56 protein-coding genes and 1 pseudogene are annotated in these 49078 nt (G+C 71.5%); 33 read left to right on the top strand and 24 right to left on the bottom strand.

What is annotated here, in order from left to right; all coding sequences use genetic code 11:
- Both JNK30_RS22225 and JNK30_RS22220 read left to right on the top strand, forming a co-directional pair.
- Window positions 1–240 (top strand): annotated as a pseudogene (locus JNK30_RS22225) (peptidase S16); the annotation flags it as partial.
- A gap of 9 nt (window positions 241–249) precedes the next feature.
- Window positions 250–450: a Trm112 family protein gene (locus JNK30_RS22220; protein ID WP_293485838.1), complete on the top strand. Its 201-nt coding sequence runs from the start codon at window positions 250–252 to the stop codon at window positions 448–450.
- Between the two features lie 26 nt (window positions 451–476).
- Here the strand turns inward: JNK30_RS22220 and JNK30_RS22215 are convergent, their stop codons facing one another.
- Window positions 477–1724, bottom strand: coding sequence for a UbiH/UbiF/VisC/COQ6 family ubiquinone biosynthesis hydroxylase (locus JNK30_RS22215; RefSeq protein ID WP_293485836.1), 1248 nt, complete (start codon window positions 1722–1724; stop codon window positions 477–479).
- 153 nt (window positions 1725–1877) lie between these two features.
- Between JNK30_RS22215 and JNK30_RS22210 the strand changes: the two genes are divergently transcribed.
- Genes JNK30_RS22210 through JNK30_RS22200 form a run of 3 tightly spaced genes read left to right on the top strand, consistent with a single transcriptional unit; the run spans window position 1878 to window position 5233 of the window.
- The gene (locus tag JNK30_RS22210; protein WP_293485834.1) at window positions 1878–2990 is read left to right on the top strand and encodes an HlyD family secretion protein; all 1113 of its coding nucleotides are present in this window, start codon (window positions 1878–1880) and stop codon (window positions 2988–2990) included.
- The gene (locus tag JNK30_RS22205; RefSeq protein ID WP_293485832.1) at window positions 2987–4609 is read left to right on the top strand and encodes a DHA2 family efflux MFS transporter permease subunit; all 1623 of its coding nucleotides are present in this window, start codon (window positions 2987–2989) and stop codon (window positions 4607–4609) included. Before JNK30_RS22210 ends, JNK30_RS22205 begins: the two co-directional genes overlap by 4 nt.
- Window positions 4610–4624: 15 nt before the next feature.
- Window positions 4625–5233, top strand: coding sequence for a TetR/AcrR family transcriptional regulator (locus tag JNK30_RS22200; protein WP_293485830.1), 609 nt, complete (start codon window positions 4625–4627; stop codon window positions 5231–5233).
- A 78-nt stretch (window positions 5234–5311) separates the two neighbouring features.
- Here the strand turns inward: JNK30_RS22200 and JNK30_RS22195 are convergent, their stop codons facing one another.
- From JNK30_RS22195 to JNK30_RS22175, 5 genes are all read right to left on the bottom strand, one after another.
- Window positions 5312–6133: an enoyl-ACP reductase gene (locus JNK30_RS22195; RefSeq protein WP_293485828.1), complete on the bottom strand. Its 822-nt coding sequence runs from the start codon at window positions 6131–6133 to the stop codon at window positions 5312–5314.
- Window positions 6134–6226: 93 nt separating this feature from the next.
- Window positions 6227–6409: an oxidoreductase-like domain-containing protein gene (locus JNK30_RS22190; protein WP_293485826.1), complete on the bottom strand. Its 183-nt coding sequence runs from the start codon at window positions 6407–6409 to the stop codon at window positions 6227–6229.
- Window positions 6409–7614: a beta-ketoacyl-ACP synthase I gene (gene fabB, locus JNK30_RS22185; RefSeq protein WP_293485824.1), complete on the bottom strand. Its 1206-nt coding sequence runs from the start codon at window positions 7612–7614 to the stop codon at window positions 6409–6411. Before fabB ends, JNK30_RS22190 begins: the two co-directional genes overlap by 1 nt.
- An 18-nt stretch (window positions 7615–7632) precedes the next feature.
- Window positions 7633–8145: a 3-hydroxyacyl-[acyl-carrier-protein] dehydratase FabA gene (gene fabA / locus JNK30_RS22180; RefSeq protein ID WP_293485845.1), complete on the bottom strand. Its 513-nt coding sequence runs from the start codon at window positions 8143–8145 to the stop codon at window positions 7633–7635.
- Window positions 8146–8217: 72 nt separating this feature from the next.
- Window positions 8218–8724 (bottom strand): SH3 domain-containing protein, encoded by a 507-nt coding sequence (locus JNK30_RS22175; protein ID WP_367118777.1) that lies wholly within the window; start codon window positions 8722–8724, stop codon window positions 8218–8220.
- 131 nt (window positions 8725–8855) lie between these two features.
- Here JNK30_RS22175 and JNK30_RS22170 point away from each other — a divergent pair, with 131 nt between their 5' ends.
- Together JNK30_RS22170 and JNK30_RS22165 are read left to right on the top strand one after the other, a co-directional pair.
- On the top strand, window positions 8856–9842 hold the full coding sequence (locus JNK30_RS22170; RefSeq protein ID WP_293485822.1) for a D-glycerate dehydrogenase: 987 nt from the start codon (window positions 8856–8858) through the stop codon (window positions 9840–9842).
- 89 nt (window positions 9843–9931) lie between these two features.
- Entirely contained in the window at window positions 9932–11938 is a 2007-nt protein-coding gene (locus JNK30_RS22165) for a S9 family peptidase (RefSeq protein WP_293485821.1), read from the top strand.
- Window positions 11939–12024: 86 nt separating this feature from the next.
- Here JNK30_RS22165 and JNK30_RS22160 read toward each other — a convergent pair whose 3' ends face one another.
- Complete coding sequence (locus JNK30_RS22160; RefSeq protein WP_293485820.1) at window positions 12025–12762, bottom strand: molybdopterin-synthase adenylyltransferase MoeB; 738 nt, start codon at window positions 12760–12762, stop codon at window positions 12025–12027.
- Between the two features lie 38 nt (window positions 12763–12800).
- Between JNK30_RS22160 and hslV the strand changes: the two genes are divergently transcribed.
- From hslV to JNK30_RS22140, 4 genes are all read left to right on the top strand, one after another.
- On the top strand, window positions 12801–13349 hold the full coding sequence (gene hslV, locus JNK30_RS22155; RefSeq protein ID WP_293485818.1) for an ATP-dependent protease subunit HslV: 549 nt from the start codon (window positions 12801–12803) through the stop codon (window positions 13347–13349).
- 124 nt (window positions 13350–13473) lie between these two features.
- Complete coding sequence (locus JNK30_RS22150; protein ID WP_293485816.1) at window positions 13474–14367, top strand: DUF4440 domain-containing protein; 894 nt, start codon at window positions 13474–13476, stop codon at window positions 14365–14367.
- 18 nt (window positions 14368–14385) lie between these two features.
- Complete coding sequence (gene hslU, locus JNK30_RS22145; RefSeq protein WP_293485814.1) at window positions 14386–15690, top strand: ATP-dependent protease ATPase subunit HslU; 1305 nt, start codon at window positions 14386–14388, stop codon at window positions 15688–15690.
- Complete coding sequence (locus tag JNK30_RS22140) at window positions 15690–16457, top strand: M48 family metallopeptidase (RefSeq protein ID WP_293485812.1); 768 nt, start codon at window positions 15690–15692, stop codon at window positions 16455–16457. The genes hslU and JNK30_RS22140 overlap by 1 nt, the downstream gene beginning before the upstream one ends.
- A gap of 76 nt (window positions 16458–16533) precedes the next feature.
- Here JNK30_RS22140 and JNK30_RS22135 read toward each other — a convergent pair whose 3' ends face one another.
- From JNK30_RS22135 to JNK30_RS22125, 3 genes are all read right to left on the bottom strand, one after another.
- Complete coding sequence (locus JNK30_RS22135; RefSeq protein WP_293485810.1) at window positions 16534–16983, bottom strand: MarR family transcriptional regulator; 450 nt, start codon at window positions 16981–16983, stop codon at window positions 16534–16536.
- Window positions 16980–18110: a nitroreductase family protein gene (locus JNK30_RS22130; RefSeq protein ID WP_293485808.1), complete on the bottom strand. Its 1131-nt coding sequence runs from the start codon at window positions 18108–18110 to the stop codon at window positions 16980–16982. The genes JNK30_RS22135 and JNK30_RS22130 overlap by 4 nt, the downstream gene beginning before the upstream one ends.
- A 73-nt stretch (window positions 18111–18183) precedes the next feature.
- Window positions 18184–18666, bottom strand: coding sequence for a DUF2244 domain-containing protein (locus tag JNK30_RS22125; protein ID WP_293485806.1), 483 nt, complete (start codon window positions 18664–18666; stop codon window positions 18184–18186).
- Window positions 18667–18716: 50 nt separating this feature from the next.
- Between JNK30_RS22125 and JNK30_RS22120 the strand changes: the two genes are divergently transcribed.
- Both JNK30_RS22120 and nth read left to right on the top strand, forming a co-directional pair.
- Window positions 18717–19493 carry an SDR family NAD(P)-dependent oxidoreductase gene (locus JNK30_RS22120; protein ID WP_293485804.1) on the top strand — a complete coding sequence of 259 codons (777 nt, stop codon included), beginning with the start codon at window positions 18717–18719 and terminating at the stop codon, window positions 19491–19493.
- Window positions 19494–19500: 7 nt separating this feature from the next.
- The gene (nth, locus tag JNK30_RS22115) at window positions 19501–20178 is read left to right on the top strand and encodes an endonuclease III (RefSeq protein ID WP_293485803.1); all 678 of its coding nucleotides are present in this window, start codon (window positions 19501–19503) and stop codon (window positions 20176–20178) included.
- A 21-nt stretch (window positions 20179–20199) separates the two neighbouring features.
- On the opposite strand, the gene JNK30_RS22110 is transcribed toward nth, so the two are convergent.
- The 3 genes from JNK30_RS22110 to JNK30_RS22100 form a co-directional block, all read right to left on the bottom strand.
- Window positions 20200–21363 (bottom strand): glutathionylspermidine synthase family protein, encoded by a 1164-nt coding sequence (locus JNK30_RS22110; RefSeq protein WP_293485801.1) that lies wholly within the window; start codon window positions 21361–21363, stop codon window positions 20200–20202.
- 176 nt (window positions 21364–21539) lie between these two features.
- Window positions 21540–22304, bottom strand: coding sequence for a PspA/IM30 family protein (locus tag JNK30_RS22105; protein WP_293485799.1), 765 nt, complete (start codon window positions 22302–22304; stop codon window positions 21540–21542).
- A gap of 13 nt (window positions 22305–22317) precedes the next feature.
- A complete protein-coding gene (locus tag JNK30_RS22100) occupies window positions 22318–22986 on the bottom strand; it encodes a DUF2170 family protein (RefSeq protein ID WP_293485797.1) in 669 nt (222 codons plus the stop codon).
- Between the two features lie 78 nt (window positions 22987–23064).
- Between JNK30_RS22100 and JNK30_RS22095 the strand changes: the two genes are divergently transcribed.
- The 3 genes from JNK30_RS22095 to JNK30_RS22085 are packed head-to-tail and all read left to right on the top strand — an operon-like array spanning window position 23065 to window position 24783.
- Window positions 23065–23709, top strand: a complete 645-nt coding sequence (locus JNK30_RS22095; protein WP_367118776.1) for a DUF2491 family protein — start codon at window positions 23065–23067, stop codon at window positions 23707–23709.
- Between the two features lie 30 nt (window positions 23710–23739).
- The gene (locus JNK30_RS22090) at window positions 23740–24156 is read left to right on the top strand and encodes a DUF350 domain-containing protein (RefSeq protein ID WP_293485842.1); all 417 of its coding nucleotides are present in this window, start codon (window positions 23740–23742) and stop codon (window positions 24154–24156) included.
- An 18-nt stretch (window positions 24157–24174) separates the two neighbouring features.
- Window positions 24175–24783 carry a DUF1190 domain-containing protein gene (locus JNK30_RS22085; RefSeq protein WP_293485795.1) on the top strand — a complete coding sequence of 203 codons (609 nt, stop codon included), beginning with the start codon at window positions 24175–24177 and terminating at the stop codon, window positions 24781–24783.
- 109 nt (window positions 24784–24892) lie between these two features.
- On the opposite strand, the gene JNK30_RS22080 is transcribed toward JNK30_RS22085, so the two are convergent.
- Window positions 24893–25123, bottom strand: coding sequence for a heavy metal-binding domain-containing protein (locus JNK30_RS22080; protein ID WP_293485793.1), 231 nt, complete (start codon window positions 25121–25123; stop codon window positions 24893–24895).
- A 228-nt stretch (window positions 25124–25351) separates the two neighbouring features.
- On the opposite strand from JNK30_RS22080, the gene JNK30_RS22075 reads away from it, so the two are divergent.
- Genes JNK30_RS22075 through JNK30_RS22050 form a run of 6 tightly spaced genes read left to right on the top strand, consistent with a single transcriptional unit; the run spans window position 25352 to window position 29413 of the window.
- Window positions 25352–26341 carry an adenosine kinase gene (locus JNK30_RS22075; RefSeq protein WP_293485791.1) on the top strand — a complete coding sequence of 330 codons (990 nt, stop codon included), beginning with the start codon at window positions 25352–25354 and terminating at the stop codon, window positions 26339–26341.
- A 5-nt stretch (window positions 26342–26346) separates the two neighbouring features.
- On the top strand, window positions 26347–26937 hold the full coding sequence (gene hisB / locus JNK30_RS22070) for an imidazoleglycerol-phosphate dehydratase HisB (protein WP_293485789.1): 591 nt from the start codon (window positions 26347–26349) through the stop codon (window positions 26935–26937).
- 10 nt (window positions 26938–26947) lie between these two features.
- Window positions 26948–27583 carry an imidazole glycerol phosphate synthase subunit HisH gene (gene hisH / locus JNK30_RS22065; RefSeq protein ID WP_293485788.1) on the top strand — a complete coding sequence of 212 codons (636 nt, stop codon included), beginning with the start codon at window positions 26948–26950 and terminating at the stop codon, window positions 27581–27583.
- Complete coding sequence (gene hisA, locus JNK30_RS22060; protein ID WP_293485787.1) at window positions 27580–28302, top strand: 1-(5-phosphoribosyl)-5-[(5-phosphoribosylamino)methylideneamino]imidazole-4-carboxamide isomerase; 723 nt, start codon at window positions 27580–27582, stop codon at window positions 28300–28302. The genes hisH and hisA overlap by 4 nt, the downstream gene beginning before the upstream one ends.
- A complete protein-coding gene (gene hisF, locus JNK30_RS22055) occupies window positions 28299–29093 on the top strand; it encodes an imidazole glycerol phosphate synthase subunit HisF (protein ID WP_293485786.1) in 795 nt (264 codons plus the stop codon). Before hisA ends, hisF begins: the two co-directional genes overlap by 4 nt.
- Complete coding sequence (locus tag JNK30_RS22050) at window positions 29090–29413, top strand: phosphoribosyl-ATP diphosphatase (protein ID WP_293485785.1); 324 nt, start codon at window positions 29090–29092, stop codon at window positions 29411–29413. The genes hisF and JNK30_RS22050 overlap by 4 nt, the downstream gene beginning before the upstream one ends.
- Window positions 29414–29419: 6 nt before the next feature.
- Here JNK30_RS22050 and JNK30_RS22045 read toward each other — a convergent pair whose 3' ends face one another.
- The 3 genes from JNK30_RS22045 to timA are packed head-to-tail and all read right to left on the bottom strand — an operon-like array spanning window position 29420 to window position 31670.
- Window positions 29420–29911 (bottom strand): Smr/MutS family protein, encoded by a 492-nt coding sequence (locus JNK30_RS22045; protein WP_293485783.1) that lies wholly within the window; start codon window positions 29909–29911, stop codon window positions 29420–29422.
- A complete protein-coding gene (locus JNK30_RS22040; protein WP_293485781.1) occupies window positions 29908–31032 on the bottom strand; it encodes an MltA domain-containing protein in 1125 nt (374 codons plus the stop codon). Before JNK30_RS22040 ends, JNK30_RS22045 begins: the two co-directional genes overlap by 4 nt.
- 20 nt (window positions 31033–31052) lie before the next feature.
- Window positions 31053–31670, bottom strand: a complete 618-nt coding sequence (gene timA / locus JNK30_RS22035; protein WP_293485779.1) for a TIM44-related membrane protein TimA — start codon at window positions 31668–31670, stop codon at window positions 31053–31055.
- Window positions 31671–31846: 176 nt separating this feature from the next.
- On the opposite strand from timA, the gene secB reads away from it, so the two are divergent.
- Window positions 31847–32326: a protein-export chaperone SecB gene (secB, locus tag JNK30_RS22030; protein ID WP_293485777.1), complete on the top strand. Its 480-nt coding sequence runs from the start codon at window positions 31847–31849 to the stop codon at window positions 32324–32326.
- Window positions 32327–32520: 194 nt separating this feature from the next.
- On the opposite strand, the gene dnaQ is transcribed toward secB, so the two are convergent.
- The 5 genes from dnaQ to JNK30_RS22005 all read right to left on the bottom strand — a co-directional run bounded on the left by dnaQ (window position 32521) and on the right by JNK30_RS22005 (window position 36763).
- Complete coding sequence (gene dnaQ, locus JNK30_RS22025) at window positions 32521–33255, bottom strand: DNA polymerase III subunit epsilon (protein WP_293485776.1); 735 nt, start codon at window positions 33253–33255, stop codon at window positions 32521–32523.
- Window positions 33256–33853: 598 nt separating this feature from the next.
- Window positions 33854–34444: a dephospho-CoA kinase gene (coaE, locus tag JNK30_RS22020; protein WP_293485775.1), complete on the bottom strand. Its 591-nt coding sequence runs from the start codon at window positions 34442–34444 to the stop codon at window positions 33854–33856.
- On the bottom strand, window positions 34441–35283 hold the full coding sequence (aroE, locus tag JNK30_RS22015) for a shikimate dehydrogenase (RefSeq protein WP_293485773.1): 843 nt from the start codon (window positions 35281–35283) through the stop codon (window positions 34441–34443). Before aroE ends, coaE begins: the two co-directional genes overlap by 4 nt.
- Complete coding sequence (locus JNK30_RS22010; protein ID WP_293485771.1) at window positions 35280–35870, bottom strand: Maf family protein; 591 nt, start codon at window positions 35868–35870, stop codon at window positions 35280–35282. The genes aroE and JNK30_RS22010 overlap by 4 nt, the downstream gene beginning before the upstream one ends.
- Window positions 35867–36763 carry a pyruvate, water dikinase regulatory protein gene (locus tag JNK30_RS22005; protein WP_293485840.1) on the bottom strand — a complete coding sequence of 299 codons (897 nt, stop codon included), beginning with the start codon at window positions 36761–36763 and terminating at the stop codon, window positions 35867–35869. Before JNK30_RS22005 ends, JNK30_RS22010 begins: the two co-directional genes overlap by 4 nt.
- Window positions 36764–37216: 453 nt before the next feature.
- On the opposite strand from JNK30_RS22005, the gene hemE reads away from it, so the two are divergent.
- The 4 genes from hemE to rho all read left to right on the top strand — a co-directional run bounded on the left by hemE (window position 37217) and on the right by rho (window position 41470).
- The gene (gene hemE, locus JNK30_RS22000; protein ID WP_293485769.1) at window positions 37217–38266 is read left to right on the top strand and encodes a uroporphyrinogen decarboxylase; all 1050 of its coding nucleotides are present in this window, start codon (window positions 37217–37219) and stop codon (window positions 38264–38266) included.
- Window positions 38263–39300, top strand: coding sequence for a ferrochelatase (gene hemH / locus JNK30_RS21995; RefSeq protein ID WP_293485767.1), 1038 nt, complete (start codon window positions 38263–38265; stop codon window positions 39298–39300). Before hemE ends, hemH begins: the two co-directional genes overlap by 4 nt.
- Entirely contained in the window at window positions 39297–39767 is a 471-nt protein-coding gene (locus tag JNK30_RS21990; protein ID WP_293485765.1) for a CopD family protein, read from the top strand. Before hemH ends, JNK30_RS21990 begins: the two co-directional genes overlap by 4 nt.
- A gap of 260 nt (window positions 39768–40027) precedes the next feature.
- Window positions 40028–41470, top strand: coding sequence for a transcription termination factor Rho (rho, locus tag JNK30_RS21985; RefSeq protein ID WP_293485763.1), 1443 nt, complete (start codon window positions 40028–40030; stop codon window positions 41468–41470).
- Between the two features lie 412 nt (window positions 41471–41882).
- Here rho and JNK30_RS21980 read toward each other — a convergent pair whose 3' ends face one another.
- The gene (locus JNK30_RS21980) at window positions 41883–42851 is read right to left on the bottom strand and encodes a quinone oxidoreductase (protein WP_293485761.1); all 969 of its coding nucleotides are present in this window, start codon (window positions 42849–42851) and stop codon (window positions 41883–41885) included.
- Complete coding sequence (locus JNK30_RS21975) at window positions 42851–43546, bottom strand: dienelactone hydrolase family protein (RefSeq protein WP_293485759.1); 696 nt, start codon at window positions 43544–43546, stop codon at window positions 42851–42853. The genes JNK30_RS21980 and JNK30_RS21975 overlap by 1 nt, the downstream gene beginning before the upstream one ends.
- Before the next feature lie 94 nt (window positions 43547–43640).
- On the opposite strand from JNK30_RS21975, the gene JNK30_RS21970 reads away from it, so the two are divergent.
- From JNK30_RS21970 to JNK30_RS21945, 6 genes are all read left to right on the top strand, one after another.
- Window positions 43641–43871, top strand: a complete 231-nt coding sequence (locus tag JNK30_RS21970; RefSeq protein WP_293485757.1) for a DUF6489 family protein — start codon at window positions 43641–43643, stop codon at window positions 43869–43871.
- Window positions 43868–45205 (top strand): tRNA uridine-5-carboxymethylaminomethyl(34) synthesis GTPase MnmE, encoded by a 1338-nt coding sequence (mnmE, locus tag JNK30_RS21965; protein ID WP_293485755.1) that lies wholly within the window; start codon window positions 43868–43870, stop codon window positions 45203–45205. Before JNK30_RS21970 ends, mnmE begins: the two co-directional genes overlap by 4 nt.
- A 90-nt stretch (window positions 45206–45295) precedes the next feature.
- Window positions 45296–47143, top strand: coding sequence for a tRNA uridine-5-carboxymethylaminomethyl(34) synthesis enzyme MnmG (mnmG, locus tag JNK30_RS21960; protein WP_293485753.1), 1848 nt, complete (start codon window positions 45296–45298; stop codon window positions 47141–47143).
- Window positions 47140–47835 carry a 16S rRNA (guanine(527)-N(7))-methyltransferase RsmG gene (gene rsmG, locus JNK30_RS21955; protein ID WP_293485751.1) on the top strand — a complete coding sequence of 232 codons (696 nt, stop codon included), beginning with the start codon at window positions 47140–47142 and terminating at the stop codon, window positions 47833–47835. The genes mnmG and rsmG overlap by 4 nt, the downstream gene beginning before the upstream one ends.
- Complete coding sequence (locus JNK30_RS21950) at window positions 47819–48643, top strand: AAA family ATPase (protein WP_293485749.1); 825 nt, start codon at window positions 47819–47821, stop codon at window positions 48641–48643. Before rsmG ends, JNK30_RS21950 begins: the two co-directional genes overlap by 17 nt.
- A gap of 1 nt (window position 48644) precedes the next feature.
- Window positions 48645–49078, top strand: a 434-nt coding sequence (locus JNK30_RS21945; protein ID WP_293485747.1) for a ParB/RepB/Spo0J family partition protein, incomplete at its 3' end; no start/stop codon positions are given.

The raw sequence follows: 49078 nt of genomic DNA, 5'->3' as shown, positions 1-49078 counted from the left end.
TTCGGCCAGGCGCTGAAGCGCTACCTCAACCGGCGCGAGCTCGACATCGACTGGGAGACCGCCAGCGCCGCGCCCCTGGAAGCCCTGGTGAACAGCCTGTGCATGGGCCTGCCCTTCGAGCCGGCCGAGAAGCAGGCCTTCCTCGAGGCGCCGGACCTCGCGGCCAGGTTCGAGGTCCTCACCACCCTGCTCGAGATCGACACCACCGAGCCGGATGACGAGCGGCCGCACCTGCAGTAGAGGCGGGGCATGTCCGAAGACGCGCAACAGCACGACGTCGACCCCCGCCTGCTCGAGGTGCTGGTCTGCCCGGTGACCAAGGGGCCGCTGGCCTATGACCGGCAGAAGGGCGAGCTGGTGAGCCAGGGCGCGCGGCTGGCCTATCCGATCCGCAACGGCGTCCCGATCATGCTGCCGGAAGAGGCGCGGGCGCTGGGCGAAGGCGAGTAGCGGCCCCCTGGCCGCGACCGCGTGCTCTACAGCGCCTCGCCGCGCAGCAGCCGCGGCAGGTCGCCCACCGCGCCGCCGGCCTCGTGCATGAAGAAGCGCCGCGCCGGGCCGATCCGGTTGACCACGGCCATGCCGGCCCCGCGCGCCACGCGCAGCAGCGGGTTGTCGTTGGAGAACAGGCGGACGAAGGCGTCCATGCCGGCGGACAGCATCACCGTGTCGAACCGCCGCCAAGCCGCGTAGCGCTCGAGCACCGCCGCCGAGCCGATGTCCTCGCCCTGCCGCATGGCGTCGACCAGCACCTGCGCCAGGGCCGCCGCCCCCTTCAGGCCCAGGTTCAGCCCCTGGCCCGCGATCGGGTGCACCCCGTGGGCCGCGTCGCCCAGCAGGGCCACGCGGGGGGCCGTCAGCCGTTCGGCCAGCTGAAGGCTGAGCGGATAGGTGAAGATCGGGCCCTCCACCGCGACGGCGCCCAGGAACTCGCCGAACCGCCGCTCGAGATGGGCCTGGAACATCTCCGGACGGGCGGTCTTCAGGGCGGCGGCGCGGGCCGGGCTTTCGGTCCAGACCAGGCTCGCGCGGTTGTCCGTCAGCGGCAGGATCGCGAACGGACCGGACGGCAGGAAGTACTCGTGGGCCACGCCTTCGTGCGGCCGCTCCAGGCGGACGGTCGCGACGACGCCGGTGTGGCGGTAGTCCCAGCCGATGACCCCGATGCCGGCCTCGCTGCGGATCACCGAGCCACGCCCTTCAGCGCCCACCACCAGCGGCGCGCTCAGCACCCGGCCGTCGGCCAGGGAGACGTCCGCGCTGCGGGGGCCGAACACGGCGCCGGCCACGCGCGCCGGCGCGACCACCTCGATGCCGGCCGCCTTCACCGCCGCGGCCAGGGCCGCGCGCGTGCGCCGGTTCTCGAGCAGATAGCCCAGCGGCTCGCCGTCGGACCGGTCCGCGATCTCGGCGGAATCGAAGCGCAGGAAGAACGGCAGCTGCGCCCCCGCGGCCGCGCCGGGCGCCGTGGAGTCCGTCACCAGGATCTGCTCGATGCGCTGGGCGTGCGGGTCCAGCGCCTCGGCCAGGCCCAGGGCGCGCCACTGGCGGTAGGCCGCATAGGCGATGGCGGAGGCCCGGCCGTCGAATGTGGGCGCAAGCTGGTCGTCGAAGACCACGGGATCCACGAGGACCGGGGTCAGGCCGGCCCGCGACAACGACAGCGCCAGCGTCGCCCCCGCCATTCCGGCCCCGGCGATGATCACATCGGCTTTCGCGCTCATGGGGGCGATAGGCCACGAACGGGAACGGCCGTCCAGCATCCGAAGAAAGAGTGGGCCCTGCGGTCCATGTTTCCCTTGAAGGCCCCGGTGGCCGGGTCTATCTCGATCTTGGACCCGTCAGTCCATTTTTGAGTACGGGGGAGTGCTTCCCGCATGGTGCGTGTTCCCATTGTTCCCGCCGTCGTGGGCGGCGTTTCCACCCTGGCCATCGCGATCGGCGGCGGCCTCTGGTGGGTCGATCGGCAGACCTTCGAGACCACCGACAACGCGTTCGTCGCCGCCGACAAGGTGACTGTGGCCCCGCTGGTGGACGGCTACGTGGCCGAGGTCCTGGTGGACGACAACCAGGCGGTGCAGCCGGGCCAGCTCCTCGTCCGCATCGACCCCGCGAGCCTCAGGGCGCGTCTCGCCCAGGCCGAAGCCAACGCCCGGTCGCTGGAGGCGGGCGTCGCGGCCGTGGACGACAAGGCCCGGCTGGAGCAGGCGATGATCGCCCAGCGCGCGGCGGCGGTGAGCGCCGCGGACGCCCAGGCGCAGTGGGCGGCGGCCGAGATGAAGCGCTATGGGGCGCTCGCGCAGGAAGGCTGGGTCTCGCCCCAGCGCGCCCAGACCGCCAGGACGGTGCAGGACCAGGCGCTGGCGGGCGTCAGCCAGGCCCGCGCCGCGCTCGAGGCCGAGCGCCGGACCGCCGAGGCGCTGGGCTCGGCCCGGGCCCAAAGCGTGGCCCAGGCCGCCGCCGCGCGGGCGGCGGCCGAGCAGACCCGCCTCGACCTCGCCCGCACCGAGATCCGCGCCCCCGTGGCCGGCGTCGTCGGCGCCCGGGGCGTGCGGGTGGGCCAGTACGTGCGGCCCGGCGGCGCGCTGATGTCCATCGTGCCGGTCTCGGAGGCCTATGTGGTGGCCAACTTCAAGGAGACCCAGGTCGCCCGGCTGCGGATCGGCCAGCCGGTGACCATCCACGCCGACGCCTTCGGCAAGGCCGCGATCCGCGGCCGCATCGAGAGCTTCGCCCCGGCGACCGGCGCCGAGTTCGCGCTCATTCCGGTGGAGAACGCCGTCGGCAACTTCACCAAGATCACCCAGCGGCTGCCCGTCCGGATCGCCATCGACGGTGACCAGGAGCTGGCCGGGGCGCTGCGGCCGGGCCTGTCCCTGAAGGTGAAGGTGGACGTCACGCGCGACACCGGCCCCTCCTTCGCCGAGGCGGGCCGGCTCCCCTCGCGCTACGCCCGCGGCGGCGCGGCGGAGTCGGCCGCGGCCCGGTGACCGACGCGGCGCTCCATCCCAGGCCGGCCGCGGCCGCGCCGGCGGCGCTCGGCGCCGACGGCCAGCCGGTGGACTGGCTGCGGGTGTTCCTGGGCTTCGGCGGCATGGTCGTGGGCCAGTTCATGGCCATGCTCGACATCCAGATCGTGGCGAGCTCGCTCACCCAGATCCAGTCGGGCATCGGCGCCACGGCCGACGAGATCAGCTGGGTGCAGACGATCTACCTCCTCGCCGAGGTCGTGATCATGCCGCTCACGGCCTACCTCACCAAGATGTGGGGGACGCGGTCCTTCTACGTCGTCGCGGTGGTGGGCTTCATCGTGACCTCGGCCGCCGTGGGCCTCTCGACCTCGGTGTCGGCCATGATCTTCTTCCGGGCGCTGCAGGGCCTCTTCGCCGGGGCGATGATCCCGCCCGTCTTCGCCACCGCCATGACGGTCTTCCCGCCCGAACGGCGGGTGACGGCCAACGTCGTCGTGGGCCTGATCGTCACCCTCTCGTCGACCATCGGGCCGACCCTGGGCGGCCACCTCACCGAACTCCTCTCCTGGCGCTGGCTGTTCTTCATCAACATCCCTGTGGGGATGCTCGTGATCTTCCTGGTCGGCCGCTACGCCAACTTCGACAAGGGCGACCCGAGCCTCTCGAAGGGGATCGACTGGTGGGGCCTCGGCCTCATGGCGGTCGCCCTGCTGTCGCTTCAGTACGTGCTGGAGGAGGGCGCCAGCGAGAACTGGTTCGAGGAGCCGGCCATCCTCTGGCTGAGCGTGCTCGCAACGGTCACCGGCGTGGTCTTCGTCTGGCGGCAGCTCAGCTATTGGCAGCCGATCGTCTCACTGAAGCCGTTCCGCGACATGAACTTCACCCTGGGCATCGTGATGACCTTCGTCACGGGCGTCAGCCTGTTCGGCGGCACGTTCCTGATGCCGATCTTCCTGGGACAGGTGCGCGGCTATTCGTCGGCCGAGGTCGGCAACGTCATGCTCGTCACGGGCCTCACCATGTTCCTTTCGGCGCCCATCGCCGGCCGCGTGGTCCGCTATGTGGACCCACGCATCGCCATGGTGGGCGGGTTCGCCCTCGCCGGCTGGGGCATCCAGATCGGCGTGCGGGTGACCGACGACTGGGGATTCTGGGAGTTCTTCGTGCTGCAGGTCGCGCGAGGGCTGGGCACCATGGTGGCGATGATCGCCGCGCAGCAGATGAGCGTCGCCTCGCTGCCCGTCACGATGATGAAGGACGCCTCCGGGCTGATCAACCTGACCCGCAACGTGGCGGGCGCGATCGGGCTGGCCGTGCTGACCACCATCCTCAGCCACCAGACCGCCGTGCACTACATGGACCTCGTCTCGGCCGCCAGCACCGCCAACCCCACCTCGGCGGCGATGATGGACGCCATGCGGTCGATGATGAGCGCGGGCGGCTCCGCCGACCCGGAGGGCATGGCGATGAAGGCGATGGGCGGGATGATGCACCGGCAGGCCTCGGTGCTGGCCTTCGGCGACGCCTTCGCGGCGCTGGCCATGGGCTGCTGGATCGCCTGCGGCCTCGCGCTGTTCGTGCGGCCGGTGAAGGAGGGCCCCGCCGGCGGGCCGCCGCGGCCGGCAGGCGCGCACTGATGTCCGAGGTGAAGCATGCCTAGGGTCGCCGGCCAGATCGACCTCTCCAAGACCGAGGCCATCCTCGACGCCGCCGTCGACGTCATGGCCGAGCGGGGGCCGCAGGCGCCCATGGAGGAGATCGCGCGCCGCGCGGGCGTCTCCAAGCAGACCATCTACAACCACTACGGATCCAAGGCCGAGCTGGCCCGCGCCATGGCCGAGCGGCGCGCCCACCAAGTGGTCGAGACGCTGGCGGCCCCCGGCGCCGTCGAGCGGCCCGAGGAGGCGCTGGCCGCCTACGCCCGCGTGCTGCTGAACTCGGTGGTCAATGTCCGCAGCATGGCCATCTACCGCATGGCTATGGCGGCGACCGCCACCATGCCCGAAGTGGCCCGCGCCATCTACGAGGCGGGCCCCCGGGCCAGCCGGCGCAGCCTGGCCGATTTCCTGCGGGTCGAGAACGCGGCGGGCCGCCTCTCCTGCCCCGATCCCCTGCAGGCCGCCGAGTTCTTCGGCGGCATGGTGCTGGGGCGCTACCAGACCGCCGCGCTCCTGGGCGCGCAGATCGAGCTCACGGACGACGAGGTCGAAGCCGTCGCCCAGGAGGCGGCCGCCCGCTTCATGCGCGCCTACGCCGTCTGATGTCCGCGCTCGTCGCGCAGGCGGCGCCCCTTGCCCCCTCCAGCTGACGGCGCGCGCCGCCCGCGGAAACGGCGAACGTCAGCCCTCGCCGCCCTCGTCGTCCGAGAAACCCATGATGTGGAAGCCCGCGTCCACGTGCACGCACTCGCCCGTGGTCGAGCGGCCGAGGTCCGACAGCAGCCAGAGCGCCGCGCCGGCCACGCCTTCCATGGCGGTGTCTTCCTTCATGGCCGACAGCGAGCGGCCCTTGGCCAGCATGCCCCGCCCGCCGGAGATGCCCGCCAGCGACAGCGTCTTCATGGCGCCGGGCGAGAGCGCGTTCACGCGGATGCCGCGCGGCCCCAGGTCGCGGGCGGCGTAGCGGACGGCGGCCTCCAGCGCGGCCTTGGCCACGCCCATGGTGTTGTAGTTCGGGATCGCCCGCTCCGAGCCCATGTAGGTCAGGGTCACGATCGAGCCGCCGGTCTCGGGCATCAGCGCCGCGGCGCGCCGGGCGCAGTCCACGAAGCTGAAGGCCGAGATGTTCATCGCCCGCAGGAAGCCCTCACGGGTGGTGTTGTCCACGAAGCTGCCCTTCAGCTCGTCCTTGTTGGCGAAGGCGATGGCGTGGAGGAAGAAGTCGATCTGGCCGAACGTGTCCTTCACCTTGCCGAAGGCCTCGTCCATGGCCGCGTCGTCGGTGACGTCGGCCGGCGCGATCAGCTTGGCGCCCACGCTCTGGGCCAACGGCTCCACGCGCCGCTCCATCCCCGGCAGGTGCAGGAAGGCGAGCTCGGCGCCCTGCGCCGCAAGCTGGCTCGCGATGCCCCACGCGATGGACTGGTGGTTGGCGACCCCGGTGATGACGCCCTTCTTCCCCTTCATCAGGGTCCCGGTCGGCATCTGATACTCGTCGGCCACGTCGTGCGTCTCCCTCGTTCCTCCCTCCCTTAATGGGCCGTGACAGGCCGCGCCAGCGGCCACGGTCCACAACCGGCGCCCGCCCCGGAGGTCCTAAGGGGGCGGCTGCAGCCGCGCCCGCGCCTCGTCGGGGTCCAGCCCCATCGTCCGCACGCGCGCCTCCCAGCGCTCCAGGGCGCGGTCGTAGTAGTCGAGGATGCAGGGATCGCAGCCGCGCTGGCAGCACTCCTGCGGGTCCGGAGGCGTTGGCGGCCGCGGGATCGCCGCGTCGCTCACTAGACCCGGGCCATCACCAGGCAGCCGTTGGTCCCGCCGAAGCCGAAGCTGTTCGACATCACCGTCTGGATCGGCTTGTCGATGCGCGTCCTCACGATGGGCATGTCGGCGAAGGCCGGGTCGAGGTTCTCGATGTGCGCGCTTTCGGCCACGAAGCCGTTGTTCAGCATCAGCAGCGAGTAGATCGCCTCCTGCGCGCCCGCGGCGCCCAGGCTGTGGCCGGTCAGCGACTTGGTGGACGAGATCAGCGGCGCCTTGGCGCCGAAGACGGCGCGGACCGCCTCCATCTCCTTCACGTCGCCCACCGGCGTGCCGGTGCCGTGCGGGTTGAGATAGTCGATGGAGCGCCCGTCGGCGTTGGCCAGGCGCATGCAGCGCGCCGCGCCCTCGCCCGAAGGGGCCACCATGTCGAAGCCGTCGGAGTTGGCGGCGTAGCCCACGATCTCGCCGTAGATCTTCGCGCCGCGCGCCTTGGCCCGCTGATACTCCTCGAGCACCAGGATCCCCGATCCGCCGGCGATCACGAAGCCGTCGCGGTCGACGTCGTAGGCGCGGCTGGCCGTGGACGGCCGGTCGTTGAACTTCGAGCTCATGGCGCCCATGGCGTCGAACAGGACCGACAGGGTCCAGTCCAGCTCCTCGGTCCCGCCGGCGAACACCACGTCCTGCTTGCCCATGGCGATCTGCTCGTAGGCCGAGCCGATGCAGTGGGTGGAAGTGGCGCAGGCCGAGCTGATCGAGAAGTTCAGGCCCTTGATCTTGAACCAGGTCGCGAGCGTGGCCGATGCGCCCGAGCTCATGGCCTTGGGCACCGCGAACGGGCCGACCCGCTTCGGGCCCTTCTCGCGGGCCGTCTGGGCGGCCTCGACGATGGCGCGGGTGGACGGGCCGCCCGAGCCGACGATCAGGCCGGTGCGCTCGTGGCTGACCTCGTCCTCGCCCAGGCCGGAGTCGGCGATGGCCTGCTCCATGGCGATGTGGCCGAAGGCCGTCCCCTGCGCGAGGAACCGCGCGGCGCGCCGGTCGACCATGGACTCCCAGTCGATGTTCGGCGGGGCGTGCACCTGGCAGCGGAAGCCGAGCTCGGCGTACTCCGGCGCGGCCTCGACGCCCGAGCGGGCTTCGCGCAGCGAGGCCAGGACCTCGTTGGTGTTGTTGCCGATGGACGAGACGATGCCCATCCCGGTGACGACCACGCGGCGCATTCCGTCCGTCTCCCTCCCTTACCCCTGCTCGCCGGGCTTGAAGAGGCCGACGCGAAGGTCCTTGGCCTCATAGATGGGCTTGCCGTCGGCGAGGAGAACCCCGTCGCCGATGCCCATGACCAGACGGCGCAGGATCACGCGCTTCATCTCGATCTTGTAGGTCACCTTCTTGATGTCGGGCGTGACCTCGCCGGCGAAGCGGACCTCGCCGCAGCCCAGCGCCCGGCCGCGGCCCGGCGCGCCGCTCCAGCCCAGGAAGAAGCCGACCAGCTGCCACATGGCGTCCAGGCCCAGGCAGCCGGGCATCACCGGGTCGCCGATGAAGTGGCAGTCGAAGAACCAGAGGCCCGGGCGGATGTCGAGTTCGGCCTCCATGTAGCCCTTGCCGTGCTCGCCGCCGGTCGCGTTGATCTCCACGATCCGGTCGAACATGAGCATCGGCGGCGCGGGCAGCTGGGCGTTGCCCTGCCCGAACATCTCGCCGCGGGAACACGCCAGGAGTTCCTCGTAGGCGAAGCTCGAGGGCCTTATCGGCACGTCATTCATCGAATATGCCCTCGTTTCGGCAGAGGCGCCGGGCCTAGCACGGAGCCCGCCGCTCCCTCAACGACATTGCGGCGCGTCGGAAGTTCCCCAGAGGGTCCCTTCCCGGACCCAGCCGCTGGCGCGGTCCGCCTTCACCCTGCACCAGCCCTTCTCGCAGCGGGTGAGCGAGGCCATGGCGCGGACGTTCAGATAGGCCGCGGTCTCGGCGCCCCTCTCGGGCCGGCGCAGCAGGGCCACCGGTTGCCGGCGCGTGTTGATCACCGCGCGGCGGCCGTCGGTCACGCGCTTGTGCACCCAGGCCACGCCGCCCTCCGGATCGCAGACCCGCCGCCAGTCGGCCGTCTCGGCCACCACCTGCACGGGCAGGCCGCGGGTGCGGTAGACCCACAGCAGCCGGTGGTCGTCGCCAGGGCCCGCGCGGGCGTTCACCTTGCCGAACTTCAGCACGATGTAGCGTGGCACCGGATAGCCCGACGGGGTCGGCCGGTCGGCCGGGGCCGCGCCCGCCAGCAGCAGCGCGGCCATGCCCAGGGCCGCCAGCCGGGGCGCCCTTGCGCGAACCACCTTCAACGCCAACGTCCGATGACCCTCGCCTCGCCTTGGCCGTGACCGGCCCCCCTGCTAAGGGTTCCGCAACTCGACGCGCCGCCGTCTCGATGCGAGGCGGACGGCGCAGGACCTTTTCCCGTAGGCCCATGGCGTCCCGCAAGCCGAAAGTCATCGTCACCCGCAAACTGCCCGACCAGGTCGAGACGCGGATGCGCGAGCTGTTCGACACCGAGCTGAACATCTCGGACGAGCCGATGACCCGCAAGCAGCTCCTCGACGCCATCGGGCGCTGCGACGTGCTGGCGCCCACGATCACCGACAAGATCGACGCCGCCATGCTCGCCAAGGCCGGCGAGCGGCTGAAGCTCATCGCCAACTTCGGCGCGGGGGTCGATCACATCGACGTGGCCGCCGCCAACGCCGCGGGCGTCGTGGTCACCAACACCCCGGGCGTGCTGACCGAGGACACCGCCGACCTGACCATGACGCTGATCATGGCCACGCTGCGCCGGGTGATCGAAGGCGCCAACGCCGTCCAGGCGGGCGAGTTCACCGGCTGGGCGCCCACCTGGATGCTGGGCCGCCGGCTGGGCGGCAAGCGCCTGGGCGTGATCGGCATGGGCCGCATCGGCGCCGCGGTGGCCCGGCGCGCCCGCGCGTTCGGGCTCCAGATCCACTACCACAACCGCAAACCCGTCAGTCACGTGGTCGCCGACGAGCTGGAAGCCACCTACTGGGACAGCCTGGACCAGATGCTGGCGCGGGTGGACATCGTCACGGTGCACGCCCCGGCGACGCCGGCCACCTACCACCTGCTCTCGGCCCGGCGGCTCAAGCTCCTGCAGCCGCACGCCGTCGTGGTGAACACCGCGCGCGGCTCGATCATCGACGAGCAGGCGCTGGCCGACATGCTGGTCGAGGGCAAGCTCGCCGGCGCCGGCCTCGACGTCTTCGAGCTCGAACCGAAGATCAATCCCAAGCTCCTGAAGTGCCCCCAGGCGGTCCTGCTGCCGCACATGGGCTCGGCCACCGTCGAGGCGCGCGTGGACATGGGCGAGAAGGTGATCATCAACATCAAGACCTGGATGGACGGCCACCGCCCGCCCGACCGGGTCCTGCCGCAGATGCTGTAGGCCCGCCTGCGCCAACCTGCGGCGTTGACGGTCCGGCGCCGTCTCCGCAAGGTCGGGCGCGACGTATCGGCGTTACCCTTGGACCCTGGATGCTGACGCGCCGTTCGATGCTGGCCGCCGCGGGCGCCGGCCCCGCCGTGGCGCCGCAGGCGGCGCGCGCGCAGGGCAAGGCCCCCCTTCCGCCCAGCCTCGACGAACTCCTCCGCGAGCCGACCGTGCACGACGCGGCGATCTCGCCCGACGGCGAGCAGCTGGCCATCCTGCGCACCGACATCCGCGACGGGAAGGTCCGCGCCTACGTCACCCTCTCGCGCATGGCCGAGCTCACCGCGCGGCCGGCGGTCGTGCTGCTGGGCGAGACGCGCGTGCGCCAGGTCGAGTGGGCGAACAACGAGCGCCTGCTCATCTGGATCACCCTCTACCGCGACGACCGGGGCAAGCCCTACGGCGTGTGGTTCGGCGACGAGTTCCTGCCGATCCCGGTGCGGCGCGTCGTGTCGGTGGACCTGAAGGGCCAGGACCCCGTGGTCATGTTCGCCGGCTCCAAGGCCGTACTGCGCCGGGGCTTCGACGCGAGCCAGGTGGTCGACCTGATGGCCGACGATCCCCGCCGCATCCTGATGCAGGCGTGGAACGACACCCGCAACGCCTTCGGCCTCTACCATGTGGACGTCTACTCGGGCGAAGCCGCCCTGGTGGAGACGGGCGTGCCGGCCACCGACTTCTGGCTCACCCAGGGTGGCGTGCCCATGCTGCGGATGGACTCCAACGCCCGCGGCACGGTGCGCTGGGTCTACGGCCGCGCGCCCGGCGAGCGCGACTGGAAGCTGGTGCGCAAGTCGCGCCTCAACGAGCTCAAGAAGGTGCCCGACTTCGACGTGGTGGGGCCGACGCCCCAGGCCGGCGTCTTCCTGGTGTGCCAGCGCATGGAGGGCCGCGACACCACGGTGGTGCGCACCTTCGACATCGCGAGCCTCACCTTCGGCGACGTGGTGGCCGAGAAGCCCGGCCACGACTTCGAGACCGCCTTCGTGGACGAGAACCTGCGCCTGGTGGGCAGCCTCTACTGGGACGACCGCCTGAACTACGAGTTCGCGGACCCGGCGCTCGCGCCGCACTTCCGCGCGATCAACGCGGCGCTGAAGAACGCCTGCAACGTGGCGCTCTACGACATCGACACGGCCCATCGTCGCCTGCTGCTGAAGGTGAGCGGACCCCAGGAGCCCGGCGCCTTCCAGGTCTACGACCGGGAGAAGCGGTCGCTCGAGTACGTGGGCCACTGCAAGCCGTGGCTCGCGCCCGAACGGCTGGCCCGGACCGAGCCGCTGCGCGTGAAGACCCGCGACGGCGCCGAGATCACCGCCTACCTGACGACGCCGATCGGCGCGGCCGCGGCGCCCCGGCCGATGGTCGTGATGCCGCACGGCGGGCCCGAGCTGCGCGACTACCTGGACTGGGACGCCACGGCGCAGGCCCTGGCCGCGCGCGGCTGGCTGGTGCTGCAGCCCAACTTCCGCGGGTCCGGCGGCTACGGCCGGGCCTTCGCCGACAAGGGGCGCCGGCAGTGGGGCGGGCTCATGCAGGACGACGTCGAGGACTGCGTCGCCCACGTGGTGCGGCTGGGCCGCGCCGACCCGGGTCGCGTGGCGATCTTCGGCGCCAGTTACGGGGGCTACGCCGCCCTCATGGGCGCGGTGAAGACGCCCCGGCTCTACCGCGCCGCCGTCTCGATCGCCGGCGACGCCGACCTGCTCGAGACGCTGGCCTTCTCGCGGCGCGAGGACGGCGCCGACTCGCCCGCCTACGCCTACTGGCGGACCACCATCGGCGATCCGAAGGCCGACGAGGCGCGCCTGATCCAGGCCTCGCCCGCCCGCCGCGCGGCCGAGATCGAGATCCCCGTCCTGCTCATCCACGGGACCGAGGACGCCATCGTGGATCCTCGCCAGTCGCGGCTGATGGCCCGGGCCCTGAAGGCGGCCGGCAAGACCTGCGAGCTGGTCGAGCTCAAGGGCGAGGGCCACCGCAACTGGTCTGACGCCACCTGGAAGAACGTCCTGGCCAAGGTCACCGACTTCATCGCCGCGCACATTTGACCGCACGCCTCCCCCTCTCGCTTCGCGAGCTCCCCCAAAGGGGGAGCAATGTCGGCAGGGACGGGGAGAGGGGGGAGCTTCGGAAATCAGCCCCCGCAGACCGGGCAGTCCGGATCGCCCGCCACCCGCACCGTGCGCGTCTCGCCGGCCAGGGCGTCGTAGATGAGCAGCCGGCCGGCGAGCGGCTCGCCCGCGCCGGTGATCAGTTTCACGGCCTCCACCGCCATCATCGAGCCCACGACGCCGGCCAGGGCGCCCACCACGCCCACGGCCGTGCAGGTCTCCGCGTCCGGCGGGATCTCGGGCACCAGGCAGCGGTAGCAGGGCTGGCGGCCGAACACGCCCACCTGTCCCGTCCAGCGCCCGATGGCGCCCGACACCAGCGGCTTGCCGTGCTTCACGCAGGCCTCGTTCACGCAGAACCGCACCCCGAAGTCGTCGGTGCCGTCCAGCACCATGTCGACGCCCTCCACCAGCTGGTCGGCGGTGTCGGGCCCGAACGCGCCGTGGAAGCCCGCCACGAAGATGTGCGGGTTCAGGTCGTGCAGGCGGTCGGCGGCGGCGTCCACCTTGGGCCGGCCCAGGTCGTCGTCGGCGTAGATCACCTGCCGCTGCAGGTTCGACCGCTCCACCTCGTCGGGATCGGCCAGGATGATCGTCCCCACGCCCGCGGCCGCCAGGTAGAGCGAGGCCGGCGCGCCCAGGCCGCCGGCGCCGACGATCAGCACGCTCGCGCTCTTCAGCTTCTGCTGCCCGGGACCGCCCACCTCGCGCAGCACCAGGTGGCGGGCGTACCGCTCGATCTCCTCGTCGGTGAAGCTCATGTCTTGACCTGGCGGACCCCGCTGCTCACATCGCGCCGATGTCCAATAGCTTCCCAGACTGGCACGGCACCACCATCCTCGCGGTGAGGAAGGGCGGCAAGACCGTCGTGGCCGGCGACGGCCAGGTCTCCATGGGCCAGACCGTGGTCAAGGGGACCGCGAAGAAGGTGCGCACCCTGGCGGGCGGCCGCGTGATCGCGGGCTTCGCCGGCTCCACCGCCGACGCCTTCACGCTCATCGAGCGGCTCGAGGGCAAGCTCGAGCAGTATCCCGAGCAGCTGACCCGCGCCTGCGTCGACCTCGCCAAGGACTGGCGGACCGACCGGTACCTGCGCCGGCTCGAGGCGATGATGATCGTCGCCGACAAGGACCAGATCTTCACCGTGACCGGCGCCGGCGACGTGCTGGAGCCCGAGCATGGGGTCGCCGCCATAGGCTCCGGCGGCAACTACGCCCTGGCCGCCGCCCGGGCGCTGGTGGACGTCGAGGGCCTCGGCGCCGAGGAGATCGCCCGCCGGGCCATGGCCATCGCCGCCGAGATCTGCGTCTACACCAACGCCTCGCTCACGGTGGAAATCCTGGGCTAAGCGCCGCGGGGCCCTCCTATTGAACCACCAGGCCCGCCAAGCTCACAAAGAGTCGGCGCTGACCCTTGGTGTCCTTCGTGCTCTTGGTGGTGAAACCTCGTCGCGTCGCGGCTAAACCACCACCATGCGCGCCTTGTCCGCCCTCCTGATCGTCCTCCTGGCCGTTCCCGCCGTCGCCGCGCCGATCGATCCCGCGCCCGTGGTCGCCGCCGAGCGGGCGTTCGCGGCCGACGGGCTGGCGCTGGGCATCCAGGCCAGCTTCTTCAAGCACTCGGCGCCCGACGGCATCGTCTTCGGGCCCGAGCCCATCCTGGCCAAGGCGGCCTTCGGCGAGCCCCAGCCCAAGGGTCCGCCGCTGGTCTGGTGGCCCCTGTGGGCCGGCATCGCGCGGTCGGGCGACCTTGGCTTCACCACGGGGCCCTACACCTTCGACGGCCAGCCGCGCGCCTGGTACTTCACCGTCTGGGCCCGGCAGCCCGACGGCTCCTGGAAGTGGCTCTACGACGGCGGTCCCCCCAGCGACATGACCGGCGCGGCCCCCAAGGATTCCCCCGTCGCCTACGCCCGGCTGGCCGAGCGCCGTGCGGGCTCGGCCCACAAGGCCATGGTCCAGGTGACCGCGGCCGAGAAGGCGCTGCACGCCGCCGCCGCGGCCGACGTGAAGGCGGCCTACCTGGCCGCGGTGGCCGACGACGGCCGGGTGCAGGGCTCGCGCGCCAGGCCGCCCACCAGCCGCGCCGAGCTGGAGGCTGAGCTGGACACCCGCCCCGCGGCCATCGCCTTCGCGCCCCTGGGCGGCTCGGCGTCCGACGCCGGCGACCTGGCCTGGACCTACGGGGCGGCGAAATGGACCGCGCGCGACGGTTCGGCCCAGCGGGGCCACTACGTGCGCATCTGGCGCAACGACAAGGCGGGCTGGCGCCTGCTCTACGACCAGCTGCTGGCCGCGCCGCCGCTGAAACCGCCGCCCGCAAAAACGCCGGACGGCGCAGCGTCACCGTCGCCAGGGGCGAACTGAGCCCCTATCTAGCGCGGCATGACCGAATTCTCTCCGCGCGAGATCGTCTCCGAACTCGACCGCTTCATCGTCGGCCAGAACGACGCGAAGAAGGCGGTGGCCGTCGCCCTGCGCAACCGCTGGCGCCGCCGCCGGGTGCCCGACGACCTGCGCGACGAGGTCACGCCCAAGAACATCCTGATGATCGGGCCCACAGGCGTCGGCAAGACCGAGATCGCCCGGCGGCTGGCCAGGCTGGCCCAGGCCCCGTTCCTGAAGGTCGAGGCCACCAAGTTCACCGAGGTGGGCTACGTGGGCCGCGACGTGGACCAGATCGTCCGCGACCTCGTGGAGAGCGCCATCGCCATGGTGCGCGAGAAGCGCCGCGCCGCCGTGCGCGCCCGCGCCGAGGCCGCCGCCGAGGAGCGGATCCTGGACGCCCTGACCGGCCCCGGCTCGACCGCGGCCCGCGAGAGCTTCCGCAGGAAGCTGCGGGCGGGCGAACTCGACGACAAGGAGGTCGAGCTGCAGCTGGCCGACACATCTTCGCCGCTCGGCATGATGGACATCCCGGGCCAGCCGGGCGTCGGCATGGGCGTGCTGAACCTGGGCGACATGTTCGGCAAGGCCTTCGGCGGCCGCACCAAGACCCTCAAGACCACCGTCTCCGGTGCCTGGGCGCCGCTGATCGCCGAGGAGAGCGACAAGCTGGTGGACCAGGAGGCGCTCACCACCGAGGCCCTGGCGCTCGCCGAAAACGAGGGGATCGTCTTCCTCGACGAGATCGACAAGGTGGCGTCGAACCGCGAGCGGTCGGGCGCCGACGTCTCGCGCGAGGGCGTGCAGCGCGACCTCCTGCCGCTGATCGAGGGGACCACCGTCTCCACCAAGCACGGCCCGGTGAAGACCGACCACATCCTGTTCATCGCCTCGGGCGCCTTCCACGTGGCCAAGCCCAGCGACCTCCTGCCCGAGCTTCAGGGCCGCCTGCCGATCCGCGTGGAGCTGAAGGCGCTCACCCGCGAGGACATGCGCCGCATCCTGGTCGAGCCGGAAGCCAACCTCGTGCGCCAGCACCAGGCGCTCATGTCCACCGAGGGCGTCACGCTGGAGTTCACCGAGGACGCCTACGACGCCCTGGCCGACGCCGCCGTGCAGGTGAACGGCTCGGTCGAGAACATCGGCGCCCGCCGGCTGCAGACGATCCTGGAGCGGGTGATGGAGGAGATCAGCTTCACCGCCGCCGACCGCACGGGCGAACGGATCGTCATCGACCGCGCCTATGTCGAGGGCCGGATCGCCGACCTCGCCAGGAACACCGACCTGTCGAAGTTCATCCTCTGATGTGCGGCGTCTGCTTCTCCCGTCGCGGGCTGCTGGCCGCCCTCGGCGCGGTCGGCCTCGCCGGCTGCAGCGAGAACGCAGCCACCGGCCGACGCCAGCTCGTCTTCGTCGACGACGGCCAGCTGGCCACCCTCGCCGACCGCACCTGGAACGAGGTGGTGGCCAAGATCCCGCCGGTGGCCGACCCCGCCGCCCAGGCGCGGCTCGCCCGCATCGGCGCCCCGCTCGTGAAGGCGGCCGGCCGCGACGATCTCGACTGGTCGTTCACGGTCCTGGACAGCCCCGAGTTCAACGCCTTCGTCCTGCCCAACGGCCGGGTCGGCTTCTTCCGCGGCCTCATGGAGTTCGCCCGCGACGACGGCGCCATCGCGTCGGTGGTCGGACACGAGATCGGCCACGTCCTGGCGCGGCACTCGGCCGAGCGGATGAGCCAGGAGATCGCCGTCCAGGCGGGCGTCGGCATCGCCCAGCTCCTGATCTCGCAGGAGGCCGGCCAGTACGCCGACGAGATCGGCGCGGCCCTCGGCGCGGGCGCGGTGCTGGGGGTCATCCTGCCCTACTCGCGCAAGCACGAGCTCGAGGCCGACCGCGTGGGCGTCGACCTGATGCGCAAGGCCGGCCAGGACCCCAACGACGCCGTGCGCTTCTGGGAGCGGATGATCCGCCGGGCCCAGAACACCGAGCGGCCGCCCGAGGTGATCTCCACCCACCCGGCCGACACGCGCCGCCTGGAAGCGCTGAAGGCCGCCGTCGCCAGACCCGCCTGACCCCAAGCGCCCGGGCTTCCCATGGTCCTGCCCGCGGGGAGGACCGGTTCCCAAGGCAGAAGGCCGCGCGAGGGCTTCAGTCCCGGGCCTCGTCCAGCAGCCGGCGCACCTTCTGCAGCGTGGGCAGGAGGGCCGCCAGCTCAGCCTCGTCGACCTCGGAGAACAGCTCCCGGAACAGGGGCTCGAGGCTCGCGACCGCCGCGTCGCGCACCGCCCGGCCGGCGGGCGTCACGCTGACCGCCTTGCCCCGGCCGTCCGCGGGGTCGGCCTCGACCACGACCCAGCCCTCGGCTTCCAGCCGCTTCAGCGTGCCCGTCACCGCGGCCTTGGTCACCTGCAGGGCGCCGGCGATCCGCGACGGCGCGCGGCGCACGTGGCCCATCCGGATCATGTGGTTCAGGACGGTGAAGCCGGCCATCGAGAGGCCGGGCGGCATCACCCGCTCGGCGGCCGTGCGCGCCAGGTGCTCGATGATGCCGATCTCGTTGAAGAAGACGAAGGCCGTCGGGTCGGCGGGCGGCTTCATGCGCGGATATGCTCGGCGAGGCCGCGCCGGGGCGCCGGCCCGGCCGGCTTCGCGCGGCCGGCGCGCACCAGCATCTGCAGCGGCGCGGCGGGCGACGCGTCCAGCAAGGCCTGGGTCTCGCGGTAGGGGCCGGCCATCTCGGGGAACTCCTGCAGCGTCATGCTCCAGGGGTGCAGCGAGAGCCCCTGCGCCGTGGCGGTCAGCTGCATGCGCGCATAGGCCCGGCCGGCCGCGAGCTGGGTGGCGCGGCCGTTGTCGGGCCCCCGGAGCCAGACGAAGGCCGGGGTGGCGGCCAGCATCTTCAGCCACATGTCCTCGCCGCTGCGCGAGGCGAACGACTTGGGGTCCGCCAGCGTCTTGTGCGACATCAGGCCGAGCGCCGCGAGGCCGTCGATCATCGGCCCCTCCAGCGCGATTCCGTCGCGGTGGCGGGCGATCTCCTCGCGGCCGATGCGCATCAGCCGCACCGACTCCATGTGCGTGGCGGTGGTGGCGCCCTCGATGCGGAACCCCTCGCCGCCCACGGCGATCAGGCGCGCCCGCCGCGCGGCGTCGGTCACCGATCCGGCGGTCAGCGGCGCAGACGCGGCGGCCGTGATCGCGGCGAGCTCGGCCTCGGCCGGCGGGCGCTTCAGGTCGAACGGCTGGCGGTTGGTGTGCCGGCGGAGGATCTGCGCGAACAGCGGGTCGGGCCGCACCGAAGCGTCGGCCGCCAGCCGGACATGCGCCACCGGGCGGTCGTCGAGCACCGGTTGGGGCTCGCCCTGCGGCCAGGGCGTGACGTCGGCCCGCAGGCCGCGCTGCGCCGCCGCGATCGCGAGCACCTCCAGGAACGCGCCGCAGCCCAGGACGATCTGCCGGTTCGGCGGGTCGGTCGCCGGCAGCAGGCGCGTGCGGTCCACGTGCAGCACGATCTCGTCGCGACCCGGCAGGTCCACCAGCCAGGGCTGCCGATTGTGCGGGTTCGGGGCGAGGATGGCATGCGCCAGCGCCCACCGCCGGGGGTCCGTCTCCCCCGCTCCCGGATTGCGCCAGGCCGCGACCGGATCGGGCCCCGACGGCGGGCCGCACGCCGCCAGCGGCGCGGCGGCGGCCAGGACTTCCAGGACATGGCGGCGGGTGGGCATCGGCGTATTCCGTTTAGACCTAAACCATATAGCTAAGGTCTAAACCATTTTCGGGCCCTGTCCAGTGTGGATGTCAGTCGCGGTGCCGGCGAGCCTTCCAGATCGCGTCTTCCAGGGCGCGTGCGAAGGCCGCCCGCTCGCCAGGACTGAGCGCCTGCGCGACCGGCGTCTCCCGCCCCGACAGCGCGAGCCGCAGGGCCGTGACCCGGTCCTCCTCGTCCCGCTCGGTGGCCACCCGGGTGAACGCCGTAGGGCTCTCCCAGACGACCCGGGTCTCCTTCGGGCTCTCGTAGGTGACGGTCACCTCGGCGGGGCTGACCTGGACCCGCTGGACGATGCGGCCGGCGCGGAAGCTGGCCATGAACGCCACGACCACCGCCAGCACGTCGATCGCCAGGAACGGCAGCAGGACGAAGACCGCGCCCATCCGCAGGAACACCAGCGCCGAAGCGCAGTTGGCCACGGTGATCAGGCTGATCAGGATGATGAAGCCGCGGTCGGACAGCGACCGGTTGGGCCGGATCTCCGCGTCCATGTAGAGGGCCGCCGCAGGCATGGCTGCGGACACTATTCCGGTCGCCGCAGAAGTCCACTATCCCAACCGCCATGACCGAACAGACCTGGGCCAGGGGCCGCATCGCGCTCGTCACGGGGGCAACGTCGGGCTTCGGGGAGGCCATGGCGCGGCGCCTGGTCGCCGGCGGCGCCAAGGTGATCGCCACGGGCCGGCGGGTGGACCGCCTGCAGGCGCTCGCCGACGAACTGCGCACGCCCGACCTCCTCACCCGCGAGCTCGACGTGCGCAGCCCCGACTCCATCGACGCCCTGCTGCCGGGCCTGCCGGCCGGGTTCCAGGCCATCGACGTCCTCTACAACAACGCCGGCCTGGCGCTGGGCCTGGGCAAGGCGCACGAGGCCTCGCTCGACGACTGGACGACGATGATCGACACCAATGTGACGGGACTCGTCCGCATCACCCGGGCGGTGCTGCCCGGCATGGTGGAGCGCAACTGCGGCGACGTGATCAACCTGTCGTCGGTGGCGGCCAGCTATCCGTACCCCGGCGGCAACGTCTACGGCGCGACGAAGGCGTTCGTCCGCCAGTTCTCGCTGAACCTGCGCGCCGATCTCCTGGGCACGAAGGTGCGGGTCACCTCCATCGAGCCCGGAATGGCCGACACCGAGTTCTCGCTGGTGCGGTTCGCCGGCGACCGCGAGAGGGCGGACAACGTCTACAAGGGCGTCCACGCCATGAGCGCCGACGATGTGGCCCTGGTCTGCGAGAGCGTGCTGAGGCTCCCGGCGCACATCAACGTCAACACCCTGGAGCTGATGCCGGTGCAGCAGGCCTTCAGCCCCTTCGCCGTCGATCGGGGCGGCTAGCGCGGCCGTGCCCAGACCCGCCGGACCGCCGCGCCGCAAGCTCAAGCCCGCCGAACAGGCGCGGATCGCCGAGCTGTTCGCGCGCTTCGAGGCGCAGGAGTCGGATCCGCGCACCGAGCTCGACTACGCCGGCCCCTACACGCTGGTCGTCGCGGTCGCCCTGTCGGCCCAGGCCACCGACGTCTCGGTCAACAAGGCCACCGCGAAGCTGTTCGCGGTCGCCGATACGCCGCAGAAGATGCTGGCGCTGGGAGAGGACGGCCTGAAGCCGTTCATCAGCTCCATCGGGCTGTTCAACACGAAGGCCCGCAACGTCGTCCGGATGGCCGAGATCCTGGTCGAGCAGTATGGCGGCGAGGTGCCTCTGGAGCGCGAGAAGCTGCAGGCGCTGCCGGGCGTCGGCCGCAAGACCGCCTCGGTGGTCCTGAACGAGCTGCGCATCGAGCCGGCGATCGCGGTGGACACCCATGTCTTCCGCGTCGGCCATCGGCTGGGTCTCTCGACCGGCAAGACGCCCGACAAGGTCGAGCAGGACCTGATGGCCATCGTCCCCGAACCGTACCTGACGCGCGCCCACCACTGGCTGATCCTGCACGGCCGCTACACCTGCCTCGCGCGCCGGCCGAAGTGCGAAGCCTGCCCCGTCGCCGACCTCTGCCCCAGCCGGCGCCTGTTCGTCCGCTGAACGTGGGGCGAGCTTGCGCCGCTACCCGATGATCGCGTGGGGAACGAAGCGGCTGAGGTTGCGGGTGACGCGGCTGCGGTCCTCGCGGATGCCGATGCCGGCCGGCTCGTCTCCCACGATCCACGCGCCGATCACGGGATAGTTCCCGTCGAAGGCGGTGACCTCGTGGAGCGCCTGGCGGATGTGGCCCTCCTCGCCGTAGCCCTGGTCCAGCACGCGGGCCCGTCGGCCGGCCTTCACGAGCTCGATGTTGGCGCCCTCGCGGCTGAACAGCGGCTTGCGCACGAACGAGCGGCCCAGGTCGGCGGCCCGGGGATCGTCCTCGAAGTAGGCGGGCAACAGGTTCGGGTGGCCCTCATGCCGCGCCCAGAGCAGCGGCAGAACGCCCTTGTTCGAGAGCACCGCCTTCCACGCCGGCTCCAGGAACTGCGTCCCCGAGGCCTTGATGTTGGCGGCGTATTCCTCCCGCAGCATCTCCTCCCAGGGGTACAGCTTGAAGAGCGCCTGGATGACGTAGCCGTCCTGGTCCACGAACTTCTGGTCCGCCGTCAGGCCGATCTCGCCCACGGGCGTGAACTTGGGCTCGATCCCGGCCTGGGAGGCGATGTCCTCGAGGTACTTCACCGTCTGCCGGTCCTCGACCGCGTCGGGATCGCTGGCGAAGTGGACGAAGCCGCCCGCCGGGAAGATCGCCCGGAAGCGCGACTGCAGCTTCTCGTGCAGGCTGTTGAACTGGTCCGCGTTGGCGGGCAGGCGCCCGGCCGCCATCATGTCCTCCAGCCAGATCCACTGGAAGGCCGCGGACTCGTAGATGCTGGTGGGCGTGTCGGCGTTGTACTCGAAGAGCTTCGCCGGACCCTCGCCGTCGTAGGCGAAGTCGAACCGGCCGTAGAGCGAGGGATCGCGCCGCGCCCAGCTCTCAGCCACGTCGTCGCGGCTGGCCTCGGGGATGGCGAGCTTCGCCATCAGCTCTTCCGACTTCACCACCTCGTCCACGAGGTCCAGGCACAGGGCGTGCAGCTCGCGCGCGGGCGCCTCGAGCCCCTCCTCGATCTCGGGCAGGCTGAACGCGTAGTAGGCCCGCTCGTCCCAGTACCGCGCCCCGTCGATATGGCGCCACGTGAAGCCGAGCCGCTCGGCCTTCTCGTCCCAGCCGGGGCGCTCGGGGGTCTTGATGCGTTTCATGGTGTCGGAATCTCCGGACCCCTGCTCGTCATCCCGCGACTTGTTCGCGGGACCCATCGTCCCGCTCGCAGGCGCGTGCGTGGGTATTCGCCCCGCGCCTTCGTTTCGTGGCTCGCGCGGTCGCCGACATGGGTCCCGCGGACAAGCCGCGGGATGACGTAAGGAGAGCGGGACCCTCAGCTCTCCTTCCGCTCGACCGGGACCGGCTGAGCCTCGAGCTGCAGGCGCGGGGCCTCGAGCTGGGGCATCGGCTCGCCGGCGGGGGCCTTCAGGCGGGCCAGGATGTCGTCGGCGCTCTGGTGGCCCGGCAGGATCCCGGCGGCGGCCAGCTTGGCGTCGAGGTCGGCGCCGGTGCGCTTGTCCTCCAGCTCGCCGGCGGCGCGGAACTTCTCGTCGGCGATCGCCTGGCGTTCCTTGATCCGCTTGAGGCTGTCCGCGGCCGAGCCGAGCGACGCCTGCGCCGAGCCGCCGCGGGAGGCGACGGAAGCCTGGGCGCGCTGGACGCTGTCGTTGACCTTCACCACGTCGATCTCGCGGCGCAGGTTTTCGACCTTCTGCTGCGTCTGGGCGATGGTCTGGTGCAGGCGCTCCTCGGCGGTGCGCATGTCGGCGAGCTGCGGGGTCTTGACGCCGATGTCGGTCTCCAGGTCGGCGATCCGGACGGCCACCTCGCGGGCGAGGCCTTCGTCGCCCTTCGCCAGGGCGGCGCGCGCCGAGCCCTCGTACCGGGCCGACTGGTCCTTCAGGCCCTGGATCTCCTTTTCCAGCATGCGCCGCTTGGCGACGAGCGTGGCCAGGTCGTCGCGGGCGCGCCCCAGCGCGTTGTCCGCGTCGCGGATCTCCTGGTCGAGGATGCGCAGCGCGTTGGCGTCGACGACCGCCGCGCCGGCCTCGTAGCTGGCGCCGCGGAAGAGGGTGATGAGCTTGGTGAAGATCGACATGTGGGCTCCGGGCTCAGGCCGCCGAGGCGAAATCGTCGCGCAGGTCGCTGGCGGCGCGGATCGCGTTCTCCGCCAGCATGCGCAGTTCGATGATGACCGTCTGCAGGGTCGTCTTGCACGACAGTTCGCCGAACACCTCGTAGTAGTCGCGGCCGGCGATGGTGGTGATTCCGAAGTTCGAGAGCGGCACCAGCTTCTGCGCCTTCAGCAGGAAGACGTTGAACGCCGCCTGGTCCTTCTGCTCGTCCACCGGCCACAGCAGCGCGCTCACGACGATTTGCTCGGCGCCCACCGACATGAAGACCGGCAGGTCGCCGAACTCGTGCATGGTGACCTGCAGCACGGGGTCCGTCCCCTCCAGCACGCGCGCGGTCAGTTCGCCCTCGCGCAGGAGGCGGGTCTCGGACAGCGCTTCGGCAAGACTCTTCACCGACCAATCGGTGTCGATGACATGGTCCATCTGGAATGATCCCTGCGGAGGGTCGGGGTTTCTCATCAGCGCCGGTCCGCGGCTCGACGCCGTGATGATCGCGCGGGCGGCGGCCTGGATGTCGGACCTGGCTGCGGGGGGAACCCAGAGCTCCAGCTTCACGAGCCCGAGCCGCTGGCGCTCCTCGCGCCAGAGCCGGGTCCGTTCTGCGGGGCTGAGGCCCGCCGCCTTGTCCGTCCTGCGCCGTCCCATGCGTTCACGTATCCATACGCGTACATTTGACAACACGCAAGATGCGCGTATGGTCCGCGTTCAGCAAGGACGGACGACGTGATCTTCCGGGGACTTTTCGGCGGAAAGCGCGACCAGGGCGACGATCAGGCGATCCCCGTGGTCCGCAACATCACCATCGGGCGCACCGTCCGCCTGGATCCCCTGGCCTGGCGCCGGTACGGGTCGGACGCGAAGTTCGCCCTCGACACCGACGTGCTCGAGATCGTGGCCCAGGGCCGCATCGACCTGGGGCCGGACGGCTTCGTGCACCGCTTCTACACCGAACACGATCTCATGCTGCAGATGGTCAGCCCCGACCCCGAGGGCCAGGGCGCCGACGACTTCACCCTCTTCGGACCGTGGTCCAGCGACTACCCGCCCGACGGCGCGGCGCGGCGCCGCTGGGCGGACCGGCTGCGGGCGCCCGCGTTCGGCGGGCAGGACCTGCCCGAGTACCGCCGCTTCTGGTTCGGCGACGCGGACGCGCGGCAGGAGCCCGTCAGCTTCTGGGAGAGCGTCTACGACGATCGCTCGGGCGCCCGGGCGCGGCGCATCTACCAGACCTGCATGCTCTTCGCCCGGGACCTTCCGGGTGACGGACGCGAACTGCTCCTGGCCATCGAGATGGAGCCGGAGGGCGGCGACCTGACCCACGAGGTGATGGTGGGAATCCCGCTCAATGTGGGAGAATTCGAAGCTTAAGGCGTGAAACGCCAGCTCGAGAGGGACTGCATGACCTTCGATCCCAACGCCTTCGCCACCGGCGCCCTGGCCTTCCTCCTCGCCTTCCTGGCCGCCGGCGGCTTCACGCTGATCTTCAAGGCGGCCTACCGCTGGATCACGCCGCACGACGAGGGCGCCCTGATCCGCGCCGGCAACCCCGCGGCGGCCGTGGCCCTGGGGGGCGCGCTGATCGGCTACGTCATTCCGCTGGCCTCCGCGCTCGCCAACACCCACTCGCTCCCCGAATTCGTCGCCTGGGCCCTGCTGGCGGGCGTGATCCAGATCGCCACCTTCTGGCTGGTCCGCCGCATCGCGCTGCCGGACGTCTCGGCGCGGATCGAGCGGGGCGAGGTGTCGACCGCGCTCTACCTGATGTTCATCTCGATCACCGTCGGCATCCTGAACGCCGCCTGCATGACGGCCTGACGGCCGCGAGGATCTGGCATGAAACGCTCGAAGACCCTGGCGCTGACCTCCCTCATGGCGATGGGCGGGGTGACGCTCACGGCCTGCGGCGACAGCCCGGCCGACAACGTCCGCATCGAAAATCCCGGCCCCTCGGTCGACGCCTACGCCTACCAGTCGCTGGCCGAGTGCAAGGACAAGAACGAGGTCCCCGACGACGTCTGCGACAAGGCCGAGAAGCAGGCCCTCGCCGACGATCAGAAGGCCGCCAGCTGGAACGACCAGAAGAGCTGCGAGGACGTCTATGGCGAGGGCCAGTGCGTGCCCCGCCAGCAGGCGAGCGGGGGCGGCAGCATCTGGGGGCCGCTGATCGCCGGGTTCGTCGTCGGCCGCATGCTGGACGGCGGCTGGGGCGGGCGCGGCATGTACCGCGACTGGCGCGACGGCGGCTACTACTCCTATGGCGGCGGGCGCGTCTGGACCGACTATTCCACCGGCCGGGCCAGGATCGGAAACCGCAGCTTCGAGCGCCCCGACATCGTGCGGCCGCCCGAGAAGATGATGTCGCGCACCAGCGTGGTCAGCCGCGGCGGCTTCGGCGGCCGGATGTCGAACCACAGCATGCGCGGCGGCCGCTGGGGCGGCTGAGCGCGTTCGGCGAAGGTGGAAGCCGGTTCCGCCGCGAGGACGCGCTCCCCTTCGAAGAGATTGAGCCTTTTCGACCGGTCCTGATGCTCCCGTCGAGACCGGACAGGCTCTAGCGCGGCGCGCTGGGGGCCGGCGCGGGCGTCTGCTCGGGTTGCGGAACCAGCTCCATGCCGCAGCCCGGCGCCGGGCAGGTCCCGGGCGCGTCGAACACCTTCCCGTCGTGGTCGCATCCGCACGGCGGGCAGACCCACTTTCCTCCGGGGTTTGCCTGGGCCACGGCCGTCGCCGGGGCGATGCAGGCGCAGGCGGACAAGGCGGCGAACGCGCGGCGGGTGAGCATGGACGGACCCCCAGGCTGACGTCTAACCGGCGCAGGTTACGTCAGGAGTTCGGCGTCAGGTATGCCGCCGAAGCCTCGGTTCCTGCCATCAGACGCGCCCTAGACGTGCGCATGGACGATCACGGGCCCGTGATCGTGCGCCGCACAGGTCTCTGCTGCCGCCCGGCGTTGCTCCGGAACCCCAATCCGGCTAAGCCGCCCCACCAGATCGGACCGGAAAAGCCACGCATGCCCGAACTCTACGACGTCGCCGCGATCGGCAACGCCATCGTCGACGTGATCGCGCCGTGCACGGACGCGTTCCTGACGGAGAACGGGCTGACCAAGGGCGCCATGATGCTGGTCGACCCCGAGGCCTCGTCGCGGCTCTATTCGAAGATGCAGCAGGCGGTCGAGGCGTCGGGCGGCTCGGCGGCCAACACCATCGCGGGCCTGGCCAGCTTCGGCGGCCGCGGCGCCTTCATGGGCAAGGTGGCGGACGACCAGCTGGGCCGCACCTTCGCCCAGGACATGCGCCGCATCGGCGCGCGCTTCGAGAACGCGCCGCTGAAGGGCGGGCCGGCCACCGCCGTCTCGATGATCAACGTGACGCCGGACGCCCAGCGCACCATGTGCACCTACCTGGGCGCCTCGGTGCAGTTCACCGACGACGACGTGGACCAGGACACGGTCGAAGCGGCCCAGATCGTCTACCTCGAGGGCTACCTCTTCGACGCCGAGGCGGCGCGGCGCGCCTTTGCCAAGGCGGCGGCCTTCGCGCACGGCGCCGGCCGCAGGATCGCCCTGACCCTGTCCGACAGCTTCGTGGTGGAGCGTCACCGCGGCGGGTTGCTGGGCTTCATCGAGACCCAGGTGGACCTGCTGTTCGCCAACGAGGCCGAGCTCCTCGCGCTGTTCGAGACCGACAGCTTCGACGAGGCCTGCGAGGCCCTGCGGACCCGTTGCGACCTCGCCGCCGTGACCCGCAGCGACAAGGGCTCGGTGATCCTCTCGCAGGGCGAACGGCTGACCGTCCGCGCCGAGCCTGTGGAGAAAGTCGTGGACACCACCGGCGCGGGCGACCAATACGCAGCCGGTTTCATGTTCGGTCTATCCCGGGGACGGCCGCTGCAGCAGTGCGGCCAGCTCGCCTCCCTGGCGGCGGCCGAGGTGATCTCGCACTATGGTCCGCGCCCGCAGGTCTCGCTGAAGGACCTGGCCGCGTCCAAGGGGTACTGAGGAAGATGAGCCGCAAGGCCGAGGTCGTCCGCAACACCAAGGAGACCCAGATCCGGATCGCCCTGGACCTGGACGGGACCGGCGTGTCCAAGGTGTCCACCGGCATCGGCTTCTTCGACCACATGCTGGACAGCTTCGCCCGCCACGGCGGCATCGACCTCGAGGTCGAGACCAAGGGCGACCTGCACATCGACATGCACCACACCGTCGAGGACACCGGCATCGTCCTCGGCCAGGCGATCAAGGAGGCTCTGCCGGGCTTCAAGGGGATCCGCCGCTTCGGCCACGCCTACATCCCGATGGACGAGACCCTGTCGCGGTGCGCTATCGACCTGTCGAACCGGCCCTACCTGATCTGGCGGGTGGACTTCCGCACGCCCAAGGTCGGCGACATGGACACCGAGCTCTTCAAGGAGTTCCACCACGCGTTCGCCATGAACGCGGGCGCCTGCGTGCACCTCGAGTGCCTCTACGGCGCCAACAGCCACCACATCGCCGAGAGCGGCTTCAAGGCCCTGGCCCGGGCCTTGCGCCAGGCGGTCGAGCTCGACCCGAAGACCCACGGCCACGCCCCCTCCACCAAGGGCGTGCTGTAAGGATCATCCCATGCAGCAAGTGGCCCTGATCGACTACGGGTCGGGCAACCTGCGCTCGGCCGAGAAGGCCCTGGTCCGCGCCGCGGCCGGGAAGGCCGAGATCGTCGTGACCCACGACCCCGACCGGGTCGCCGCCGCCGACCGCGTGGTGCTGCCCGGCGTCGGGGCGTTCAAGGCCTGCATGGACGCGCTCGCCGCCCGCCCCGGCGTGATCGAAGCCCTGAACGCCGCCGTGCGCGATCGCGGCGCGCCCTTCCTCGGCATCTGCGTCGGCATGCAGCTCATGGCCTCGCGAGGCCACGAGTTCGGGGTCACCGCCGGCCTCGGCTGGATCGAGGGCGACGTGCGGAAGATCGCGGTGAGCGACCCGCACCTGAAGGTGCCGCACATGGGCTGGAACACGCTGGAGGTCGTCTCGGACCTGCCGCTGCTCGCCGGACCCCGGGCGGGCCAGCCCGTCTATTTCACCCATTCGTACGCCATGTTCCCCACCGATCCGGCGGACGTGGCGGCCTACGTGGACCACGGCGGGCGCTTCCCCGCCGCCGTCGCGCGGGACAACATGGCCGGGGTGCAGTTCCACCCCGAGAAATCGCAGGGGACCGGCCTCGGCCTCCTGGCCGCATTCCTGGAGTGGCGCCCTTGATCCTGTATCCCGCCATCGACCTGAAGGACGGCCAGTGCGTACGCGTGCTGCACGGCGACCTGTCGACCGCCACCGTGTTCAACGCCGACCCCGGGGCCCAGGCGCGCCAGTGGGCCGACGCCGGCTTCCACTGGATCCACGTGGTCGACCTGAACGGCGCGGTGAAGGGCGAGGCGATCAACGCCCAGGGCGTCGAGGCCATCCTCTCGGCCGTGTCGGTGCCGGTGCAGCTGGGCGGGGGCATCCGCAGCCTGGCCGACGTCGAGCGGTGGATCGAGGCGGGCGTCAGCCGCGTGATCCTGGGCACCGTGGCGGTGAAGCAGCCGCAGGTCGTCATCGACGCCGCCCGCGAATGGCCCGAGCAGATCGCCGTCAGCGTCGACGTCCGCAAGGGCAAGGTGGCGGTCGAGGGCTGGACCGCCGATTCCGACCTGGACGCCATCACCGTGGCCCGGCGCTACGAGGACGCCGGCGTCGCCGCCCTGATCGTCACCGACATCGACCGAGACGGCACCGTCATGGGCTTCAACGTCGAGGCGTTCGGCGCCATGGCCGACGCCGTGGCGATCCCGGTCATCGCCGCCGGGGGCCTCGCCAGCGTCGACGACATCGCCAGACTCAAGGCGCGGCCGGGCGTGCCGGTCGCGGGCGCGGTGCTGGGCCGGGCGCTCTACAACGGCGCCATCGATCCCGCCGAGGCGCTGAGGCTGGCCGCATGAGCACCACGCTCAAGACCCGCCTGATCCCGTGCCTCGACGTGAAGGACGGCCGGGTCGTGAAGGGCGTGCAGTTCGTGAACCTGGTGGACGCCGGCGATCCCGTCGAGCAGGCCCAGGCCTACGACGCGGCCGGCGCCGACGAGCTGATGTTCCTGGACATCACCGCCAGCCACGAGAACCGCGGCATCATCCTCGACGTCGTCGCGCGCACGGCCGAGGTCTGCTTCATGCCGCTCAGCGTGGGCGGCGGGATCCGCAGCGTCGAGGACGGGCGCCGGCTGCTGCTGGCGGGCGCCGACAAGATCTCGATCATGACCGCCGCCGTGCAGGACCGCGACGTCGTGAGCCGCTGCGCCGACGCCTTCGGCAGCCAGGCCGTCGTCGTGTCCGTCGACGCCAAGCGCGTGACGACGCCGGGGCGGGGGGACCACTGGGAGGTCTTCACCCACGGCGGCCGCAATCCGACCGGCCTGGACGCCATCGACTACGCCGTCGAGGTGGTGGCGAAGGGCGCGGGCGAGATCCTGCTCACCTCGATGGACCGCGACGGCGCCAAGACCGGCTACGACCTCGACCTGCTGCGGCGGGTGGCCGAGGCGGTCAGCGTGCCGGTCATCGCGTCGGGCGGCGCCGGGACCACGCGGCACCTGGTCGAGGCGGTCGAGGCCGGCGCCGACGCCGTCCTGGCGGCGTCCATCTTCCACTTCGGCGAGATCTCCATCGGCGAGGCCAAGGCGGCCATGGCCGCGGCCGGCATCCCGGTGCGCCTGACGGAGCCCGTACCCGCATGAGCCGCTTCACCGACGTCGTGGCCCGCCTGACCCAGACCATCGAGAGCCGCCGGGGCGCCGACGCCTCGACGTCCTACACGGCCCAGCTCCTGGGCGACCTGGACCGCGCCGCCAAGAAGATGGGCGAAGAGGCGGTGGAGACGGTGATCGCCGCCGCCCAGGGCGACCGCGACGCCCTGACCGCCGAGAGCGCCGACCTGATCTACCATTGGCTGGTCCTGCTCGCGGCCGCCGGCGTCAGCCTCGACGACGTCGCGGCGCGCCTCGAGGCCCGCGAGGGGACTTCGGGCCTCGCGGAGAAGGCTGCGCGCAAGAGCTAGCCCGCCTCAGCGCGGCTTGCGCTTCAGGGCGACGTAAAGCGCCCCTTCCCCGCCGTGACGGCGCGACGCCTCCGAGATTCCGGCGACGATGTGCGACACCTCGGGCGCGCCCAGCCAGTCCGGAGCGCGCCGGCGCAGCACGCCGTCGCCCTGGACGCCCTTTCCCGTGATCACCAGGACGGCGCGCCAGCCGTCGTCCCAGGCCCGCTGCAGGAACGCCTCCAGCGCGCGGCGCGCCCGGTCCTGCGTCATGCCGTGGAGGTCGATCCGCCCGCCGATCTCCTCGCGTTCCCGGGCGATGCGATGGCGGCGGTTAGGCTCGATGGCGTCCACGCGTTCGCGCAGCGCCTTGGCCGCCTCGGCCACCCTTGCGGGCGCGATGCGCGCGGGGGCGTCCAGGGTCTGCGGCTGCGGGCCCGCGCGGTTCTGCAGCGGGTGGACCGTGGCGGCGACCTTGCCCCACAGGTGAAGCTCTTCCGGCGTCGGGTGGCGCTTCATCGCGGCACGATCCGCCAGAGCCGAAGCGTGTGCCGCACGCGGCCGGCTTCCAGGCCCGCGGCCTCGCCCTCGCCGAGGTAGAGGTCGGCGCGCACGTCGCCCTTGATGGCCCCGCCGGTGTCGAGCGCCGTCACCAGGCGGCTGTAGGTCGGGAAGGCGCCCGCCAGCAGCGGCGCGCTGGCGTCGATCCAGAGAAGCTCGCCCATGGCGTGGAACGCGGGGTCGACGGCCACGGCGCGGCCCCGGGGCAGCGGCACGCCCGCGGCCCCCGCCGGCGGCCGGCCGTCGTCCGGCGCGAGGCGGAAGAAGGCGTAGCGGGGGTTGAGCCGCATGATCTCGTCGGCGGCCGCGCCGCGATTGGCCGCCAGCCAGCCGCGGATCGCATCGCCCGAGGTGTTGTCCCGCGCCAGGAGCCCGCGGTCCCGCATCGGGTTGGCGATCCCCACGAAGGGGCGGCCGTTGTGCGCGGCGTACAGCGCCTTGCGCCGCGCGCCGTCCTCGAACACGAGGACCCCCGAGCCCTGCACCTGCAGGAAGAAGAGGTCCTCGGGCCGCATCCAGGCCAGCGCGTCCTCCGACGGACGCGCCTCGATGGCGCTGCGGTCGGGATAGCTGGTCCGCGAGCCGTCCGGCAGCGACTGCAGGACCGCCCCGTCCTCGACCAGCAGGTCCGCGGGGCGCGGCCTTACAGGCGCGCTGAACTCGCCGTCGGGACGGCGGCGGGCGGGGTAGACCGGGGCGAAGTAGGCCGTCAGCACGCCCTCCCCCTCCACCCGTTCGGCGATGAAGAAGGCCTCGAGGAAGGGCCGCCCGACGCCCGGCGCCACGTCCCGGACGGCCCGCGCCCGGGCGCAAAGGTCGGAGAGGCCGGGGTCCTTCGACGCGTGGCACACCGCCCGCCAGGCGCCGAACGCGGCGTTGTGATCCTCGGTCGACCAGCCCGGCAGGGCCGAAAGCTCGACCCGGCGCGGTTCGGGCGCCTCCGGACGCGGCGCCGGCGGTCCGGGCGTAGGAAAGCCCGGCGGCGGCGGACCATGCTCGTAGGGCGTGGCGCACCCAGCCAGAGTCAGGGCAGCCAGACCCGAGACGGCGAGCTTCAGGGCGGCGAAGGCCGCCGCCATCCGTCGGCCCCCCGGCAGGCTCACGCCTCGGCGGCGTCCACGTGGACGAGCGTCCAGTTCGGGTCGCGGGCCTTGAGGCGCCGCTCGAACGTCCAGAGTTCGGCGGTGCGGCGGTCGTCCACGGCCTCGCCTTCCGGACCCTTGGTGCGGCTCCGGAACTCGGCCAGGAACCGGACGGTCAGCCGGGCGAGGTCGCCGTCGGTCACGTCGGCCCGCTCCAGGTCCGCGCGGGGCGCCTGCAGGAACTCCACCGTCTCGGTCCGCCCCTCGCGGGCGCGGGTGTCGATCACCGCCTCGAAGCTCTCCAGCACCTGCGGCGCCAGCAGGTTGCGGAGCGTCGCCTTGTCGCCCTCGGCGAACGCCTTGACGATCATCTCGTACGCCGACTTCGCGCCGCCCAGGAACCGGGTCATGTCGAAGGCCGGATCCTTGGCCTTCACCGCGGCCAGGCCCGTCAGCTCCACGCCGTCGTCGGCGGGTTCCGCCAGGCGCTCGGGCGCGCGCGGGGGCCTCGGCGTCGCTTCCGCCGCCGGCTGCTCGCCCGGCTGGCGTCCGACGCGCCGGCCCAGCACCGAGTAGAGCTGGTAGAGCACGATGGCCGCGAGGCCGGCGAAGATGATCAGTTCGAGGACTTGCAACGAGCCGCTTTCAGGTCAGTGCGGGGCGAACGCATCCTTATACGCCCATTTCACCCATATAGTCCGCCGGAACGCGGTCGTCAGGGGCGGCGTTGCATCGGACCTACCCACATGATAGCCGCGTCCTCCGAAAGCGCGCGATCCTGCCGCCTCCAGATGAGAAATCCGCTCCAGTCATGACCGACACCGACGCCGGCGACATGGCGCTGCAAGGCTCCGAGCCCGGCATCCGCATCCTCGCCCAGTTCATCCGCGACCTCAGCTTCGAGAATCCGCGCGCGCCGGACGCCCTGCGCCCCAGCCAGGACCAGCCGCAGATCGATCTCGGCGTCGAGATGAACGCCCGCGGGCGCGAGGACGGGCTCTTCGAGGTCGACCTGAAGCTGTCCGCCAAGGCCAACCGCTCGGACGGCGCCCTGTTCGTGGTCGAGCTGCTGTACGGCGGCGTCTTCCAGATCGGCGGGGTCCAGCCCGACGAGATGGAACCGGTGCTCCTGATCGAGTGCCCGCGCTACCTGTTCCCCTTCGCCCGGCGCATCATCGCCGAGGTGAGCTCCGAAGGCGGTTTCCCACCGTTCCTGCTCGATCCCATCGATTTCGCCGGGGTCTACGCGGCGCGCAAGGCGCAGCAGGAGCCGCAGGTCGGCCACGCCTAGGGTTCAGGCCCTATTGGATATCTTCCGAGCGTCCCGGCGAATGCCGGGACCCAGATTTGCGTGCGAGATCATGATGGGAAGGGCTCCGAAGCAAGGGCCCCCCATCTGAGCCCTTCCATCTGGATCCCGGCCTTCGCCGGGATGGCCGGGTATTGAATAGGGACCCTAGGCGCACAAGCCTGCGCGGGCGGCGTTCAGGCCGCCCGGTCCTCGGCTTCGATCACCGCCAGGCCGAATTCGGCCCAAAGCGCCTCGCCCTTCACCTTTTCGCGGATGAACGCCGCGTGGACCGCCCGTTCGGCCTCGGTCGAACGGGGGGCCAGGGGTCGCGGCCGCGGCCCGTACTCGACCCGGGTTGTCATCGCCACCGAACCCACCGCCGTCGACGCGGTAAGCTCCAGCCGCCGCTCGCGGCCGCCCTTCAGCTCGAGATAGACGGCGGCCAGCAGCTTCGCGTCGATCAGCGCGCCGTGCTTCTCGCGCTCGGACAGCGAGATGCGGAAGCGCTTGCAGAGGGCGTCCAGCGAGTTGTGCATCCCCGGGAAGCGCTGCTTGGCCAGGCCCAGGGTGTCGATCCAGCGGTGCTCGGGGATCTCGACCCGGCTGCAGCGCGAAAGCTCCCAGTTCACGAAGCCGCGGTCGAACGCGGCGTTGTGAGCGATGATCGGGGCGTCGCCGACGAACTCGAGGAAGGCGTCCACCACCTCGGGGTCCTCGAACCGCGGCTTGCCCTTCAGGAAGCCGCTGGTCAGCCCGTGCACCCGCTCGGCCTCGATGGGCATGTCGCGGCAAGGATCGATGTAGACGTGGAAGCTGCGGCCGGTGGGGACGAACTGCTCGATCTCCAGCGCCGCGAGCTCCACCAGACGGTCGCCCGTCAGCGGGTCGAAGCCGGTGGTTTCGGTATCGAGAACGATCTCACGCCCCATGCCCCGTTCATGCCGTGCTTCGCGGCGGCCGGGCAACCGCGTCCGCGGCGCCGTCCCCAGGCGGCTGAAATCACCCACAGCTCAACGCCTCTCGCAGCTTCTCGCCCGCAAGCGGCGATGTTCGCACAATGTTCCCGCGAACGCCAGCCGGCCCCTTGGCGGCCCCTCATCGGGGGTTGGGTGGGAGCGCTACCTCAAACGGCTGTCATCCCGGTTTCGCCGGAGGCGAAGACCGGGACCCATAGACTCCGTGGGTCCGGAGGGGGCGCGGCGGTGACGGCCGCGGGCCGCCCCTGCCATCGGGCGCGTATGGGTCCCGGCTTTCGGCTTCGCCGATGCCGGGATGACAGCTGAAAGGGTGGGGGGCGCTGTGGGGGGCCAGGTTCAACCCAAAGCTTCCGATCGTCCCGGCGAATGCCGGGACCCAGATCCATGGGCGGGATGGTGGTGGGAAGGGCTCCGGGCTTGTGGAACCCGCTTTCCAGCCATCCCATCTAGATCCCGGCATTCGCCGGGATGGTCGGGGGTTGGGTGGGAGCGCTAACTCAAACGGCTGTCATCCCGGTTTCGCCGAAGCCGGGATGACAGAGAAGGGACGTCAGCTCTCCCGGAGCTTGGCGATGATCGCGGCGACCTGGGCCCGGGCGTGCTCGAGGCCCTGGCCGGTGTCGACGACGTAGTCGGCGCGCGCGCGCTTCTCGGCATCCGGCGTCTGCTGCGCGAGGATGGCCTCGAGGCGCTCGGGCGACATGCCCTCGCGTTCGAGCACCCGGGCGCGCTGCATCTCGGCGGGCGCCGAGACGACGATCACGGCGTCCATGTTGCGGTCGCCCCCGGTCTCGTACAGCAGCGGAATGTCGAGGATCACCATGTCGGCGCCGCTCGCCTCGACGTCCTTGAAGAAGCCGCCCCGGTGCTGGCCGACCAGCGGATGGACGATGGCGTTCAGCCGCTTGAGCTCTTCGGGCTTGCCGAGCACGCGCTGGCGCAACGCCTCGCGGTCCACGCGCCCGTCCTTCACGACCCCCGGGAAGGCCTCGCCCACGGGCCCCACCGCGGCCCCGCCCACGTCGTAGAGGGCGTGCACGGCGGCGTCGGCGTCGTAGACGGGGATGCCGGCCTCGCGGAACATCGCCGCGGTGGTCGATTTCCCCATGCCGATCGAGCCGGTGAGACCGATCATCTTCATGCCAGGTGCTCCAGGGCCAGGGCGCGCACGTCCACCTCCGCCGGCGGCGGCGCCCCGAAGAACGCTTCGAACGACGGCTCGGCCTGCCGGACCAGCATCTCCAGCCCGTCCACCACCGGCCGGCCGAGCTCCATGGCGCGGCGCAGGAAGGGGGTGACCAGCGGCTTGTAGACCATGTCCATCACCACGGCCTGGGGCTGGGTGGTCTCGAGCGGCGCGTCGGGCGCCTCGCCGCCGCCGAGCCCGGCGCTCGTGGCGTTGATCACGGCGGTGGATGCGCTGAGCGCGCCCGCCGCGTGGCCCCAGGGCAGGGCCACGACCTTTGGCCCGAGCGCCGCGGCCAGCGCCTCGGCCTTGGCCAGCGTCCGGTTCACGACCCAGACCTTCGGCGCGCCGGCCAGCAGCAACGCCGCCACCGCCCCGCGCGCGGCGCCGCCCGCCCCCAGCACCGTCACCGGTCCCAGGCCCACGTCCCAGCGCGGGGCCTGGACCGCGAACGCCCGCAGCAGGCCGTAGCCGTCCGTGTTGTCGGCCAGGATCCGCCCGTCGGCCTCGAACACCAGCACATTGGCCGCGCCCGCGGTCCGCGCCGCCTCGCTGGCCCTGTCGGCCACGGCGAGGGCGGCCTCCTTGAACGGCACGGTGACGTTCACGCCCCGCACGGCGCCGCCGCGGAGACCGTTCGCCAGGCGCTCGAAGCCGTGGGCGTCCGGCGCGAAGGGGACATAGACCCCGTCGATCCCGGCGGCGGCCAGCCAGGCGTTGTGCAGGATGGGCGAGAGGGAGTGGGCCACGGGCCGGCCGACGACCCCCGCCACGACGGTCTTGCCGGTGATCATGCGGCGAGCGCCCCCTCGCGCCGCAGGAAGTCGAGGAGGCCCAGGAGCGGCAGGCCGAGGATGCCGAAGTAGTCGCCCTCGATGGCGGCGAAGAGCTGCGCGCCGGGCCCCTCCAGGCGGTAGCAGCCCACAGAGCCCAGGGCGGCCTCCCCTTCCCTGGCGAGATAGTCTTCGAGGAACGCGTCGCTGAAGTCGCGCATGGTCAGGCTCGATGTGGCGATCTCCCGCCAGATGGGCCTCCCGGCCTTCGCGACCACCACGGCGGAATGCAGCCTGTGGGTCTTTCCCCGCAGCTCAACGAGGCGCGATCGGGCCGCCGCCAGATCGGGCGCCTTGTCGTAGAGACGGCCGTCCAGGTCGAGGGTCTGGTCGGCGCCGATCACCCAGCCCGGCCTGGCCTGCGAGACGCGGAGCGCCTTCGCCTCGGCCAGGGCGTCGGCCACCTCGCGCGGCCCCTGGCCGGCCGCGAGCAGGGTCGCCTTGACGGCGTCCTCGTCGACGCCCGCCACCACCGCGTCGTGAGGGACGCCCGCGCCGTGCAAGAGGGCGCGGCGCGCGGCGCTCTGGGAAGCCAGGACGATGCTCACCCCAGCACCTCGACCTGGCCGTGGCCCTTGTGCACCAGGTTCAGGACCGCCGCGGCCGTCTCCTCCACCGAGCGCCGTGTGACGTCGATCGTCGGCCAGCCGTGCCGCTCGTACAGCCGCCGCGCGGCGATGATCTCCTCGCGGACCGCTTCCTGGTCGGTGTAGCTGGTGTCCCGCGTCTCCTTGAGGCTGAGCAGCCGGTTGCGGCGGATCTGGATCAGCCGGTCGGGCGAGATCAGCAGCCCCACCACCAGGGTGTTCCGGAGCTGGAACAGCTTCTCGGGGAGGGGCCGGCCCGGGACCAGCGGCACATTGGCCGCCCGGACCCCGCGGTGGGCCAGGTAGATGCAGGTGGGCGTCTTGCTGGTCCGGGACACGCCGAGCAGCACCACGTCGGCCTGGTCCAGGTCCTGCCCGCCCTGGCCGTCGTCGTGGCCGATGGCGTAGTTCAGGGCGTCCATGCGGTTGAAGTAGTCGTTGTCCAGCCGCAGGTGCGCGCCGACCCGGCTGGTCGTCGCCGCGCCCAGGTAGCGCTGCATCGCGCTCACCAGGGGGTCGAGCGCCGGCAGGCACGGCATGTCCAGGCGCCGGCAGCCCTCCTCCAGCGCGGCGCGCAGCTTCTCGTCGACGATCGTGTGGAGCACGATGCCGGGCGCCTCCTCGATGTCGTTGAGGGCCCGGTCCAGCTGCCGCTGCGAGCGCACCAGGGCGTAGATGTGCTCGATGGGCAGGACGTTCTCGAAGCGGGCGCAGACCGCGCGCGCCATGGCGTTCAGCGTCTCCCCGGTGGAATCCGACACCAGGTGGACGTGAAAGTAGGTGGCGAGACGGGGCGGCGAGGTGTTGGGCAAGGCGACTCCGAAAAACCCTGGGGACGGTTCCTGTGGACGCAGTCTTAGCGAAGCTGGACGGCGATGGGGATAGATCGGACCCGCCTTTCGCATGTGGCGCGTTCCGGAGGAAGGCGGGGACGGTTTGCCGCTTTAAGCATTTGTTAACCCCCAGGCCGGCGCCTGCGCGGCCCGAATGGCCGGCTGTTGTCGACGACCGGGGATCCGCCGTTCCATACCGGGGCTTGTCCCCGGAACCCCGGCCGATTCCTCAAGCGTCTCAAGGCGCGGGAGCCGGGGTCCCCGTGACTCACAGGGCCTGTGGACCGGCGCGGCCGCCCTGGGACACCCTGGGGACGAGCGGGGCGCCGTTAAGGGATCGTCAAGGTTTTCCACGCCGCCGACAGGCCCTACCGCCTCTGTCCCAACCTCTTTCAAGAGTCTTCTTGAGAAGAAGAAGAGCGGTCCGGCCGACAGCGCCTTGAGCCCCGGGGCGGGGCAGGCTTAAAGGCTCTCATGAGCCAGACGCCCAACCTCCTGCGCGTGCTTTCGGGCGAAACCCTGGCGCGGCCGCCGGTGTGGTTCATGCGCCAGGCCGGCCGATCGCTGCCCGAGTACCGGGCGCTGCGGACCCGGGCCAAGGACTTCATCGCCTTCTGCTTCGACCCTGAGATGGCCGCCGAGGCGACGCTGCAGCCCATGCGCCGCTTCCCGATGGATGCGGCCATCGTGTTCGCCGACATCCTGCTGATCCCGCTGGCCCTGGGCCAGGAGGTCTGGTTCGAGGCGGGGGAGGGGCCGCGGCTGGGCGAGCTGCCGCCGATTTCCGCGCTGCAGGACGCCATCGAAGGCTCGACGGCGAAGCTGGCCAACGTGGGGGAGACGCTGTCGCGGGTCCGCGCCGAGCTCGAGCCCGACCGCGCGCTCATCGGTTTCGCCGGCGCCCCCTGGACCGTCGCCACCTACATGCTCGAAGGCCGGGGATCCCAGCGCGAGGCGGCGCGCGCCTACGCCTATCGCCATCCCGAGGCGCTGGATGCGCTGCTGGACGTCCTGGTCGAGTCCACGGCCCGCTACCTGGTGATGCAGGCGCGCGCCGGGGCCCAGGTGCTGAAGCTCTTCGAGAGCTGGGCGGACAACCTGGCCGAGGACGTCTTCGAGCGGATCGTGATCGGCCCTCATGTCCGCATCGTCGAGAAGGTCAGGGCCGCCGGGGTCGACGCGCCCTTCATCGGCTTCCCGCGCGGCGCGGGCGCGCTGGTGGCCTCGTACGCGGCGAAGGTCCCCGTGCAGGCGGTCGCCCTCGACACCCAGGCCTCGGCGGCGTTGGGCCGGAGCATCCAGTCGGGCGGCAAGGCCATCCAGGGCGCGCTCGACAACCTGCTGCTGGCCACGGGCGGGCCGGCGCTGGACGCGCGGGTAGAGCGGCTGCTCGCCCAGTGGTCGGACGGGCCGTACATCTTCAACCTCGGCCACGGGGTGATGCCAGAGACGCCGATCGAGAACATCGCCCGCGTGGTCGAGCGCGTGACGGGCCGGCGCGTGGAGGCGCCCGTCGCGCCGTGACCCGGGTCGCCGTCGTCCTTTTCAACCTCGGGGGCCCGGACAGCCTGGCGGCCGTGCGGCCGTTCCTGGCCAACCTGTTCCGCGATCCGGCGATCATCGGCCTGCCGACGCTGATCCGCCATCCGCTGGCCGGCCTCATCGCGAGCCGCCGGGAGAAGCTCGCGCAGGCCAATTACGCGATCATGGGCGGCCGCTCCCCCCTGCTGGAGGAGACCCAGGCCCAGGCGAACGCGCTCGAGGCCGAGCTGCGCAGCCGGGCGCCCGAGATCGAGGCGCGGGTCTTCATCGCCATGCGCTACTGGCATCCGTTCGCCCGCGAGACCGCGCGCGCGGTGGCCCAGTTCGCGCCGGACGAGGTGGTCCTGCTGCCGCTCTATCCGCAGTTCTCCACCACCACGACGGGGTCGTCGCTCGCGGACTGGATGCGCACCTACAAGGGCGTGGGCCGGACGCGGACCGTCGGCTGCTATCCCACCGCGCCCGGCCTGGTGCAGGCGGTGGCCGAGCAGATCCGCAAGGCCTGGGAGGCGGGCGGGCGGCCGGACGGCCTGCGTCTGTTGTTCTCGGCCCATGGGCTGCCGCAGAACGTGGTGGACCGGGGCGATCCCTACCGCGCGCAGATCGAGGCGACCGCCGCCGCCGTGGCGGCGCTGCTGCCGGAACTGCCCGACTGGCGCGTCTCGTTCCAGAGCCGGGTCGGACCCCTGAAGTGGCTGGAACCGTCCACCGAGACCGAGATCCGCCGCGCCGCCGAGGACGGGAAGGGGGTCATCATCTCGCCGATCGCCTTCGTCTCCGAGCACGTCGAGACCCTGGTCGAGCTGGACCACGAATACGCGGCGCTGGCCGCCGAGGCCGGCGTCGCGCCCTATCTGCGGGCGCGGACCCCCGGGACCACGCCGGCGTTCATCGGCGCCCTCGCGGACGCGGTGCAGGACGCCCTGCCGCAGGACGGCGTGCGGCCCTTCGGGCCTTGGCTCTGCCCCGCGGCGCATGGCAAGTGCGCGTGCAGGGACGGGGGGAAAGCCGCATGAGCTGGCCGCAATTCCTGAGCTACGACCTGCTGCGGGGTCTGCACATCATCGCGGTCATCGCCTGGATGAGCGGGATGATGTACCTGCCGCGGCTGTTCGCCTACCACACCGAGACGGCCCCGCCGGGCAGCGAGTTCGACGCCCACTTCAAGGTGTGGGAGGCCAAGCTCCTGCGGATCATCATCAACCCGGCCATGGGGCTGACGTGGGTGCTCGGGGTCACGCTGATCCTCTGGCACGTCTACGCCGCCGGCGCGGGCTGGGGGTTCCTGGCGCAGCCCTGGATGATCGTGAAGCTGGGCGTGGTCGTCGTCCTGTCGGGCTGGCACGGCTTCCTCTCGGGCGCGCGCCGCCGGATCGCCGCCGGCGAGCGGCCGCGGTCGGGGAAGTTCTGGCGCGCCACGAACGAGATCCCGTTCCTGCTGGCGGTCCTGGCGGTCCTGGCGGTCACGCTGCAGTTCGGCTGACGGGCGCCGGTTTCCGGATCGAAGCGCGCTCAGGCTCGGAGGCGGCCCGTCGCCAGCCTTGACCCGCGCCCCCGGACGTGGTTCCCCTGGCCCACGCGTCGGACTCCGGCGCGCCCCGCATCTTTTCCGGCCCCGCAGCGACATCGCGCGGTCCGCCGGCTCCCAGAACGAAGTCAAATCGGCGCCCGCGGGCGTCCACATGCTTACCCCACCGCACCCGGACGGCGTCCGTGGGCGCGGGAATCCGAAGTGAAATCAATATGACCGACGAAAACCAAGACAACGCCCCGGCCGCCGAAGACGGTCCCGCCATGGACGTCGACGCCCTGGACCCCGCCCTGGCGGACGCGGCCGCAGAAGCCGGCGCGGAGGGCGTCGAAGCCGACGCCGAGCCCGAGGAGCCCAGCGAGGCGGCCAAGGCGATCGCCGCCATGGGCCTGACCCGCATGAGCCTGCAGGAGCTGAAGGACAAGTCGCCCGCCGACCTGCTCGCCTTCGCCGAGCAGATGGAGGTCGAGTCCGCGAACTCCATGCGCAAGCAGGACATGATGTTCGCGATCCTGAAGACGCTCGCCGAAGAGGGCGTCGAGATCGAGGGCTCGGGGACGCTGGAAGTGGTGCAGGACGGATTCGGCTTCCTGCGCTCGCCCGAGGCCAACTACCTGCCGGGGCCGGACGACGTCTATGTGTCGCCCTCGCAGATCCGCAAGTTCGGCCTGCGCACCGGCGACACGGTGGTGGGCGCGGTGCGCGCCCCGCGCGAGGGCGAGCGCTACTTCGCCCTGGTGAACGTCCGTCAGATCAACTTCGAGGCGCCCGAGAACGTCCGCCACAAGGTGATGTTCGACAACCTGACGCCGCTCTATCCCGACGAACGCCTGCGGATGGAGATCGACGATCCGACGCTGAAGGACCGGTCGGGCCGGGTGATCGACATCGTCGCGCCCCTCGGCAAGGGCCAGCGCTGCCTGATCACGGCGCCGCCGCGCGTCGGCAAGACGGTGATGCTGCAGAACATCGCCAAGTCGATCGAGACCAACCACCCCGAGTGCTACCTGATCGTCCTCCTGATCGACGAGCGCCCGGAAGAAGTCACCGACATGCAGCGCACGGTGAAGGGCGAGGTGATCTCCTCCACCTTCGACGAACCCGCGACGCGCCACGTCCAGGTGGCCGAGATGGTCATCGAGAAGGCCAAGCGCCTGGTCGAGCACAAGCGCGACGTGGTGATCCTGCTGGACTCGGTGACCCGCCTGGGCCGCGCCTACAACACGGTGGTGCCGTCCTCGGGCAAGGTGCTGACCGGCGGCGTGGACGCCAATGCGCTGCAGCGCCCGAAGCGCTTCTTCGGCGCCGCGCGGAACATCGAGGAAGGCGGGTCGCTGACCATCATCGCCACCGCGCTGATCGACACCGGCAGCCGGATGGACGAGGTCATCTTCGAAGAGTTCAAGGGCACCGGTAACTCGGAAATCGTCCTCGACCGCAAGGTGGCCGACAAGCGCATCTATCCGGCGATCGACGTGCTGAAGTCCGGCACCCGCAAGGACGAGCTCATCACGCCGCCGGCGAACCTGCAGAAGACCTACATCCTGCGGCGGATCCTGTCGCCGATGGGGGCGCAGGACGCGATCGAGTTCCTGCTCGACAAGCTTCGGCAGTCCAAGAACAACGACGACTTCTTCCAGTCGATGAACACCTGAAGCCTGCTCGGGCCTTTGGCGCAGCCCGGCTTGTCAGCCATGTGGGGCCGCCGCAGGCGCTCGATTGAACCGCGGAGGACGCAGAGAGGAACGCGGAGAGCGCAGAGGTCTCCGCGCCCCCTCCGCGCCCCCTCCGCGCCCTCTGCGGTTAAGTCGACCGGCTCCGCGGGTGACAGGCTCAAGCGTTAGCTCCGCCGAGCCAAGGCGATCCGACAGAACGCGGTTCTCGGAGCAGAGCGAAAACCGTACGAAAACAACGCTCCCATGGCAAAACAGCGCCTGTGGCGCAGCGGCGCGCCGCGGCCGCGCGAGGGCCCGCTTCCCTGCGCGAGAGCGGCGCCGGTAGGACCTGGCCATACCGGGGCTTCGATGTTTCACGTGAAACAGCCAAGCTCTACCCGGTCATCCCCGATCAGGGGATCAGCAGGCTCGCCCCGACCGTGTTCCGACCCTCCAGCGCCTCGTGCGCCGCGCGGGCGTCCGCGAGCCCGAAGGTCTGACCGATCTCGATCCGGATGCGGCCTGACGACACCATGTCGAACACCGCCGCCGCGCTGTCCGCGAGCTCCTCGGACGTGACCACGTAGTCGAACAGCGTCGGCCGCGTCAGGTAGAGCGACCCGCCCGCGGCGAGGCGGGCGGGCGGGAAGGGCGGAACCGGGCCCGAGGCGTTGCCGAAGCTGACGAACAGGCCGCGACGCGCGAGACTGGCCAGGGTGCCCTCGAAGGTGTCCTTGCCCACAGAGTCGTAGGCGACCGGCACACCCTTGCCGCCCGTGATCCGGCGCACCTCGGCCGCCACGTCCTGCTGCCGGTAGAGGATGACGTGGTCAGCTCCCAGCTCGCGGACCAGCGCCGCCTTCTCGGGCGAGCCCACGGTGGCGATCACTTCCGCCCCGATGGCCTTGAGCCACTGCGTCATGATCTGCCCCACGCCGCCCGCGGCGGCATGCACCAGGACGGTCTCGCCGGCCTTCACGGGGTAGGTGCGCCGCACGAACGCTTCGGTGGTCATACCCTTCAGCAGGATCGCGGCCGCAAGACGGGCGTCGACGCCGTCCGGGAGCTTCACCAGCCGGTCCGCCGGCACGCAGTTGGCTTCGGCGTAGGCCCCGAAGCCGCCGGAGTAGGCGACGCGGTCGCCCACCTTGACGGCCGTGACGCCCTCGCCGACCGCCTCCACCACGCCCGCCGCTTCGCCGCCCGGCACGCAGGGCAGCTTCACGGGGTAGAGGCCTGTGCGGTGGTAGGTGTCGATGAAGTTGACGCCCACCGCCTCGTGGCGCACGCGCGCCTGGCCGGGCCGGGGTTCCGGCGTCGGGAGGTCGACGTCCTCGAGGACCTCGGGACCGCCGGTGCGGGTGAACTGGATCGCGCGCATCAGGCCAGGGCCTCCCGGAAGAGGGCTAGCGAGCGGTCGCCGGCCAGGGCGGCGTCGCCGGCGTGGTAGTGCTCGCCGCCCTCGCGGGCGAAGGCATGGTCCCGACCGGGGTAGGTGTGGATGACCACCTGCGGGCGGCCCTCCAGGGCCTGGCGGATCGCCGCCTGGGCCGCCTTCGGGACGAAGCCGTCCTCCTCGGCGATGTGCAGCATGAGCGGCTTGGAGAGCCCCTCGGCCTCGCCGACGCGGCCCTCGATGCCGACGCCGTAGTAGCTCACCGCCGCATCGGCGTCGGTCCGGGTCGCAGACAGGAAGGCGAGCAGGCCGCCCAGGCAGAAGCCCACCGCGCCCACCTTGCCGTTGCTCTGGCCGTCGGCCCGGATGGCGTCGATGGTCGCCTGGATGTCCTTCACCCCCTGGTCCACGTCGAAGGCGTTGTAGAGCGCGAACGCCTTGTCCCATTCGGCCTTGGACTGGTCGGTGATGTCGACGCCCGGCTCGATGCGCCAGAAGAGGTCGGGGCAGACCGCCAGAAAGCCCTGGCCGGCGAGGCCGTCGGTGATGTCGCGCATCACCTTGTTCACGCCGAAGATTTCCTGGATCACCACCACCGTGGGCGCCTTGGCGGCGGCGGGCCGGGCCACATAGGCCGAAAACGCGCCGTCCGGCGTCGAGATGCTGATGCGTTCGCCCATAATCGTCCTCCGTCGTCGAAAGCCCGCGCCGCGGCACTAGCGGAACGGGTCAGGTCGCAGCCATATTCGGAGACCATAGGGAAGGCCATAGACCATGAAGATGACGATCGAGGTGGACTGCTCCCCGGAAGAGGCGCGACGGTTCCTGGGCCTGCCCGACGTGAGCGCGCTGAACGACCATCTGGTCAGCGAGATGAGCAAGCGGATCGACGCCAACATCAGCCTGCTCAACCCCGAGGACTTCATGAAGAACTGGATGAGCTTCGGCGCCGGCGCCCAGGAGCAGTTCCGCAAGTTCATGGAAGCCGCCACGACCCCGAAATGACCGACACCATCTTCGCGCCGGCGACGGCCCCGGGGCGGGCGGCCGTCGCCGTGGTGCGGATGTCCGGGCCGGCGGTGCGGCCGGCCCTGCGCGCGCTGGCGGGCGGCGTGCCCCGGGCGCGTCGCGCGGCCCTGCGGACCCTGCGGGGCGCGGCGGGCGAGGCGCTGGACCAGGCGCTGGTCCTCTATTTCCCGGCCCCCGACAGCTACACGGGCGAGGACGTGGCAGAGCTCCAGCTCCACGGCGGCCCTGCCGTGGTCGCGGCGGTCATCGCGGCCCTGGCCGCGCTGGGCCTTCGCCTCGCCGAGCCGGGCGAGTTCACCCGTCGCGCCTTCGAACACGGCAAGCTGGACCTGGCTCAGGCCGAGGGCGTCGCCGATCTGGTGGAGGCCGAGACGGAGGCGCAGCGGCGGCAGGCGCTGGAGCAGGTGGGCGGCCGGCTGTCGGACGTGCAGGCGCGCTGGAGCGAGGGGCTGCTCGAGGCGCTCGCCATGCTGGAGGCCGCCGTCGATTTCCCGGACGAGGAGGTGCCGGCCGACGTCGCGTCGCGCGCCCGGCCTGCACTGGAGCAGCTGGTCGCGGAACTGGACGCCGCGGCCGCCGACGCCGAGCGCGGCGAGCGGGTCCGGGAGGGCTACCGCATCGCCCTGATCGGCGCGCCCAACGCCGGCAAGAGCACGCTGCTGAACGCCCTGGCGGGGCGGGACGCCGCCATCGTCACGGCGACGCCCGGGACCACGCGCGACATCATCGAGGTCCCCATGGTGCTCGCGGGCTACAAGGCCGTCCTGGCCGACACGGCCGGGCTGCGGGAAACGGGCGACGAGATCGAGGCCGAAGGCGTGCGCCGCGCGCGCGCCTGGGCCGCCGGCGCCGACCTGCGGCTCTGGCTGGTGGACGGCGCGTCCGACGAGACCCCGGCCGTGCCGATGGAACTGGCCCCGAACGATCTGTGCGTGGTCACGAAACGGGACCTTCCGGTCGGCCGGGCGGGGGCCTGGGCGGCGCAGCAGGCCCGCCGGCTCAGGCTGGGCGTGGCCGAGCTCACGGCGCGGGGGCCGGGCGATCTGGCCTGGCTTCGAGCCACCCTCGAGGAGCGGGTGGTCGAGGCGCTGGCCGGCGCCGAACCGCCGGCCGCGACGCGGCTGCGCCACCAGGAGATCCTGAACGAGGCCGCCGACCGCCTGCGGAGCGCGCTGCGGCACGACGAGCATCTGGAGCTCGCGGCGGAGGACGTGCGGCTGGCGGCGCGGGCGCTGGACCGGATCACCGGACGCATCGACCCCGAGAACGTCCTGGGCCGGATCTTCGCCACGTTCTGTATCGGGAAGTAGGCGCGGAGGTCCGGCTCCGATGCTGCGCGCCCGGGGCGCGCCACTGTTTCACGTGAAACCCGGCCCGCGATCGACTATATGCCGCGCTCCATGACTTGGGATGTGATCGTCATCGGGGGAGGGCACGCGGGCTGCGAGGCGGCCGCGGCGTCGGCGCGCTTCGGCGCGCGCACCCTGCTGCTCACCCACAAGCTCGAGACCATCGGCGAGATGAGCTGCAACCCCGCCATCGGAGGCCTGGGGAAGGGCCACCTGGTGCGGGAGATCGACGCGCTGGACGGCGTGATGGGGCGGCTTGCCGACGCCGCGGGCATCCAGTTCCGCATGCTCAACCGATCGAAGGGCGCGGCCGTCCGCGGTCCGCGCTCGCAGATCGACCGCCGGCTCTACCGCGAGGCCATGCAGGCCGAACTGGCCGCCACTCCCAACCTCGAGATCCGGGCGGAGGCCGTCGAGGACCTGCTGGTCGCGGACGGCCGCGTCGCCGGGGTGCTGGGCGCGAGCGGCCAGGCCTATGCCGCGGGCTGCGTGGTGCTGACCACCGGGACCTTCCTGAAGGGCGTCATCCACCAGGGCGAAAGCCGCATTCCCGCGGGGCGCATCGGCGACGCGCCGGCGATCGGCCTGTCGGACCGTCTGTACGCCCTGGGCCTGCGGATGGGACGGCTGAAGACCGGCACGCCCGCGCGCCTCGACGGGTCGACCATCGCCTGGGACCGTCTGGAGATGCAGTCGGCCGACGCCGACCCGATCCCGTTCTCGTTCCTCACCGACCGGATCACGGTCCCGCAGATCCAGTGCGGCATCACCGCCACGACGGCCGAGACGCACCGGATCATCGCCGAGCGCCTGGGCGAGAGCGCCGTGTACGGGGGGCGGGTGTCCGGGCGCGGGCCGCGCTACTGCCCGTCCATCGAGGACAAGGTGGTCCGGTTCCGCGACAAGACCAGCCACCAGATCTTCCTGGAGCCCGAGGGCCTGGACGATGACACGGTGTACCCCAACGGCGTCTCGACCTCCGTCTCGGCCGAGACCCAGGACCTGTTCCTGCGCACCATCCCGGGCCTGGAGGCGGTGAAGGTCCGCCGCCACGGCTACGCCATCGAGTATGACTACGTCGATCCGCGGGAGCTCTACCCGACGCTGGAGGTCAAGCGGCTGGCGGGCCTCTACCTGGCCGGCCAGATCAACGGGACCACGGGCTACGAGGAGGCTGGCGCCCAGGGCCTCGTCGCCGGCCTGAACGCGGCCCGGGCGGCGTCCGGCGCCGAGCCCGTGCAGTTCGCCCGGGACGAGGGCTACATCGGCGTGCTGGTGGACGACCTCGTGACGCGCGGCGTGACCGAGCCCTATCGCATGTTCACCAGCCGCGCCGAGTTCCGGCTGACCCTGCGCGCCGACAACGCCGACCAGCGCCTCACGGGTCGCGGCGTCGAGCTCGGGGTCGTCGGCGCCCGGCGCAGCCAGGTGTTTCACGTGAAACATGAGGCGCTTGCGGCGGCGCGAGAGGCGGCCCGGGCGCTGACGCTCACGCCCGCGGAAGCCCAGCGGCACGGCCTCCCGGTCAAGGCCGACGGCCAGCGCCGCAGCCTCAGCGAGCTCCTGGCCTACCCGACCATTGGCTTCGAGGACCTCGCCCGCATCTGGCCGCAGATCGGCGCCTGGGACCCCGCGGTGCGGGAGCAGGTGGAGATCGACGCCGCCTACGCCGGCTACCTCGACCGCCAGGCCGCGGACGCCGAGGCCTTCCGGCGCGACGAGGACCTGCGTCTTCCCGCCGAGCTGGACTACGTCGCCATCGGCGGGCTCTCGAATGAGGTCCGCGAGAAGCTGGCCGCGGTCCGCCCGCTGACCCTGGGCCAAGCCGCCCGGATCGAGGGGGTGACCCCCGGGGCGCTAACCGCCCTCCTGGCCCATGTCCGCCGCCGCGCGGCATGACCGGCGAACCGGCAAGTCCTCCCCGTCCGGCGGAGGCGGATGGCCGCCAGGGCGGCGAGGCGGACGGGGTCAGGGACGCGCCGAGCTTCGCCCAGGCCAGCGGCGCGACCGAGACTGAGGTCGCCGCTCTCCAGCGCTTCCTGGAGATGCTGACCGCCGGAAACGCGGTGATGAACCTGGTGGGCCCGGCGACCCTCCCGGATTTCTGGAACCGGCACGCCTGGGATTCCGCCCAGCTCCTGCAGATCGCGCCCGACGCGCGCACCTGGGCCGACCTGGGCGCGGGCGCCGGCTTTCCGGGGCTGGTTCTCGCCATCCTCGGCAAGGGCCGCGCGGGTTTCCACGTCCACCTGGTGGAGAGCATGGCCAAGCGGTGCCGGTTCCTGTCCGAGGTCGTGCGCGAACTGGACCTGCCCGCCACGGTCCACAACACGCGCGCGGAAAACCTTAGCCTGCCTGTGGACATCGTCACCGCGCGGGCTTGCGCCCCGCTCCATCGGCTGTTGGGGTATGCCCGGCCATACCTGCAGGCTGGCGCGCAAGGCTTGTTCCTCAAGGGACAAGATGTTGCGGCTGATCTGAAGGAGGCTACAAGATATTGGGACTTCGATGCGGACACCCTTCCGTCTCGAAGCGACCCGCGGGGGCGCATCGTGCGCGTGAGGAGGCTGGGACGTGCCAGGAAGGTCTGACCGGGCCCTACGTGTCCTCGTGGTGGCCAACCAGAAGGGCGGCGTGGGCAAGACCACCACCGCCATCAACCTCGGCACGGCGCTGGCCGCCGTGGGCGAGAAGGTGCTGCTCATCGACTCCGACCCGCAGGGCAACGCCTCCACCGGCCTCGGCGTGGGCCGGGCCCTGCGCAAGAAGACCCTCTACGACGTCCTGATGGGCGAGAAAGCGCTGGCCGACGCCATCGTGAAGACCTCGGTGCCCGGGCTCGACCTGGTGCCGGCCGACCCCGACCTCTCCGGCGTGGAGCTGGAGCTGGGCCAGCAGGCGCGCCGCTCGTTCAAGCTGCGCGACGCGATCGCGCCCTTCCGTGCGAACGCCGCCTACACCTACGTCCTCATCGACTGCCCGCCCTCGCTGAACCTGCTTACCGTCAACGCCATGGCCGCGGCCGACGCGGTCCTGGTGCCGCTGCAGTGTGAGTTCTTCGCGCTGGAAGGGCTCACGCAGCTGATGCGGACCATCGACCTGGTCCGCGGCAGCCTGAACCCGGCGCTGGAGCTGCAGGGCGTGGTCCTGACCATGTTCGACCGCCGCAACTCGCTGTCGCAGCAGGTGGCCAACGACGTGCGCGGGCACTTCGGCGAGACCGTCTACCAGACGGTGATCCCCCGCAACGTGCGCGTCTCCGAGGCGCCGTCGTTCGGGAAGCCGGCGCTGGTCTATGACCTGAAGTGCGCGGGCAGCCAGGCGTACCTGAAGCTGGCGCGCGAAGTGGTGCTGCGGGAACGCAGGCGGCGGGCGCAGGCCCAGCTCGAGGTGAGTTGAGATGGCGGAGAACCGCAGGGGACTGGGCCGGGGCCTCTCGGCGCTGCTGGGCGAGGCGGAGGAGATCAGCCACGCCATCGATCCCGCGCAGGGCGTGCGCGAGATCCCGATCGAGCTGGTCCGCGCCAACCCCGAACAGCCCCGCCGGCATTTCGCCGAGGAGGACCTCGCGGAGCTCGAAGCCTCGATCCGCGACAAGGGCGTGCTGCAGCCGATCCTGGTGCGGCCGGCGCCGGGCCAGCCCGGCGAGTACGAGATCGTCGCCGGGGAGCGCCGCTGGCGGGCGGCGCAGCGGGCGGGCCTCAGGGCCGTCCCCGCCCTCGTGCGCGAGCTCGGCGACGTCGAGGCCTTCGAGATCGCGGTCATCGAGAACATCCAGCGCGCCGACCTGAACGCCATCGAGGAGGCGCGCGCCTACGGGTCGCTGATGGGCCG

The sequence above is a fragment of the Phenylobacterium sp. genome, assembly GCF_016793225.1.
GTDB lineage: Bacteria > Pseudomonadota > Alphaproteobacteria > Caulobacterales > Caulobacteraceae > Phenylobacterium.
The sequence above is the reverse complement of the archived record's forward strand: the minus strand, read 5'-3'. Positions and strand labels throughout refer to the sequence as shown.

What these genes read in the sequence shown, in the direction of transcription:
- JNK30_RS22220 (WP_293485838.1), top strand. Translation starts at nt 250, where the DNA reads ATGTCCGAAGACGCGCAACAGCACGACGTCGACCCCCGCCTGCTCGAG.
- JNK30_RS22215 (WP_293485836.1), bottom strand. Translation starts at nt 1,724, where the DNA reads ATGAGCGCGAAAGCCGATGTGATCATCGCCGGGGCCGGAATGGCGGGG.
- JNK30_RS22210 (WP_293485834.1), top strand. Translation starts at nt 1,878, where the DNA reads ATGGTGCGTGTTCCCATTGTTCCCGCCGTCGTGGGCGGCGTTTCCACC.
- JNK30_RS22200 (WP_293485830.1), top strand. Translation starts at nt 4,625, where the DNA reads ATGCCTAGGGTCGCCGGCCAGATCGACCTCTCCAAGACCGAGGCCATC.
- fabB (WP_293485824.1), bottom strand. Translation starts at nt 7,614, where the DNA reads ATGCGCCGCGTGGTCGTCACCGGGATGGGCATCGTCTCGTCCATCGGC.
- JNK30_RS22170 (WP_293485822.1), top strand. Translation starts at nt 8,856, where the DNA reads ATGGCGTCCCGCAAGCCGAAAGTCATCGTCACCCGCAAACTGCCCGAC.
- JNK30_RS22165 (WP_293485821.1), top strand. Translation starts at nt 9,932, where the DNA reads ATGCTGACGCGCCGTTCGATGCTGGCCGCCGCGGGCGCCGGCCCCGCC.
- JNK30_RS22160 (WP_293485820.1), bottom strand. Translation starts at nt 12,762, where the DNA reads ATGAGCTTCACCGACGAGGAGATCGAGCGGTACGCCCGCCACCTGGTG.
- hslV (WP_293485818.1), top strand. Translation starts at nt 12,801, where the DNA reads ATGTCCAATAGCTTCCCAGACTGGCACGGCACCACCATCCTCGCGGTG.
- JNK30_RS22150 (WP_293485816.1), top strand. Translation starts at nt 13,474, where the DNA reads ATGCGCGCCTTGTCCGCCCTCCTGATCGTCCTCCTGGCCGTTCCCGCC.
- hslU (WP_293485814.1), top strand. Translation starts at nt 14,386, where the DNA reads ATGACCGAATTCTCTCCGCGCGAGATCGTCTCCGAACTCGACCGCTTC.
- JNK30_RS22140 (WP_293485812.1), top strand. Translation starts at nt 15,690, where the DNA reads ATGTGCGGCGTCTGCTTCTCCCGTCGCGGGCTGCTGGCCGCCCTCGGC.
- JNK30_RS22135 (WP_293485810.1), bottom strand. Translation starts at nt 16,983, where the DNA reads ATGAAGCCGCCCGCCGACCCGACGGCCTTCGTCTTCTTCAACGAGATC.
- JNK30_RS22130 (WP_293485808.1), bottom strand. Translation starts at nt 18,110, where the DNA reads ATGCCCACCCGCCGCCATGTCCTGGAAGTCCTGGCCGCCGCCGCGCCG.
- JNK30_RS22125 (WP_293485806.1), bottom strand. Translation starts at nt 18,666, where the DNA reads ATGCCTGCGGCGGCCCTCTACATGGACGCGGAGATCCGGCCCAACCGG.
- JNK30_RS22120 (WP_293485804.1), top strand. Translation starts at nt 18,717, where the DNA reads ATGACCGAACAGACCTGGGCCAGGGGCCGCATCGCGCTCGTCACGGGG.
- JNK30_RS22110 (WP_293485801.1), bottom strand. Translation starts at nt 21,363, where the DNA reads ATGAAACGCATCAAGACCCCCGAGCGCCCCGGCTGGGACGAGAAGGCC.
- JNK30_RS22105 (WP_293485799.1), bottom strand. Translation starts at nt 22,304, where the DNA reads ATGTCGATCTTCACCAAGCTCATCACCCTCTTCCGCGGCGCCAGCTAC.
- JNK30_RS22100 (WP_293485797.1), bottom strand. Translation starts at nt 22,986, where the DNA reads ATGGGACGGCGCAGGACGGACAAGGCGGCGGGCCTCAGCCCCGCAGAA.
- JNK30_RS22090 (WP_293485842.1), top strand. Translation starts at nt 23,740, where the DNA reads ATGACCTTCGATCCCAACGCCTTCGCCACCGGCGCCCTGGCCTTCCTC.
- JNK30_RS22085 (WP_293485795.1), top strand. Translation starts at nt 24,175, where the DNA reads ATGAAACGCTCGAAGACCCTGGCGCTGACCTCCCTCATGGCGATGGGC.
- JNK30_RS22080 (WP_293485793.1), bottom strand. Translation starts at nt 25,123, where the DNA reads ATGCTCACCCGCCGCGCGTTCGCCGCCTTGTCCGCCTGCGCCTGCATC.
- JNK30_RS22075 (WP_293485791.1), top strand. Translation starts at nt 25,352, where the DNA reads ATGCCCGAACTCTACGACGTCGCCGCGATCGGCAACGCCATCGTCGAC.
- hisB (WP_293485789.1), top strand. Translation starts at nt 26,347, where the DNA reads ATGAGCCGCAAGGCCGAGGTCGTCCGCAACACCAAGGAGACCCAGATC.
- hisH (WP_293485788.1), top strand. Translation starts at nt 26,948, where the DNA reads ATGCAGCAAGTGGCCCTGATCGACTACGGGTCGGGCAACCTGCGCTCG.
- hisF (WP_293485786.1), top strand. Translation starts at nt 28,299, where the DNA reads ATGAGCACCACGCTCAAGACCCGCCTGATCCCGTGCCTCGACGTGAAG.
- JNK30_RS22050 (WP_293485785.1), top strand. Translation starts at nt 29,090, where the DNA reads ATGAGCCGCTTCACCGACGTCGTGGCCCGCCTGACCCAGACCATCGAG.
- JNK30_RS22045 (WP_293485783.1), bottom strand. Translation starts at nt 29,911, where the DNA reads ATGAAGCGCCACCCGACGCCGGAAGAGCTTCACCTGTGGGGCAAGGTC.
- JNK30_RS22040 (WP_293485781.1), bottom strand. Translation starts at nt 31,032, where the DNA reads ATGGCGGCGGCCTTCGCCGCCCTGAAGCTCGCCGTCTCGGGTCTGGCT.
- secB (WP_293485777.1), top strand. Translation starts at nt 31,847, where the DNA reads ATGACCGACACCGACGCCGGCGACATGGCGCTGCAAGGCTCCGAGCCC.
- dnaQ (WP_293485776.1), bottom strand. Translation starts at nt 33,255, where the DNA reads ATGGGGCGTGAGATCGTTCTCGATACCGAAACCACCGGCTTCGACCCG.
- coaE (WP_293485775.1), bottom strand. Translation starts at nt 34,444, where the DNA reads ATGAAGATGATCGGTCTCACCGGCTCGATCGGCATGGGGAAATCGACC.
- aroE (WP_293485773.1), bottom strand. Translation starts at nt 35,283, where the DNA reads ATGATCACCGGCAAGACCGTCGTGGCGGGGGTCGTCGGCCGGCCCGTG.
- hemE (WP_293485769.1), top strand. Translation starts at nt 37,217, where the DNA reads ATGAGCCAGACGCCCAACCTCCTGCGCGTGCTTTCGGGCGAAACCCTG.
- JNK30_RS21990 (WP_293485765.1), top strand. Translation starts at nt 39,297, where the DNA reads ATGAGCTGGCCGCAATTCCTGAGCTACGACCTGCTGCGGGGTCTGCAC.
- rho (WP_293485763.1), top strand. Translation starts at nt 40,028, where the DNA reads ATGACCGACGAAAACCAAGACAACGCCCCGGCCGCCGAAGACGGTCCC.
- JNK30_RS21980 (WP_293485761.1), bottom strand. Translation starts at nt 42,851, where the DNA reads ATGCGCGCGATCCAGTTCACCCGCACCGGCGGTCCCGAGGTCCTCGAG.
- JNK30_RS21975 (WP_293485759.1), bottom strand. Translation starts at nt 43,546, where the DNA reads ATGGGCGAACGCATCAGCATCTCGACGCCGGACGGCGCGTTTTCGGCC.
- JNK30_RS21970 (WP_293485757.1), top strand. Translation starts at nt 43,641, where the DNA reads ATGAAGATGACGATCGAGGTGGACTGCTCCCCGGAAGAGGCGCGACGG.
- mnmE (WP_293485755.1), top strand. Translation starts at nt 43,868, where the DNA reads ATGACCGACACCATCTTCGCGCCGGCGACGGCCCCGGGGCGGGCGGCC.
- mnmG (WP_293485753.1), top strand. Translation starts at nt 45,296, where the DNA reads ATGACTTGGGATGTGATCGTCATCGGGGGAGGGCACGCGGGCTGCGAG.
- rsmG (WP_293485751.1), top strand. Translation starts at nt 47,140, where the DNA reads ATGACCGGCGAACCGGCAAGTCCTCCCCGTCCGGCGGAGGCGGATGGC.